Source organism: Bifidobacterium pullorum subsp. gallinarum, assembly GCF_000741215.1.
GTDB lineage: Bacteria > Actinomycetota > Actinomycetes > Actinomycetales > Bifidobacteriaceae > Bifidobacterium > Bifidobacterium pullorum_B.
Genome location: NZ_JGYX01000006.1, coordinates 1 through 57,671, shown reverse-complemented (window position 1 = coordinate 57,671; position 57,671 = coordinate 1). Strand labels below are relative to the sequence as shown.

The 57,671-nt window shown below is 63.2% G+C and carries 46 protein-coding genes, 2 tRNA genes, 1 rRNA gene and 1 pseudogene (1 of these 50 running past the window's edge); 28 read left to right on the top strand and 22 right to left on the bottom strand.

Translation table 11 applies throughout. The features are described 5' to 3' along the window. On the bottom strand, nt 1-767 hold the 5' portion of the coding sequence (locus BIGA_RS07645) for a CCA tRNA nucleotidyltransferase (protein WP_033507675.1). It extends 646 nt beyond the left edge of the window; only the first 767 of its 1,413 coding nucleotides appear in the window; the start codon lies at nt 765-767; the stop codon falls past the left edge of the window. A 125-nt stretch (nt 768-892) separates the two neighbouring features. Here BIGA_RS07645 and BIGA_RS07640 point away from each other — a divergent pair, with 125 nt between their 5' ends. The 5 genes from BIGA_RS07640 (at nt 893) to trxB (ending at nt 9,049) form a co-directional block, all read left to right on the top strand. After that, nucleotides 893-1,546 carry an NUDIX hydrolase gene (locus tag BIGA_RS07640; protein WP_033507662.1) on the top strand — a complete coding sequence of 218 codons (654 nt, stop codon included), beginning with the start codon at nt 893-895 and terminating at the stop codon, nt 1,544-1,546. Nucleotides 1,547-1,590: 44 nt separating this feature from the next. After that, complete coding sequence (locus BIGA_RS07635) at nt 1,591-3,690, top strand: DUF6049 family protein (RefSeq protein ID WP_237744090.1); 2,100 nt, start codon at nt 1,591-1,593, stop codon at nt 3,688-3,690. Next, nucleotides 3,687-7,487, top strand: coding sequence for a murein biosynthesis integral membrane protein MurJ (locus BIGA_RS07630; protein ID WP_033507663.1), 3,801 nt, complete (start codon nt 3,687-3,689; stop codon nt 7,485-7,487). The genes BIGA_RS07635 and BIGA_RS07630 overlap by 4 nt, the downstream gene beginning before the upstream one ends. 224 nt (nt 7,488-7,711) lie before the next feature. Then, nucleotides 7,712-8,041, top strand: a complete 330-nt coding sequence (locus BIGA_RS07625) for an MFS transporter (protein ID WP_033507664.1) — start codon at nt 7,712-7,714, stop codon at nt 8,039-8,041. A gap of 75 nt (nt 8,042-8,116) precedes the next feature. After that, nucleotides 8,117-9,049: a thioredoxin-disulfide reductase gene (gene trxB, locus BIGA_RS07620; protein WP_033507665.1), complete on the top strand. Its 933-nt coding sequence runs from the start codon at nt 8,117-8,119 to the stop codon at nt 9,047-9,049. Between the two features lie 100 nt (nt 9,050-9,149). Here the strand turns inward: trxB and BIGA_RS07615 are convergent, their stop codons facing one another. The 8 genes from BIGA_RS07615 to rpmH form a co-directional block, all read right to left on the bottom strand. Further along, entirely contained in the window at nt 9,150-10,349 is a 1,200-nt protein-coding gene (locus tag BIGA_RS07615) for a ParB/RepB/Spo0J family partition protein (RefSeq protein WP_033507666.1), read from the bottom strand. Continuing rightward, the gene (locus tag BIGA_RS07610; protein WP_033507667.1) at nt 10,349-11,308 is read right to left on the bottom strand and encodes a ParA family protein; all 960 of its coding nucleotides are present in this window, start codon (nt 11,306-11,308) and stop codon (nt 10,349-10,351) included. Before BIGA_RS07610 ends, BIGA_RS07615 begins: the two co-directional genes overlap by 1 nt. Nucleotides 11,309-11,517: 209 nt before the next feature. Beyond that, entirely contained in the window at nt 11,518-12,204 is a 687-nt protein-coding gene (gene rsmG / locus BIGA_RS07605; RefSeq protein WP_033507668.1) for a 16S rRNA (guanine(527)-N(7))-methyltransferase RsmG, read from the bottom strand. A gap of 98 nt (nt 12,205-12,302) precedes the next feature. Next, nucleotides 12,303-12,809 (bottom strand): Jag family protein, encoded by a 507-nt coding sequence (locus BIGA_RS07600; protein ID WP_033507669.1) that lies wholly within the window; start codon nt 12,807-12,809, stop codon nt 12,303-12,305. Nucleotides 12,810-12,928: 119 nt separating this feature from the next. Continuing rightward, the gene (yidC, locus tag BIGA_RS07595; protein ID WP_033507670.1) at nt 12,929-13,939 is read right to left on the bottom strand and encodes a membrane protein insertase YidC; all 1,011 of its coding nucleotides are present in this window, start codon (nt 13,937-13,939) and stop codon (nt 12,929-12,931) included. Nucleotides 13,940-13,962: 23 nt separating this feature from the next. Then, the gene (gene yidD / locus BIGA_RS09355) at nt 13,963-14,232 is read right to left on the bottom strand and encodes a membrane protein insertion efficiency factor YidD (protein WP_206538285.1); all 270 of its coding nucleotides are present in this window, start codon (nt 14,230-14,232) and stop codon (nt 13,963-13,965) included. A gap of 20 nt (nt 14,233-14,252) precedes the next feature. Beyond that, nucleotides 14,253-14,615: a ribonuclease P protein component gene (gene rnpA, locus BIGA_RS09350; protein WP_081883167.1), complete on the bottom strand. Its 363-nt coding sequence runs from the start codon at nt 14,613-14,615 to the stop codon at nt 14,253-14,255. Nucleotides 14,616-14,635: 20 nt separating this feature from the next. Next, nucleotides 14,636-14,770, bottom strand: a complete 135-nt coding sequence (rpmH, locus tag BIGA_RS07590) for a 50S ribosomal protein L34 (protein ID WP_007054596.1) — start codon at nt 14,768-14,770, stop codon at nt 14,636-14,638. Between the two features lie 297 nt (nt 14,771-15,067). Between rpmH and dnaA the strand changes: the two genes are divergently transcribed. From dnaA to BIGA_RS07550, 8 genes are all read left to right on the top strand, one after another. Beyond that, nucleotides 15,068-16,600 carry a chromosomal replication initiator protein DnaA gene (gene dnaA / locus BIGA_RS07585; protein WP_162175554.1) on the top strand — a complete coding sequence of 511 codons (1,533 nt, stop codon included), beginning with the start codon at nt 15,068-15,070 and terminating at the stop codon, nt 16,598-16,600. Nucleotides 16,601-16,756: 156 nt separating this feature from the next. Continuing rightward, the gene (locus tag BIGA_RS07580; protein ID WP_033507788.1) at nt 16,757-18,238 is read left to right on the top strand and encodes a DUF1846 domain-containing protein; all 1,482 of its coding nucleotides are present in this window, start codon (nt 16,757-16,759) and stop codon (nt 18,236-18,238) included. Between the two features lie 457 nt (nt 18,239-18,695). Further along, entirely contained in the window at nt 18,696-19,820 is a 1,125-nt protein-coding gene (dnaN, locus tag BIGA_RS07575; RefSeq protein ID WP_033507783.1) for a DNA polymerase III subunit beta, read from the top strand. Between the two features lie 16 nt (nt 19,821-19,836). Further along, nucleotides 19,837-21,045 (top strand): DNA replication/repair protein RecF, encoded by a 1,209-nt coding sequence (gene recF / locus BIGA_RS07570; protein ID WP_051917181.1) that lies wholly within the window; start codon nt 19,837-19,839, stop codon nt 21,043-21,045. Further along, nucleotides 21,042-21,521 (top strand): DUF721 domain-containing protein, encoded by a 480-nt coding sequence (locus tag BIGA_RS07565; RefSeq protein WP_033507782.1) that lies wholly within the window; start codon nt 21,042-21,044, stop codon nt 21,519-21,521. Before recF ends, BIGA_RS07565 begins: the two co-directional genes overlap by 4 nt. Nucleotides 21,522-21,711: 190 nt before the next feature. Further along, nucleotides 21,712-23,763: a DNA topoisomerase (ATP-hydrolyzing) subunit B gene (gyrB, locus tag BIGA_RS07560; protein ID WP_051916068.1), complete on the top strand. Its 2,052-nt coding sequence runs from the start codon at nt 21,712-21,714 to the stop codon at nt 23,761-23,763. A gap of 22 nt (nt 23,764-23,785) precedes the next feature. Beyond that, nucleotides 23,786-26,443 (top strand): DNA gyrase subunit A, encoded by a 2,658-nt coding sequence (gene gyrA, locus BIGA_RS07555; RefSeq protein ID WP_033507780.1) that lies wholly within the window; start codon nt 23,786-23,788, stop codon nt 26,441-26,443. Nucleotides 26,444-26,553: 110 nt separating this feature from the next. Beyond that, nucleotides 26,554-27,051, top strand: a complete 498-nt coding sequence (locus tag BIGA_RS07550; protein WP_237744092.1) for a DUF3566 domain-containing protein — start codon at nt 26,554-26,556, stop codon at nt 27,049-27,051. 161 nt (nt 27,052-27,212) lie between these two features. Here BIGA_RS07550 and gdhA read toward each other — a convergent pair whose 3' ends face one another. Continuing rightward, complete coding sequence (gene gdhA / locus BIGA_RS07545) at nt 27,213-28,559, bottom strand: NADP-specific glutamate dehydrogenase (protein WP_033507778.1); 1,347 nt, start codon at nt 28,557-28,559, stop codon at nt 27,213-27,215. 134 nt (nt 28,560-28,693) lie between these two features. Here gdhA and BIGA_RS09945 point away from each other — a divergent pair, with 134 nt between their 5' ends. The 6 genes and pseudogenes from BIGA_RS09945 to BIGA_RS10170 all read left to right on the top strand — a co-directional run. After that, the gene (locus BIGA_RS09945) at nt 28,694-28,864 is read left to right on the top strand and encodes a LacI family DNA-binding transcriptional regulator (protein ID WP_237744089.1); all 171 of its coding nucleotides are present in this window, start codon (nt 28,694-28,696) and stop codon (nt 28,862-28,864) included. Between the two features lie 117 nt (nt 28,865-28,981). Next, nucleotides 28,982-29,260, top strand: a complete 279-nt coding sequence (locus BIGA_RS07535; RefSeq protein ID WP_033507776.1) for a glutaredoxin domain-containing protein — start codon at nt 28,982-28,984, stop codon at nt 29,258-29,260. Beyond that, nucleotides 29,257-29,682: a class Ib ribonucleoside-diphosphate reductase assembly flavoprotein NrdI gene (gene nrdI / locus BIGA_RS07530; RefSeq protein WP_033507775.1), complete on the top strand. Its 426-nt coding sequence runs from the start codon at nt 29,257-29,259 to the stop codon at nt 29,680-29,682. Before BIGA_RS07535 ends, nrdI begins: the two co-directional genes overlap by 4 nt. Continuing rightward, nucleotides 29,679-31,853: a class 1b ribonucleoside-diphosphate reductase subunit alpha gene (gene nrdE, locus BIGA_RS07525; protein WP_051917180.1), complete on the top strand. Its 2,175-nt coding sequence runs from the start codon at nt 29,679-29,681 to the stop codon at nt 31,851-31,853. The genes nrdI and nrdE overlap by 4 nt, the downstream gene beginning before the upstream one ends. Nucleotides 31,854-31,919: 66 nt before the next feature. Then, on the top strand, nt 31,920-32,912 hold the full coding sequence (gene nrdF / locus BIGA_RS07520; protein WP_033507774.1) for a class 1b ribonucleoside-diphosphate reductase subunit beta: 993 nt from the start codon (nt 31,920-31,922) through the stop codon (nt 32,910-32,912). 203 nt (nt 32,913-33,115) lie between these two features. After that, nucleotides 33,116-33,181: pseudogene (locus BIGA_RS10170) on the top strand (hypothetical protein); the annotation flags it as partial. Here BIGA_RS10170 and BIGA_RS09940 read toward each other — a convergent pair. Beyond that, a complete protein-coding gene (locus tag BIGA_RS09940) occupies nt 33,151-33,321 on the bottom strand; it encodes a hypothetical protein (RefSeq protein WP_237744088.1) in 171 nt (56 codons plus the stop codon). The pseudogene BIGA_RS10170 and the gene BIGA_RS09940 overlap by 31 nt on opposite strands. A gap of 157 nt (nt 33,322-33,478) precedes the next feature. On the opposite strand from BIGA_RS09940, the gene BIGA_RS07515 reads away from it, so the two are divergent. Both BIGA_RS07515 and BIGA_RS07510 read left to right on the top strand, forming a co-directional pair. Continuing rightward, nucleotides 33,479-34,303 carry a hypothetical protein gene (locus tag BIGA_RS07515; RefSeq protein ID WP_237744087.1) on the top strand — a complete coding sequence of 275 codons (825 nt, stop codon included), beginning with the start codon at nt 33,479-33,481 and terminating at the stop codon, nt 34,301-34,303. Between the two features lie 46 nt (nt 34,304-34,349). Continuing rightward, on the top strand, nt 34,350-35,075 hold the full coding sequence (locus tag BIGA_RS07510) for a hypothetical protein (RefSeq protein WP_033507772.1): 726 nt from the start codon (nt 34,350-34,352) through the stop codon (nt 35,073-35,075). A 377-nt stretch (nt 35,076-35,452) separates the two neighbouring features. On the opposite strand, the gene BIGA_RS07505 is transcribed toward BIGA_RS07510, so the two are convergent. After that, nucleotides 35,453-35,528 (bottom strand) — tRNA-Ala (locus BIGA_RS07505). Between the two features lie 50 nt (nt 35,529-35,578). Further along, nucleotides 35,579-35,652, bottom strand: a tRNA-Ile gene (locus tag BIGA_RS07500). 174 nt (nt 35,653-35,826) lie between these two features. Between BIGA_RS07500 and BIGA_RS07495 the strand changes: the two genes are divergently transcribed. After that, on the top strand, nt 35,827-36,420 hold the full coding sequence (locus BIGA_RS07495) for a M48 family metallopeptidase (protein ID WP_161786273.1): 594 nt from the start codon (nt 35,827-35,829) through the stop codon (nt 36,418-36,420). Between the two features lie 93 nt (nt 36,421-36,513). Here BIGA_RS07495 and BIGA_RS07490 read toward each other — a convergent pair whose 3' ends face one another. Both BIGA_RS07490 and BIGA_RS07485 read right to left on the bottom strand, forming a co-directional pair. Continuing rightward, a complete protein-coding gene (locus BIGA_RS07490) occupies nt 36,514-36,993 on the bottom strand; it encodes a Dps family protein (protein ID WP_033507770.1) in 480 nt (159 codons plus the stop codon). A gap of 206 nt (nt 36,994-37,199) precedes the next feature. Beyond that, on the bottom strand, nt 37,200-38,507 hold the full coding sequence (locus BIGA_RS07485) for a hemolysin family protein (protein ID WP_033507769.1): 1,308 nt from the start codon (nt 38,505-38,507) through the stop codon (nt 37,200-37,202). A gap of 172 nt (nt 38,508-38,679) precedes the next feature. Here BIGA_RS07485 and ahpC point away from each other — a divergent pair, with 172 nt between their 5' ends. Continuing rightward, on the top strand, nt 38,680-39,243 hold the full coding sequence (gene ahpC, locus BIGA_RS07480) for an alkyl hydroperoxide reductase subunit C (RefSeq protein WP_033507768.1): 564 nt from the start codon (nt 38,680-38,682) through the stop codon (nt 39,241-39,243). A gap of 130 nt (nt 39,244-39,373) precedes the next feature. Next, a complete protein-coding gene (locus BIGA_RS07475) occupies nt 39,374-41,143 on the top strand; it encodes an FAD-dependent oxidoreductase (protein WP_033507767.1) in 1,770 nt (589 codons plus the stop codon). Here BIGA_RS07475 and BIGA_RS07470 read toward each other — a convergent pair. From BIGA_RS07470 to BIGA_RS09030, 4 genes are all read right to left on the bottom strand, one after another. Further along, complete coding sequence (locus BIGA_RS07470; RefSeq protein ID WP_033507766.1) at nt 41,140-41,814, bottom strand: carbonic anhydrase; 675 nt, start codon at nt 41,812-41,814, stop codon at nt 41,140-41,142. The genes BIGA_RS07475 and BIGA_RS07470 overlap by 4 nt on opposite strands. A gap of 229 nt (nt 41,815-42,043) precedes the next feature. Continuing rightward, nucleotides 42,044-43,948, bottom strand: a complete 1,905-nt coding sequence (locus tag BIGA_RS07465; RefSeq protein WP_081929583.1) for an ABC transporter ATP-binding protein — start codon at nt 43,946-43,948, stop codon at nt 42,044-42,046. After that, nucleotides 43,945-45,858 (bottom strand): ABC transporter ATP-binding protein, encoded by a 1,914-nt coding sequence (locus tag BIGA_RS07460; RefSeq protein WP_051917179.1) that lies wholly within the window; start codon nt 45,856-45,858, stop codon nt 43,945-43,947. Before BIGA_RS07460 ends, BIGA_RS07465 begins: the two co-directional genes overlap by 4 nt. A gap of 61 nt (nt 45,859-45,919) precedes the next feature. Further along, the gene (locus tag BIGA_RS09030) at nt 45,920-46,441 is read right to left on the bottom strand and encodes a MarR family winged helix-turn-helix transcriptional regulator (RefSeq protein ID WP_051917178.1); all 522 of its coding nucleotides are present in this window, start codon (nt 46,439-46,441) and stop codon (nt 45,920-45,922) included. 344 nt (nt 46,442-46,785) lie between these two features. On the opposite strand from BIGA_RS09030, the gene BIGA_RS07450 reads away from it, so the two are divergent. Continuing rightward, complete coding sequence (locus BIGA_RS07450; RefSeq protein ID WP_033507762.1) at nt 46,786-48,447, top strand: RNA-binding domain-containing protein; 1,662 nt, start codon at nt 46,786-46,788, stop codon at nt 48,445-48,447. A 110-nt stretch (nt 48,448-48,557) separates the two neighbouring features. Here BIGA_RS07450 and BIGA_RS07445 read toward each other — a convergent pair whose 3' ends face one another. After that, nucleotides 48,558-48,794 (bottom strand): cyclin family protein, encoded by a 237-nt coding sequence (locus BIGA_RS07445; protein WP_033507761.1) that lies wholly within the window; start codon nt 48,792-48,794, stop codon nt 48,558-48,560. Between the two features lie 131 nt (nt 48,795-48,925). Between BIGA_RS07445 and BIGA_RS07440 the strand changes: the two genes are divergently transcribed. Then, nucleotides 48,926-51,076 carry an alpha-galactosidase gene (locus BIGA_RS07440; protein WP_033507760.1) on the top strand — a complete coding sequence of 717 codons (2,151 nt, stop codon included), beginning with the start codon at nt 48,926-48,928 and terminating at the stop codon, nt 51,074-51,076. An 85-nt stretch (nt 51,077-51,161) separates the two neighbouring features. Here BIGA_RS07440 and BIGA_RS07435 read toward each other — a convergent pair whose 3' ends face one another. Next, the gene (locus BIGA_RS07435; protein ID WP_033507759.1) at nt 51,162-53,909 is read right to left on the bottom strand and encodes a phosphoenolpyruvate carboxylase; all 2,748 of its coding nucleotides are present in this window, start codon (nt 53,907-53,909) and stop codon (nt 51,162-51,164) included. 235 nt (nt 53,910-54,144) lie between these two features. Between BIGA_RS07435 and BIGA_RS07430 the strand changes: the two genes are divergently transcribed. Continuing rightward, on the top strand, nt 54,145-55,941 hold the full coding sequence (locus BIGA_RS07430) for a threonine/serine exporter family protein (protein WP_051917189.1): 1,797 nt from the start codon (nt 54,145-54,147) through the stop codon (nt 55,939-55,941). 82 nt (nt 55,942-56,023) lie between these two features. Here the strand turns inward: BIGA_RS07430 and BIGA_RS07425 are convergent, their stop codons facing one another. After that, nucleotides 56,024-56,770, bottom strand: coding sequence for an SIR2 family NAD-dependent protein deacylase (locus BIGA_RS07425; protein WP_033507757.1), 747 nt, complete (start codon nt 56,768-56,770; stop codon nt 56,024-56,026). A gap of 613 nt (nt 56,771-57,383) precedes the next feature. Here BIGA_RS07425 and BIGA_RS07420 point away from each other — a divergent pair. After that, nucleotides 57,384-57,671, top strand: a 16S ribosomal RNA gene (locus tag BIGA_RS07420); the annotation flags it as partial.

Sequence of the window (57,671 nt, the reverse complement as noted above, 5' to 3'; positions counted from 1 at the left end):
AACACGTCCTTATGCCGGTGATGCTCATCGATCTCCAGCTGCAGGGCGGGAACCTCCGGGAACACGATGTCGGCCAGACCGGACTCGACCAACGCCTCGATGCCCGCACGCGGCCGGTCGGACAGCAGCATCTTGACCAGCTCATCACGCACACGCTCGGCCGATACGATGCCGATGCGGTCGACCATATCGGTAATCGCCTCGGCGGTCTCCGGCTCGATGCGGAACCCCAGCTGCGCCACGAACCGCACCGCACGCATCATGCGCAGCGGGTCGTCGTCGAAGGACTGCCGCGGATCGACCGGGGTGCGCAGCACGCCCTTGGCCAGATCGTTCGCGCCCCCGAACGGGTCGACGAACTCCAGGTCGGGCACGCGCAGCGCCATCGCGTTGACGGTGAAATCACGCCGGGACAGATCCCCCTCCAACGTGTCGCCGTAGCTGACCTCCGGCTTACGGGAGTCGGGATCGTAGACATCCGAGCGGTACGTCGTCACCTCGACCTGGACCTCGGTGCCGTCGGCGCGGCGGCGCATGGCCCCCAACGTGCCGAATTTCCGCCCCATATCCCAGAAGCCGTCGCGCCCCCAACGGCGCAGGATCGGCTCGAACTGCTCCGGGCGCGCGGACGTGCAGAAATCGAGGTCATGGGAACGACGGTGCAGCAGCATATCCCGCACCGGACCACCGACCAACGCCAACTCATACCCCTCATCGGCGAACAGACGGCCCAACTCGATGGCTTCCGGCCACACTTCGAAACTCACGCGCACCCTTTCGGCAGACGAATCATTGCGCCTACCAGCATACCGTCACCCTTCCACGGCGGATAAACGCCGCGCACCCGACACCATTACCCCACCTGCACATAGAGTTGAGTAAGGTGGAAACCATGATTACGCCCGCAGACCTTGCACGCATGCTCGCGCATGCTGCGGGCAACCATGCCCGAAACCCGCTGGAACCGGACGAGCTGCTATACACCTCCCAATCCCCGGAGCCCCGCCAGCCGGAACCCGCACGCACGCCGACCCCCGCCATGATGCCGCCGCGGCGCAACACCGACGGGCCGACCACGTTCGCTTCGCTGGACGCGCAGGAACTGCCGGTTGTCAGGGAGTACTCGGCGGGTGGCCTGGTATTCGACGACCACGGCCGTGTGGCGATCATCGCCCGGCATTCGCGCAGCGGCCACCTGGAATGGTGTCTGCCCAAGGGGCATATCGAGAAGGGCGAGACGCCCCAGCAGACGGCCGTCCGAGAGGTGCACGAAGAGACCGGCATCCTGGGCGAGGTCGTGGAGTCGATCGCCACCATCGATTACTGGTTCACCGGCACGAACCAACGCGTCCATAAACTGGTGCACCATTTCGCGCTGCGGCGCATCAGCGGCGAGCTCACCGTTGAGGGTGACCCGGACCATGAGGCCGAGGACGCGATCTGGGTGGACTTCGACGACCTCGACGACGTACTAAGCTATCCGAACGAACGCAAGATCGCATGGCTGTACGCCAGGAAACGCAACAGGCAGGAACAACAATCGTGACTCGCATCCCCGCTGGTATCGGACACCGCATATGCAGCCATGCCGTGGCATGGGTCACCGCCCTCATGCTGGCGGTGGCCATGGTCTGCATCCCGCAGGCGGTCGCCATGGACGACGGCACCGCCACGGACGCGGTCACCGTCGACATCAACACCGCCACGGCGCCGGTCACGGCGCAATCCGGATACCACCTCACGCTGGACATCACCAACCCCACCGATCACGCCCTGCCCGCGGGCACGGTCACCCTATCCACCAACGTCCACTACACCTTTATCTCACGCACCGATATCCAGCAGTGGGCGCAGGACGAGGTCGGCATCCCCACACCGCAGGTCCTTGCCGAGGTCCAGACCCCGGAGATCGCCCCCGGCGGCACCGCGACCATCGCCATCGATGTCGACGCCGACAACGCCGTGCTGACGTCCATCGCCGAGTGGGGTCCCAAGCCGCTGCGCGTCGACTTCCATACCGACGGCACCAGCGTGGAGACGCACACATTCCTGACACGTTCCGCCGAAGGACTGAACGGTGCCGCCACCCCGGCGCTGAACGTCACCGTGGCCCTGCCGTTGTCCAGCACCCAGTGGCAGGTCGACACGGATGACCTGACCACGTTGCTCACCGATGATGCCGACGCCGACTCCGACGTGATCTCGTTGAGCAAGACCGGCGAGGCCCAGGTCAAGGAACAGACCCAACTGCTGAACAACCACCCGGGGGTGCAGGTCGTCGCCGACCCCACATACCTGGATGCCATGCGGATGCCGATCCGCAGTTCGGCCATCATGCAGCCCGCCGGATTCGACATCACCGCCTATGCGGCGGCCGATACCGGCCGGTACGACCGCACCGGCATCCGCGCGGAGGACTGGAACGCCGCAACCGCCCTGGCGCAGTACCGGCAGGCGCTCGGCGACGACGAAGCCGAATTGGACGCCGTGGCCTGGCAGGGATCGGCATCGTGGACCCAGCAGGCGCTGACGACCGCCAAGCGGCAGGGGTATGACACCGTGGTCGCCACCAGCGATTTCAGCGATATGTCCCTGGGCATCGTACGCACCGACACCACCGTCGTCCCCACCGATGCCGGCGATGTCACCGTACTCGCGGCGCAACCCGTTCTCAGCGGATTGGCGCAGGGCCAGGCCACCAGTCAGACCGCCACGGCGGAACGCACCGCGGGCGGCCGTCTGGCCCGGTTCGTGGCGCAAAGCGCGTTCTATCAGATGGAGCAACCCTATACGGAACGCAACCTGCTCATCTGCCTGGACTCCTCCACGGACACCGCCACATTGGACGCCCTGCTGTCCGCCATCGAACAGTCGCCCTGGCTGCAGATGACGGACCTGCACACGCTGATGTCGGCCACGCCCTCCGCCACCGGACAGGACGCACTGCTCGCCGTGCCCGACGGCAATGGCGCCGGACAGGCCGTATCCGAGCGGTTCACACCCGCGTTGGACGCCTTGGGCAACGCCAACGACGTCGTCATCCGCTTCCGCGATTCCGTCCTCACCGATGCGCAGGAGGAATCGATGAAGGCCAGCGGGGACACCCAGGCATTGGCCCGCCAAGATGCCGACAGCGTGACGCATCGTTCCGAGGACACCACCGCATGGGTCAACCAACTGCTGGCCGTGAACCGGCGATGCGCCCTGCATGCGCTGTCCTACAACGCCACCGCGGACAGCGCCACGCTCGCCGGGCCTCAGACCATCGCCGAAACCCTGTCCAACGCCGTCAGGATCACCCCCATCGAGAGCCTGAACGTGGTCAGCGAAACGGCGAATATGCCCGTCACCGTCAGCAACGCCCTGCCGTACCCGGTACGGGTCCAGATTTCGGCGACCACCGATTCCATGACCATCGTCACCTCCCGGCTGGTCGACGTGGTCGTGCCGCCGACCAGCGAGGAGCAGACCACCCTGGCCATCCGCGTATCGACCTCGGGCACGGCCAACGCGCAGCTGACGCTGCTGGACCGTGAGGGGAACGCGTTCGGCGCCGCGCAATCGACCACCATCACCAGTGCGTTGCAGATCAGTGACATGAGCGGGTTCATCATCATCGTCTGCGCCGTACTGCTCGGCATCGCAGGCCTTTGGCGACAGTTCCACCGTGTAAAGGACCCCGACGAATGAGCTCCTCGATCGGACGCAATTCACTGATCATGGCCTCCGGCACCGCGGCCTCTCGCGTGACCGGGCAGATCCGCACCATCCTGCTCGCCGCGGCGATGGGCACCACCGGCATGGCGGCCAACGCCTATCAGGCCGGCGCCATGATTCCGCAGGTCATGTTCACGCTGGTCTCCGGCGGCATCTTCAACGCCGTGCTGGTGCCCCAGATCGTGCGCACGCTGAACAGCAAGGACGCCGAGGAACGGCTCGACAAACTCATCACCGTGGCCATCGTCCTGTTGCTGGCGGTCACGGCCCTCATGGCCGCGGCCACGCCGCTGCTGACGACGTTGTACGTGAACGGCAGTCCGGAACTGACCGCCCTGACCAACGCCTTCACGTTGTGGTGCATGCCGCAGATCTTCTTCTACGGACTGTATACCGTCATCGGCCAGATTCTGGCGGCCAAGGACCATTTCGGCACCTACGCGTGGAGTTCCGTGGGCGCCAACGTGATCAGCTGCATCGGGTTCACGGTGTTCATCCTGCTGTTCGGCGGGGCCGACCAGCAGTCGGTTGAGTTCTGGACCGCCGATAAGCTGGCGCTGACCGCGGGTGCCTGGACCGCGGGTGTGGCGTTCCAGGCGTTGATCCTGTTCGTGCCGATGGCTCGCATCGGCATCCGCTACCGTCCGCGCTGGGGGCTGCGGGGCATAGGCCTGCGTTCGATGGGGCCGGTCGCCGCGTGGAGCGTCGGCGTGGTGGTCATCAACCAGCTGGCCAATATCATCAACACCCGCATCACCACCAACGCCCCGGAAACCGCCGAGATGCGGCTGGGGATCAGCCAGTTCGACGTGGCGGGCAACGCCACCTACCAGAACGCCTATACCCTGTTCATGCTGCCGTACTCGCTGATCGCCGTGTCGGTGGCGACCGCGATGTTCCCGCAGATCTCCCGCGCACTGGCCGATCATGATCTCGATGACGCACGCCGGCAGCTCAGTTCGGCGTTGCGCAATGTCGGCGTGCTGATGTTCTTCTTCGCGGCCGCGTTTGTGGTGATTCCCGCGCCGATCACCCTGGCGCTGCTGCCGTCGGTGAGCGTGGACGAGGCGCTGCTGATTGCGGGGCCGTTGGTGGGCCTGGGCATCGGTTTGCCGATGACCTCGGCGTATCTGATTATTCAGCGCACCTTCTTCGCGTTCGAGGATGGCAAGCATCCCTTCGTGTTCGCATTCGCCGCCTCCGGCGTGCAGGTGGTCACCGTGGTTGTGGCCACGTTCCTGTTGCCGCCGCAATACTGGGTCACCGCGCTGGGCGCTTCCGTGTCCGTGGGCAACATCCTGTGCTTCCCGCTGCTGTTGTGGATGCTGCGCCGCCGGTTCGGCAATCGAATCGACGGCATGCGATTGGCACGTTCGTACGGCAAGGCCATCGCGGCCGCCGTTGCCGCCGCGGCCGTGGGCATTGTCCTGCTGGATCCGGTGTATGCATTGGTCGGTGCCGATTTCGGCGCCGATGCGGTGAACTGGCTGCAGGCCGTCGGCATATGCGTGGTATCGACCATCGTGATCACCGTGGTGTACGTGGGCGCCCTGTGGCTGATGCGTTCCGATGAGCTTTTGGCGGCGATCGGCATGGTGCGTTCCCGGTTTGGCGGCCGTACCGCGCGCAGCGGCGCCGCGGATACCGCAAAGGGGCAGAAGCCGCGGGATACCCCGGATTCTTCGGCCATCCCCGCCGATACAATAGCTACTAGTTCGCAACAAGCGTCCATTTCAATGTGCTCGGGAGTTGAGGGAAGCATGAGACCGCAGTTGGGAGATACCATCATCAGCCGTTACGTTTTGGTGTCGCCGCTATGCGAGGAACAGGGGCTGCAGGTCTGGAAGGCCACCGATCAGATCCTTGACCAGGAATGCCAGCTGTTCATCATCCTGGACGCAACGGCCGTTGGGGAGGCCGATACCGCCGCATCGGTGCTTGCGGCGTCGAACGAACACCATTGCACGCCCATCCTGCATATCCATCATGAGGATGACGCGCTGATCGTCGTAACCGAACCCGATGCCGGCATGAGTCTGTCCGAGTACCTGGGCAGTGAGCAGTTCGGTGCATTGGGGTACGACGCCATCCGCTCCATCATCGGAGACACCGCCTATACGGTGCGGCACCTCATGGACAACGGTGTCGTGCACCATGCGATTGACACGGATACCGTGCGCGTGTCCACATCCGGTGTCCAACTGGCGGACACTCCGGTGAGCATGATGATTGCGGATCCCGTCGAAACCATCGACTCGCCTTCCGCTGAGGAGCTTGCGGTCCGTCAGCTTTCGGCGTTGTTGTACCAGTTGCTGACCCATCGCCGGTTCGATACGGCGTCAGATGTGGAAGCGCTGCCGGAGAATACGCCGTATGAATTCCGATTGATCTGCTCCCGCGGACTGCGCATCGGGGATGAGGATACGCCGTTGGCCTCGATTCCCGAGTTCATGGCGTTGCTGAACACGTGGGTCACCGTTCCGGAGTTGGGCGATCAGCATCTCGCTCTCCCCTCCGCCGCCGGTCAGGCCTCCATCGAACGTATCGCGATTCGTCCGACCGCCGTTGAGGATCTCCTCCCGCTGCCCAAGCTGGTGACCTCCCGACCGATTGCCGACGAACCGGATGCCGACGAGGACAGCACATCAGCGGAGCAACCGTCAGCGGCAACCGCCGTCGCGGCCGCAACCGCCAATCCCGTCAAGTCACTCTGGCATAAGGGACGCGCGCTGCTGTCCGAAGGCATCGATTCGGGGCATCATACCGGCGACTCCGACAACCTGTTCGGCGGCCAGTACCCGACACAGGAACCGTTGGGCAACGAACGGTTGACGGTTCCGCTGGATGTGTCCGGCGTACGTGTCGAACCGGCCAATCCTTTTGAGGAGACCAGCCGCATCCCTGTCATCGACGACAACGGCGTTCCCGTCGAATCCGCATCCACCCGTGCCCTGCAGACCGAGCAGACGGTACCGGACGGAACGGTTCCGCCCAGCTTCACGCCGACGCAGGTGGTACGCGCCGAGGATCTGGACGACGAGGACGTATCCGACCAGACGATCTTCGGCCGGCTCACCACCAAAACCGTGGCAATCATCGCCGCCGTGGTCGTTCTGATTGCGGCGCTGTTCGGCACGATGCACATCCTGTCCAACAACTCGAGCGACCCGAACATCACCCAGACCGATGGCGAGGCCTGGCCGGAGTTCAACCCCGACGAGGTGCCGTTCGGCAGCGATGACGCAACCGCCGCATCCGACGACAAGGCCGACGACACCGACAAGGACGAGGATAAAGCCGACCAATCCGAGGACCAGTCGGATACGATCGAACCGGCCGGGCAGGACGGCAAGTCCGAGGATGCCGAAGACAAGTCCGACGCGCAACGTGAGCTCATCACTGCGGATAAAGAAGCTTCCGCCGTACCGACTCCTCGCCACGTCAACACCACGCCGTTCGAGATCCAGTCGGAATCGTTCATCAACGCGCCGTCGGCGAACGGCTATGGCTACGCGGTACATCTGGCCCAGCCGCAGGATGTCTACCGTATGGTCATCACCATACGTTCCTCCGGCGGACGTGGGTATGTCAAGGTCAACACCACCGACCCCAATGCCGGTGAGCAGGTGGCGGAGTTCACGTTCGCCGAGGGCGGCACCACCGAGGTCATGTTCGACACGATGGTGAACACCCAGGATATCCTGCTGTGGGTGCCGACCGAGGATATGCCACAGAACCAGCTGTACATCGACGAGATCCAGTTCTTCTGATTCGTCTTCCCTTGTGGTTTCCACGGGAACGTTCCGAACCCTGCACCGTACGGGGTTCGGAACGTTTTGCATATAAGGAGGACCAGCCTTGTCCGGCCATCATCGTTCCCTACCGTTGTATTGCGTGATTGGCGCCGACGCACTCTCCCGCGCAGGCAACGCCATGACCACCATCGCCATCCCGTTGATCGTGCTCAACCAAGGCTACTCAGCAGCGCTGCTGTATGGCCGCGCAGATTCCGTTCCCCCTGGTCCTGGCGGTCATCGCCATAGCGGGGTTGTCTGCCGGTTCCATCAACCCGATGATCGACACCATTCTCTACGCGTTGATTCCCGGAGATATCCGCGCGCGCACGTTGGGGGCAATGACCGCAGCGGTCACCGCCGGCATGCCGTTCGGCAGTGTGATGGCCGGTTATCTGGGCCAGTCCATGCCGCTACCGTTGGCATTCGCCATCATCGGCGGCTGCTATGCCGGCGTTTTCGTTCTGACCGGCTTTGGCCGGCACTGGCGGAGGTTCGACGAGTCCTTCCGTCACGCCACGGAAGTCTGAACCAAAGCGAGCGGCAATTTCCCTGTGAACGGAAACGACGATGCGTCATCCCATGTGTTCGGATATTGTTGAGGCATGAGCGATATTCAGGATGTTGTCATTATCGGTTCCGGCCCCGCCGGATACACCGCGGCCATCTACCTGGGCCGCGCCGGGTACCGTCCGCTGGTTATAGCGGGTGCCCTCACACCTGGTGGGCAGTTGGTCAATACCACCACCGTGGAGAATTTCCCCGGATTCCCCGACGGGATTCTGGGCCCCGATCTGATGGATGCCATGCAGCGGCAGGCCGAACAGTTTGGCGCCCGTCTGGTCTGGGACGACGTGGTATCCGTCGATTTCGGCGATGACGTTCACACCGTCACCTGCGATCAAGGTGATGTGTTCCAGGCCCGCACCGTTGTGGTGACCACTGGATCCACAGTGCGCAAGCTCCAGGTTCCCGGGGAGGAGACCTTCGCCGGGCGCGGTGTCTCCTACTGCGCCACATGCGACGGATTCTTCTTCCGCAACAAGCCGATTGTGGTCGTCGGTGGCGGCGATAGCGCCTGCGAGGAGGCGCTGTTCCTCACCCGATTCGGCTCCTCGGTTACATTGATCCACCGTCGCGACGAATTCCGCGCCTCAAAGATCATGCAGGAACGAGTCCGTTCCAACCCGGATATCACATTGATGATGAACACCGTGGTTGAGCGGGTCAACGGCTCTGACGCCGGTGCCGAATCGATTACCGTACGTAACCGCGCCACGGATGAGGTGACCGATGTTCCGGCCAACGGCATCTTTGTGGCCATCGGGCATACCCCTGCCACAGATTTTCTGCACGGCGCTCTGGCGCTCGATGACGACGGCTATATCCTTGTGGATGGTGCTTCGACCCGCACATCCGTTCCGGGCGTCTTCGCCGCCGGCGATGCCGTGGATCGTGTCTACCGTCAGGCCATCTCCGCGGCCGGCATGGGATGCAGGGCCGCACTCGATGCGCAACGGTATCTGTCGGGCGACTGATCTCCCCCACTGATTCAACGCGGAAGCCCCGCACATCACGACGTTCAACCGTGGTGTGCGGGGCTTCTGTTTCACGTGAAACTTTGTTCGCGGCGATTCTTTACACCCATCCCGCTTGGTCGTCATCCTGCCGTGCCGGAGACTCGGGAACCAGCAGCTTCATGATGCGGTCCATATCCTCTGGAGAAGAGAACACGATCTCAATGCGACCATGCTTCGCTGTGCCTTTGATGGACACCTTGGTATCGAAACGATTCTCCAACGATTGCTGAATGGCTGATCCAACCCAAGGATTAGCGGCATGAGTCCTACGTTTCTTGGGCTGTTCCGACGCCGCCACCTGCATTGATACGATCTCTTCGGTGCTGCGCACCGAAAGCCCCTCGCCGATGATGCGATCGGCCAGCTTCTCCATCGCCTCTTCGGTGGGCAACGCCAGCAACGCCCTGGCATGCCCAGCAGAAAGCACACCCGATGCGACCTTCTTCTGCACCGTGACCGGGAGATTCAACAGTCGCAGGGTGTTGGCAATCTGCGGACGCGACTTGGAGATCGATTTCGAGAGTTGCTGTTGTGTCAATCCGAATTCATCGATCATCTGCTGATAGGCGGCAGCCTCTTCCAGAGGATTCAGCGCAACTCGGTGCAGGTTTTCCAGCAACGCGTCACGCAGCATATCGTTATCCGACGTTGTCTTGACAATGGCCGGAATCGTTTCCAACCCAGCCAACTTCGAGGCACGCCAACGCCGTTCGCCCATCACCAGTTCATACTGGCTTGGAGACAGCCGGCGAACTACGATGGGCTGCAGTACTCCGACCTCACGAATCGAATCGGACAGCTCACGCAGATCATCCTCATCGAAGATCGTTCTCGGCTGGTGGGCGTTGGGGACGATCGCATCCAAGCGCAACTCATCCAGATATCCGCCCTGCACCGGCTGCAGCTCCACCTCCGGCTCAGCCTCAGATGTTTCACGTGAAACCTTTGGCTCAGGTTCTTTGGCCTTCGGAGCAGGTGCCGCCGGCTGGGTCAGCGTGGTGTCAAAGAACATGTCGCTCGGGTGCACGATGGTGTCCAGCGACGGCATCGACGCACGTTTGCCTGACGTCTTTCGTCCGCTTCTGGTGGCGCCGGATGGTTTCGACCCGGCCTGCGCGGCTGGCTGCTTCGCTTCACCATGCGGAGCCGTTTCAGGTAGCGGTGTTTCAGACGTCGGAGTCTCGGACGGCAGAGCCTCCCCCGGAAGCGCGGGGAACAACGCGCCCAATCCCTTACCCAAACGTGAACGTGTGGACATCACCGCTCCCCTTTCCTCTTGTCGATGGCATCCAACACCATCGGCGAACGTTGTGCAATTTCCAATGCCGCTTCGCCATATGAGATGGCCCCCACGCCGTGTGCGTCATAACGGATGACGGTCTGATTGAAGCTGGGCGCTTCGGAGATCTTCACGGTGCGTGGAATGGTGGTGTCCAGCACGATGGTGGGGTAATGCTTCTTCACCTCGTCGAAGACTTCACGACTCAGCAACGTACGGCGGTCGAACATCGTGACCAGCATTGTGGAAACAATCAGCGCAGGATTGTAATGCTCCTGTACCAGCCCGATGGTGTTGATGAGCTGTCCCAATCCCTCCAACGCGTAATATTCGGCCTGGATCGGGATCAGCATCTCCGTGACCGCGCACATCGCGTTGATGACCAATAGTCCCAAGCTCGGAGGGCAATCGATGATGACATAGTCCAGATCATGATCGGCGAGATGCGCGTCGAGCGCCCGCTTCAACAGGAAGGTGCGATCGGGCATATCCGCGACTTCCAGCTCGGCACCGCTGAGATCGATGGAGGCTGGCACCACCTGCAATGATGAAAAATCCGGACACGGTTGCATCACTTCCGCAATGGACAGCCGTCCTTCCAGCACGTCATAGACGGAAGGCTGCCCCGATGAGTGCATAATCCCCAATGCAGTGGAGGCGTTGCCCTGAGGGTCCATATCGATGACCAATACATGAGCACCATGATCGGACAGTGCCGCGGCAACATTCACCGTAGTGGATGTTTTGCCCACGCCACCCTTCTGGTTGGCGACGGCAATGCAACGGGTACGCTGTGGTTTGGGAAACACGGATTGCTGAAGTCGGCGATATCGGCTGGCTGCATCCACTATATCGGCGCCTAACGGCGAGCCACCGCCTTGAAAAATCCGTTGAATCGTCTCAGCGGCAGACTCGATTCCGTGTTGTTGCTCCGCCATGAACAGCCCTCCTCAGTTTTACCAGTACCTTCAAGTCTCACTGTGCGCATGGACATTGCACAGCCTTCGTCAACCATGTGGATAACGTCATCAACAATGTGGATAACTCATTCCACAAGTCAACATGAATTGCCTATAATCGTTGATATTTCAACGAAAAAGTTATCCACAGAATTATCCACACATACGTGGATAACTGTGGATAACACTTATCGTTTACGCACAATAACCACGTGAGTCGGCTCCAGATCGCCGCCGACCGGGGCCACAACCACGCGTGCGCGCATACCCCCGGCGGTACGAATAACACGCTCGGCCTTGTCCAGTTCCGCCTGAGCAGAACGCCCCTTCAAGGCGATCAGGCTGCCCTGGGGCTTGAGCATCGGCAACGTCCAGCCGGTCAATTTCGTCATGGGAGCCACAGCCCTGCAGGTCACCGCATCGAACGGTCGCACCTGCGCATCTCGCCGCTTCAGCGCAGCGATGATCTCTTCGGCGCGCGCCCTGATCACCGTCACATTGGACAGCCCCATAAGCTCCACACACTCATGCAGCCACTCCACACGACGCTCCATCGGTTCTATCAACGTGAAGCGATGTTCCGGCATGCAAGCCGCAGCCACAATACCCGGGAATCCCCCACCACTGCCGACATCGGCGATCGATGCGCTCGTCTTGCCGATCTCACGTCGGATGAACGGCACAATGGCCGCCGAATTCAGGATGTGCCGCTCCCACAGGATTCCGACATCCCTTGGTCCGATCAGTCCTCTGGGCTCCCCTTCCGTGGAAAGTTTCACGTGAAACTTCCGCAAGCGCGGCAACGCCTCCCCAAGCACCTCTTCGAGAATCGGAGAATCATCCAACGGATCATGAATCTCGGCATCTTCGGGCATGAACGCATCCTCTCATTCGATACATACAATGATGGAGGACCGACAACGGTCCTCCATCATATCTTATACTTCGAAACCCAATGTCCACAATATGGACATCACTCGTCGTTACCGGCTTTCATATACACCGTCACGTAGCGATGGGGTTCCTCGCCATGCGAGCGGGACTTGAGCCCCTCCTCGCGCACCACATCGTGGATCACCTTGCGCTCGAAGGAATTCATCGGCTTGAGGTTGACCGGTTCGCCGGTCTCGCGCACCTCATCCACGGCATCCAACGCAACGTCACGCAGATGCTGCCGCTTACGCTTCAGGAATCCATCGACATCCACAATGAGATGGGAACGCTCACCGGTCTTCTGCTGCACCGCAAGACGCGTCAGCTGCTGCAACGCGTCCACCACCTCGCCATGACGGCCGATCAGATGCTTGATGTCCGAATCGTCATCGGCAACGATCTGCACCATGGGGCGGTTGTTGCGGACGCCCAACTCGATATCGCCTTCGTAATCGACGATATCCAGCAGGCCCTCAAGATAATCGGCGGCGATGTCGGCTTCATCATTGAGCTGATCCATCGTTTTCTCGTCGTCATCCTGCGCCATTGTTCTGTACTCCTTACTCGAGGGGTTGTTGTTCAAGTCGTTCACCGATACCGAGCTTACGCGGTATCGGAAAAGGATGCGTCCCCGCCATCCGACATACGGCGGGGACGCAACGATCGTTATTTCTTCTTCCGCTTCTTACGCTGCGGCTGCTGGCGCTGATACCCCTGGGTCTCGCGCCGTTCGGCCTCCTCCTTGGCCTTGACCAGCTCCTCCTCCTCGAGGGAGATCTGGCCCGCCTTGGCACGGCGGGCGTTCTCACGGTCATGGTCGCGGATCTTCTTGCGCTCGGACGCCGGGGATCCCGGGGTCGGGAAGTTGTAGATCTGCCACATCGAACGCAGCAGGTTGCAGATGTTGTTGGTCAGCCAGTACACCAGCACGGCGAACGGCATCGCGATGCCGGAGAAGATGTACATGATCGGGAACACCCAGAGCATCATCTTCTGCATCATGGCGGCCTGTCCGACCATGGCCTCCTGGTTCATGTTGCGCTTCATGCTGTTGTACTGCATGAACCACATGCAGGTGCACATCAGCGCCACGAAGATGCCGATGACGATCTTGCCCGACGTGTCCGCCGTGGTGAAGTTATCGGTCACGCTCACCCCGAACACGGTGGTCTGGGAGAATTCCTCGGCGGTCGCCTGGTCGAACGCGCCCAGGGCGGCACGCTTGCCGTCGGCGATGTAGGGGATGGCGGACAGCACATAGAACATGCACATGAACACCGGGCCCTGGATGAGCATGGGCAGGCACGAGCCGGCGGGGTTCGCGTCGTTGTCCTGGTACAGCTTCATCATCTCGCGGCTCAGCGCCTCTTTGCTGGCCTGATCGGTTTTGCCCTTGTACTTGTTCTGGATGTGCTGCATCTTGGGCTGAAGCGCCTGCATCTTGCGCATCGACTTCATCTGCCGGTAGTACAGCGGGAAGATGCACGCGTGCACCACCAGCACCAGGAAGACGATGGACAGCACCCAGGAGAAACCGATCGGCGACATGCCCAGCAGCTTCAGGAATTCATGGAACAGGTTCATCACCTGCGTCATCAGCCATTCGATCGGCGTCAGAATCTTGTACAGCCAACCGAAGAAGCTGGTATCCAGCAAAAACTCGTTCGAAGTATTCATGATCAGGCCTTCTCCTTATCGTCCTAGGCCAGTGGTGTCAACCGAGGCTCCTCGTGAGCCTTGGACCAGGAAAATCTGTAGAACAGCGAATACCGTTGGGGTACGTCATCGATCCCGCCACGACTCCACGGCCGGCATCTGAGCAGACGCAACACCGCCAACAGTCCTCCACGGCACGCGCCGAACCGTTCAATGGCTTCTATGGCGTACCGAGAGCACGTGGGATAGTACTTGCAGCAAGCAGGGGTGTTCGCGGAGATATAACGCTGATACCACCGGATACACCGAATCATGCCCCTGCCCACGCTGCCGTTCATCGTTGTCCCGATTTGCGCGCGATGGATTCGAACAGGGAATGAATCTGGCCATCCAACGAAGCGAAGGATGCGGATGAAGCGCTGGGCTTGGCCCGGAGCACCACATCGCAGTTCGGGGGCAACGCATCCTGATGATGTGCCGCCGATACCCGGAACCGACGTTTGACGGTATTCCTGGTTACCGCATTGCCAACGGCTTTGGACACAGCGAGGCCGAGACGACGATGACCATCCGCCGGGGTTGCAGCCTCCGAAACATCGTCGCGCACCAGATAGTGCGCGACGATGTCCGAATCAGAGACCCTGCGGCGGCGTTTCAGCACCGCGACGAATTCACGGTGGCTCCTCAGCCGCTCCACGCTGTCCCGCGCTGTTGGAATCAGGCGGAGAGGGACTTGCGGCCCTTGGCGCGACGACGGTTGATGACGGCGCGGCCGGAACGGGTGCGCATACGCAGACGGAAGCCGTGCTTCATGTGACGACGGCGGTTGTTCGGTTGGAATGTCCTCTTCATAATCTAATGCTCCCGGTGTTTTTGCCACGCCTGAGCGCGGCTCCTCATGAGTCAAGCTCTACTAACGTACTCTGACCCCTACCCCAAGTCAAAACACCGGACGCGTTTGTTCAAGCCAACTTCACAAACACCGGCCGTAAAACGTTGGAATGGTGCCGCACATATGCGGAAAGTTATCCACAAATTACACGAATGTTATTCACAATCCAGTCATTTCAACACGCAAGGGTGTGGATAACTTCCGAGATTCGGAGTAAACATGGACTACTGTATTTCAGTTGGCAACAACACGCTGCAATGAGGAAAGGGACCCTGGTGGCTGATACGACGATCAACCCTGCGGCAACGCAGGCGGCCGACATCTGGTCGGACGCGCTGGCCATTCTCCATAGCAGCACACTGTCGGCTCGCGAAAAGGGATGGTTCGAGGACGTCGTGCCCGAAGCGGTGTTCGGCACCACCATCGTGCTGTGCGTCAGCAACGCCGAGGTCCAGCAGACCTTGCAGACCACGCTCAACGAATCGTTGATGAATGCGCTGCGGATCGCCTCGGGACAGGAGATGTTCCCCGCGTTCAAGATCGCGCCCGCCGTCGAGGAACGCCCCGCCGCGCAGACTGAGCGGCCGCATGCCAAGCCCGTCCGGCACGAGGAGCGCACGCCGGAGGTCCCGTCCGCATTCGACCCGTACGCGGGCAGGACCTCGGTCCAGGGCCAGCTGCCCATTCCCGCCATGATCCCATCGCAATCGTTCGAGAGCGGCGAGCGTGGACCGGCGCTGGATCCGGAGACGCATCTGAATAAGAATGCGACGTTCGACACGTTCGTGCCCGGCGACTCCAACCGCTTCGCACGCACCGTCGCCCTCGCCGTCGCCGAAGGATCAGGACAGGACTTCAACCCCCTATGCATCTACGGCGGATCAGGCCTGGGCAAAACCCACCTGCTCAACGCCATCGGCAACTACGCCCTCGTCAAGGACCCCACCCTCAAGGTACGCTACGTCACATCCGAGGAATTCACCAACGAATTCATCGACGCCCTCCAGAACCCCAGCCAAAGCCAGGGCCGCATCGCCGAATTCAACCGACGCTACCGACAGGTCGACGTCCTCCTGATCGACGACATCCAATTCCTCGGCGGCAAGGAAGCCACCCTCGAACAGTTCTTCCACACCTTCAACAGCCTCTACCAGGCCAGCAAACGCATCGTCATCGCCAGCGACGTCGCACCCAAAAACCTCAAAGGATTCGAGGCACGTCTGATCAGCCGGTTCGACGCCGGTCTGACCGTGGACGTTAAGCCGCCGGACCTGGAGACCCGCATCGCCATCCTGCGCATGATGAGCGGCATGAATGGCGTCACCATACCCAACGACGTCCTGGACCTGATCGCGGAACGGTTCACCGAGAACATCCGAGAGCTCGAAGGCGCCCTCACGCGCGTCACCGCGGTCGCCTCACTCAGCAACCAGCCCGTCACCAAGGCGTTGGCGGAGCAGACGCTGCAGGATTTCTTCACTACGGACGTGGAGGTCAAGCCCTCCGACATCATCGGCCAGGTCGCCAAGTACTTCCACCTGACCTTCGATCAGATCGTCGGACGCACACGAACCAAGAACGTGGCGTTGGCACGACAGATCGCCATGTACCTGTCCCGTGAGATGACCAGCATCAGCCTGAAGGACATCGGCGACGTGTTCGGCGGACGCGACCACACGACCGTCATGCACGCATGCACGCGCATCAGCGACGAGATGCGGGAGAAGCAGGAGATCTACAATTACGTGATGGAGCTCACGGTGCGTCTCAAGCAGCGTTCCGCGGAGTGACGTCCCGCAACCGCGGGGGTCATTGCGGGGCACCGCTATACTCGTAGCATGATTGCCCGTCGGCAGCAGGCCATGACCGGGTGATGCGTTAGAATAACGAGTCCCGGCCGGCGTCCCTGCGCTCGGGCGAGACTCATGATGATGAGGGAGATGCCCATGCGCCAAGGTTTTGACAATGACAAGTACATCGAACTGCAGGCCGCGCATATCCGGGAACGCATCGCCCAGTTCGGCGGCAAACTGTATCTGGAGTTCGGCGGCAAACTCTTCGACGACTACCATGCCAGCCGCGTGCTGCCGGGGTTCCAGCCCGATACCAAGTTCCGCATGTTGAAGAGCCTGGCGGAGGACGTCGAGATCATCATCGCCATCAACGCCAACGACATCGAGAAGAACAAGGAACGCGGCGATCTGGGCATCACCTACGACGAGGATGTGCTGCGCCTGGCGGACATCTACCGCACCAACGGCCTGGCCGTGGCCGCCGTCGTGCTGACGCAATATGCCGGGCAGCAGGCGGCGGACGTCTTCCGCCACCGCCTGCAGATGCTCGGCATACCCTGCAAGCTCCATTACCCGATCGAGGGATACCCGCACGACATCGATCTGATCGTCTCCGAGAACGGATACGGACGCAACGAATACGTGGAGACCACGCGTCCGTTGGTGGTGGTGACCGCGCCGGGGCCCGGTTCGGGCAAACTGGCCACATGCCTGTCCCAGGTATATCACGAGCACGAACGCGGCATCGCCGTCGGCTACGCCAAGTTCGAGACCTTCCCCGTATGGAACCTGCCCCTGAAGCACCCGGTCAACATCGCCTACGAGGCCGCCACCGTCGACCTGGACGATTCCAACATCATCGACCCGTTCCATCTGGAGGCCTACGGCAAGACCACGGTGAACTACAACCGTGACGTCGAAGCGTTCCCCGTGGTCAAGGCGCTGATGGAGAAGATCCTGGGCACCTCCCCCTACCAGAGCCCCACCGACATGGGGGTCAACATGGTGGGCTTCGCCATCACCGATGACAAGGCCTGCGCCGAGGCCGCCAGGATGGAGATCGTGCGGCGCTACTTCACCGCCGCCGTGCAGGTCAGACGCACCGGCACCGGACAGGAGTACGTGGACAAGCTCGAACTCATCATGAAGAAGGCCGGGGTCTCCAAGGATTACTCACCCGCGCGCTCGGCGGCCCTGCTCAAGGAGGAGGCCACGGGGACGCCGGCCGGCGCCATGATCCTTCCGGACAACTCGGTGGTCACCGGCAAGACCTCCGACCGTCTGGGGGCCGCCAGCTCCCTGCTGATGAACGCTCTCAAGCAGGTCACCGGCGTGGATATGGAGCTGGAGGTCATCTCCAACGAGGCCATCGAACCCATCAGCCGGCTCAAAACCCAGCAGCTCGGCAGCCATAATCCGCGTCTGCACCCTGATGAGACGCTGATCGCGCTCTCCATCACCTCCGCCACCAGCGAGGTCGCGGCCCGCGTGCTGGCCGGTCTGCCGAAGCTGCGCGGCTGCGACGCGTTCTTCTCGGTCATCATCTCGGCTTCCGACGAGGCCCTGCTCAAGCGCTTGGGCATCAACGTGTGCTGCGAGCCGAAATTCGAACGCTCGACGTACTACCACAAGTAGTCAGCAGGCGCTGCTGCGCCACCGCATACGACGCCCTCCCTGCGGTCACCGTGGGAGGGCGTCGTCATATTCGTATGCACAAAGTTATCCACATACTTATTCACAAATGTGGGTAAACCCTCTGGATAACTGGTGGACGACACGCAAAATCGCGGTGGACAATGCGTGCGCAACCACGCCTAACATGTGGATACGCGCGGAGCCGCCCGTTGCCGGTGGATAACTTCAAGACTTATCCACACGCTGTCCTTCACTTATCCACATTCACACACCTGTGGATAACCGTTCTCCCGCATACGATCCAGATTGTTATCCACATATCCACCGTGCTTATGGTGTTGACTATTCCCCGTGTACAGGTAATCGCCGCAACCATAACGTCCGCCCCCAGACTCCCGTTCCGTTCATCACGGCAACAGCTAGAATGAACTCAGCACCTGAACGAAACGAGGACAGCATGAAAGTCGAAATCGATTCCGCAGCTCTAGCCGATGCCGTGGCCTGGACCACACGCGTCATTGACGCCCGTCCCGCCAACCCGATTCTGGCAGGTATCCGTCTCGAAGCCATCGACGGCACCCTGCAACTTTCCGCATTCAACTACGAAATTTCCGCCCGCCATCACATCGAGGCAGGCATCGACGAACCCGGCACGGCCCTGGTGCTCGGCAAACTGCTGGCCGACATCACCAAGTCACTGCCTGCGGAAAAGACCTACCTGTCCACCGACGCCTCGACGCTGACCATCAGTTCCGGCAAATCCACCTTCACTCTGCAGCTCATGCCGGATACCGAATACCCCGATCTGCCGATCGTGCCGGCCAAGATCGGCCAGGTCGACGCGCCGACCTTCGTACAGGCCGTGTCCCAGGCCAGTGTTGCCGTCTCCCGCGAGGAGAACCGTCCGGTGCTGACCGGCGTCCGCATCCAGTTCGAGGGCGACAAGGTCGTCATGACCTCCACCGACCGCTTCCGCCTGTCCCGCTCCAGCTTCTCCTGGACCCCGCAGGACCGCGACCTCAGCACCACCACGCTGGTACGCGGCTCCCTGCTGCGCGACGTGGCCCGCTCGCTGGACGAGCACCAGAACGTGGTTCTGGACCTCGATACCGACACCCCGTCGCTGCTGGGCTTCGAGAACGCCGGACGCACCTCCACCTCGCAGGTCATCGACGGCGAATTCCCCGCCGTGGACCGTCTGTTCGCCGACGAATACCCGATCCAGGCCGTGATCGACAAGCAGGTGCTGCTGGGGGCCATCAAGCGCGTGGCACTGGTGGCCGAACGCAACGCCCCGATCCGCATGGTGTTCGAAGGCCAGGAACTCACCCTGTCCGCAGGCGCCGTGGACGAGGCGCAGGCTATCGAGACGCTGGACATCGACATGGACGGCGACGACATCACCGTGGCCTTCAACCCCTCATACCTGATCGAGGGCCTGAGTGCCATCACGGAACCGTTCGTGCGCATGAAGATGACCACCGCCGTCAAGCCGGTGGAGTTCAACGGTCAGCAGGAAGCCGATTCGGACGAATCGATGGACTACCGCTACCTGCTGGTGCCGATGCGCTTCAACAACTGAGAGCCGAGGCCGCGGAGTGCATATTACACGGCTGGCGCTGGACCATTTCCGTTCATGGACCCGGTGCGTGGTGGATTTCGAACCGGGCATCACGGTGCTGTACGGGGCCAATGGCCTGGGCAAGACCAATCTGGTCGAATCCATCGAAGTCCTCGGTACCGGCGCCAGCCACCGGGCCTCCACCCTGGCCCCGCTCATCCAGCAGCACGCCGCCTCGGCCACCATCCGCGTCAATACGTCAGAGGCGGCATCGGACGGGCGTGATCCGGCGGACACCACGTATGAGATCACCCTCAACGCCCGTGGCGCGAACCGTGCCCGCATCAACGGCGGCGCCTCCCACTATATGAGGGATATCGTCGGCAGGGTGCCGTGCATCGCCTTCGCCCCCGAGGACCAGCGATTGGTGGCCGGCGACCCCTCCGCGCGCCGAACCTTGCTCAACCAGTCCGGGGTGCTGCTGGCCCCCGAGTATGCGGATCTGCTCCAGCAGTGCACCCATATCGCCAAGCAACGGGCGGCCTTGCTCAAACAGTTGGGGCAGCGGGCGGATGACGCACCGGCGGCGTTGAGCGGTCTGGAGATCTGGACGGGGCAGTTCATCGAGGTCGGCGTGGAACTGACCAGGCTGAGGGCGTCCCTGGTGGACCGGCTGAAGGAGCCGTTCTCCCGCATCTACGCCGCCGTGGCTGGCGAGGGACAACAGGCGGAACTGGCCTATCAGCCCTCGTTCGATGAGGTCCTGCTCTTCGACCAGCCGGAACAGGAGCTCAGCCGCCGCTTCCAGCGGTTGTATGCGGGCGAGGTGGCGCGCGGGCAGAACCTGATCGGTCCGCAGCGAGACGACATGACCGTGCTGCTCCATGGCATGCCGGCCCGTGAGTTCGCGTCCAACGGCGAGATGTGGACGTTGGCGTGGGCGCTGAAGATGGCGCTGCACGAGCTGGTGGCGCAGGAGCGCGGCATCGACCCGATCATCATCCTGGACGACGTGTTCGCGCAGTTGGACGATGCACGACGCCGTCAGATCATGGAGTTCGCGCAGGGCCGGGAGCAGGTGTTCATCACGGCGGCGGCCCGGAACGACATCCCGGCATCACCGGGGATGCACGTCATCGACGTGGCGCAGCTGGCGGAGAGCCAGCGTCTGGCCCACGACCCGGACGCGATGGCGCGGGAATTCCTGGAGAATATGCGGCGATCCGCGGATACGGGTGAGGCATGAGCGTTCCCGCCGTCGTACTGCTGCACCTGGATCAGCGCCGGCTGCCCGCCGAGGTGTTCGACCGGCTGATGGCCCGGTCGGATTCGCACCGCGACCGTGAGCGCAAGGCGGAGGAGGCCTGGGAGAACTTCGGCAAGCCCGGTCGTGACCCGGATACGTTGGGCGGGGTGCTGGGGACGATTGCCGGCGAGGGCCATTGGGTGCCCCATCTGAAGGTGGCGCAGCTGCGCACCCAATGGAATCTGGTGGTGGGCGATGCGATCGCCGCGCATTCGCAGGTCGCGGATTTCCGCGACGGCGTGCTGACCATCCGCGCGGAATCCCCGGTGTGGGCCACGCAACTGAACTATCTGGTTCCGCAGTTGACGGCGACGATCCGGGAACGGCTGGCGGGGCTCGATATCGAACGCATCCAGGTCACCGGACCACGGCAGTCGCAGGGCCGATACGTCCATATGCGGCGCTGGGGCCGATAATGGCGCTCTAGGCGCAAAGTCCCTGTAGACGAGTAGGGTATTAGATAGAGTATTTAGACCCTAGAAGGCCCTGTTATTTGCGTTTTAGGGCATATCGTATGAAAGTAGAACCTTCGTACGTAAGGAAATCAAGTAGGAAGGAAGTTCTGTGGCAGACCCTGAGACGGACGCGCTGAACGACCCCGATACGATGAACGCCGCCAGTACCGACAATGACCTGCAGGACGCCCAGTTGGACGATTCCCTGGCCCCGGAGCATTACGAAGCCAGCGACCTCAAGGTGCTTGAGGGGCTTGAAGCCGTGCGCATCCGCCCGGGCATGTACATCGGCTCCACCGGCCCCCGTGGCCTGCACCATCTGGTGTATGAGATCGTGGACAATTCCGTGGACGAGGCCCTGGCCGGATTCGCCTCGCACATCGAGGTCACCATTCTGCCGGGCAACGGCGTGCGTGTGGACGACGACGGCCGAGGCATCCCCGTGGACATCGTGGAGGCGACCGGCATCTCCGGCGTGGAGACCGTGATGACCAAACTGCACGCCGGCGGCAAGTTCGGCGGCGGCGGCTACGCGGTGTCCGGCGGTCTGCACGGCGTCGGCATCTCGGTGGTCAACGCGCTGTCCACGCGGGTGGACATCGAGGTGCGCCGTCAGGGCTACCACTGGACGCAGACCTACATCGACCAGAAGCCGACCGCGCCGCTCAAGCAGGGCGAGCCGATGGGCGCGGAGGAATCGACCGGAACCTCGGTGACGTTCTGGGCTGATCCGGCGATCTTCGAAACCACCGAATACGATTTCGAAACCCTGCGTTCCCGTTTCCAGCAGATGGCCTTCCTGAACAAGGGCCTGAAGATCTCGCTCACCGACCTGCGCGAGATCGACCAGGCGGGTGACGAGGTGGCCGGCGACGGCGACAACCCCGTCGAGGAGCTGCACCGCAGCGTGACCTACCGGTACGAGAACGGCATCAAGGATTATGTGGACTACATGGTCAAGTCCCGCAAGGCCACGCCGATCGAGCCGGATGTCATCGACTTCGAATCCGAAGACCTGAAGATCGGCATCTCCGCCGAGGTCGCCATGCAGTGGACCACGGCGTATTCCGAGGCGGTCCGGACCTTTGCGAACACGATCTCCACCACCGAGGGCGGCACGCACGAAGAGGGCTTCCGCGCCGCGCTGACCTCGCTGGTCAACCGGTACGCCCGTGAGAAGAACATCCTCAAGGACAAGGACGAGAACCTGTCCGGCGACGACGTCCGCGAGGGCCTGATCGCGGTGGTGTCCGTCAAGCTCACCACGCCGCAGTTCGAGGGCCAGACCAAGACCAAGCTCGGCAACTCCGAGGCCAAGGCCTTCGTGCAGCGCGTGATGACCGACAAGCTCGGCGACTGGTTCGACGCCCACCCCACCGAGGCCAAGAACGTCATCCAGAAGGCCATCGAGGCCTCCCGCGCCCGCATCGCGGCCAAGAAGGCCCGTGAGAACACGCGCCGCAAGTCCATCTTCGAGACGGCCGGCATGCCGGACAAGCTCAAGGACTGCCAGTCCAACGATCCGAGCGAGTGCGAGCTGTTCATCGTGGAGGGCGACTCGGCAGGCGGCTCCGCCATCCAGGGGCGCAACCCGATCACCCAGGCCATCCTGCCGCTGCGCGGCAAGATCCTGAACACCGAGCGCGCCTCGCTGGACCGCATGATGAAGTCCGACACCATCGAATCGCTGATCACCGCCATCGGCGGCGGCTACGGCGAGGACTTCGACATCTCCAAGGTGCGCTACCACAAGGTCATCATCATGGCCGACGCCGACGTGGACGGCGCGCACATCGCCACGCTGAACCTGACCCTGTTCTTCCGGTATATGCGCCCAATGATCACGGCCGGCTACGTGTACGTGGCCATGCCGCCGCTGTACCGCCTCAAATGGACCAAGGGGCCGCACGACTTCGTGTACACCGACAAGGAACGCGACCGTGTGCTGGCCGAGGGCAAGGCCGCGGGTCGCCAGCTGCCCAAGGGCGAAGGCATCCAGCGGTACAAGGGTCTGGGCGAGATGACCTACCAGGAGCTGTGGGAGACCACCATGGATCCGGAACACCGCATCCTGAAGCAGATCCACATCGAGGACGCGGCCCAGGCCGATGAGACCTTCTCCATGCTGATGGGCGACGAGGTGGAGCCCCGCCGCCTGTTCATCCAGCGCAACGCCCATGACGCACGTTTCATCGATGCCTGAGTATGAAGGGATGTAGAACATCGTGGCAGACGAAATGAACACGAACGAGGGTGCCGACGAACAGCACCTGCCCAACGGCTCGATGGAGCCGTTAAGCCCTCAGGAGGCCGATGACACCGACTATGGTCTGATGTCCGGGGAACGCATCCAGCCGACCGACCTGCAGAAGGAGATGCGTGAATCGTATCTGGCCTATGCCCTGTCGGTGATCGTGGAGCGCGCGTTGCCGGACGTGCGCGACGGCATGAAGCCCGTGCACCGCCGTGTGGTGTACGCGATGTACGACGGCGGCTACCGCCCGGATCGCGGATACAACAAGTGCTCCCGCGTGGTCGGCGACGTGATGGGTAAGTACCATCCGCACGGCGACTCGGCCATCTACGACACGTTGGTGCGTATGGCCCAGCCGTGGGCGATGCGCTACCTGCTGGTGGACGGCCAGGGCAACTTCGGCTCCCCCGGCGACGACCCGGCGGCCGCCATGCGTTACACCGAGTGCCGTATGGCACAGCTGGCGATGGAGATGGTGCGCGACATCGACAAGGACACCGTCGACTTCGTGCCCAACTACGACGGCAAGACCCAGGAGCCGACCGTGCTGCCGGCTCGCTTCCCGAACCTGCTGGTCAACGGCTCCTCCGGCATCGCCGTCGGCATGGCCACCAACATCCCCCCGCACAACATGCGCGAGGTTGCGGACGGCGTGCACTGGGCGCTCGACCACCCCGACGCCAGCCGTGAGGAACTGCTGGACGCGCTGATCGCCCGCATCAAGGGCCCCGACTTCCCCACTGGCGCGACCATCCTCGGCCACAAGGGCATCGAACAGGCATACCGTACCGGTCGCGGCCTGATCACGATGCGCGCCGTAGTCAACACCGAGGAGATCAAGGGCCGTATGTGCCTGGTGGTCACCGAACTGCCGTACCAGGTCAACCCCGACCGTCTGGCCGCGTCGATCCGCGAGGCCGTGCGCGACGGCAAGATCCAGGGCATCGCGGACATGCGCGATGAGACCTCGGGCCGCACCGGCCAGCGCCTGGTGCTGGTGCTCAAGCGCGACGCGGTGCCGAAGGTGGTGCTCAACAACCTGTACAAGCATTCGCAGCTGCAGCAGACCTTCGGCGCGAACATGCTGGCGCTGGTCGATGGCGTGCCGCGCACGCTGTCGCTGGACGCGTTCGTCCGCCATTGGGTGAAGCACCAGCTGGACGTCATCGAACGCCGCACCCGCTATCTCAAGCGGGAGTCTGAGGAACGCGACCATATCCTGCAGGGTCTGCTCAAGGCGCTGGACGCCATCGAGGAGGTCATCCGGCTCATCCGCTCCAGCCAGGGCCGCGAGGACGCCCGACCGAAGCTGATGGAGTTCCTGGACATCGACCAGGTCCAGGCCGACGCCATCCTGTCGATGCAGCTGGTGCGTCTGGCCAACATGGAGGCGCAGAAGATCCTGGACGAGCATAACGAGCTCATGCGCAGGATCGCCGATTACGAGGACATCCTGGCCAAGCCGGAACGCCAGCGCAAGATCGTGGGCGACGAGCTCGACGAGATCGTGGCCAAGTACGGCGACGAACGTCGCACGCGCATCCTGCCGTACTCCGGCGAGATGAACGTGGAGGACCTGATCGCCGAGGAGAACGTGGTCGTCACCGTCACGCACTCCGGCTTCATCAAGCGCACCAAGGCCGACGAATACCGCGCCCAGCACCGCGGCGGCAAGGGCATCAAGGGCGCCAAGCTGCGCGAGGACGACGTGGTCGACCACTTCTTCCTGACCTCGACGCACAACTGGCTGCTGTTCTTCACCAACAAGGGGCGCGTCTACCGTCTGAAGGCGTACGAGCTGCCCGAGGGGTCGCGCGACTCCAAGGGTCAGCATGTGGCCAACCTGCTGCAGTTCGCGCCCGGCGAGTCGATCCAGACCGTACTGTCGATCCCGAACTACGAGGTCGCCAAGTACCTGGTGCTGGCCACTCGTTCCGGCAAGGTCAAGAAGACCGCGCTGGCCGAGTACGATTCGCCGCGTCAGGGCGGCCTGATCGCCGTGCGCCTGATGGCCGACGAGAACGGCGAGAACGCGGACGAGCTGATCGGCGCCGCGCTGTGCAACGCCGAGGACGACATCATCTTGGTTTCGCGCCACGGCATGAGTCTGAAGTTCAAGGCGGACGACGAGCAGCTTCGTCCGATGGGCCGTCAGACCGCCGGCGTGCAGGGCATGAAGTTCCGCGACAGCGACGAGCTGCTGGCCATGGATGTGGTCTGGGGAGACACTGACAAGGATCTGCTGGTGGTCACCGACGAGGGCTTCGCCAAGCGCACCGCGATCAGCGAATACCGTCTGCAGGGCCGTAACGGCTTCGGCGTCAAGGCCGTGCAACTGACCGACGAACGTGGATCCCTGGTCGGCGCGCTGGTGGTGGACGAAGGCGATCAGGTCATGGCCATCATGCGTTCCGGCAAGGTGATCCGCTCCGATGTGTCCGAGGTCAAGCGCACCGGTCGTACCACGCAGGGCGTGACCCTGGCCAAGCCGGACAAGGGCGACGTGATCATCTCGATCGCCCGCAATGCCGAGCAGGACGACGACGAGACCGACGAAGCGCCGGAACAGTCCGAAAAGGGGCAGTCCCAGCCTGTTGAGATTGTGCAGACCGGCCCGGACGGCGAGTAATCGTCCTGAAACACTGGTAGCGTCACGTACAAGAGCTTGATTTCCAAGGAGCAACGATGAGTGAGAATCCTGAGGATCAGAATCCCGAGGTGGATGGGGTCGTCGACTATATGGACGACCAGCAGGAGTCGGCCGCTCCGCGAGTGGCACGTTCCGTCTCCAATCAGCCGTTGATCAGCGAGGAGCAGGAGCGTGAGCATTCCGGTGGCACGATTCCCTCCCGTCCGGTGCGCCGTCCCGCGCCGAGGGCACGTCGCATGAGCCTGTCGCTGACGCGCGTGGATGCCTGGTCCGTGGCCAAGGTCACGTTCATGCTGTCGATCGCCGCAGGTCTCATTCAGATCGTGGCCGCCGGCCTGCTGTGGGCGCTGCTGAATGTGGTGGGCGTGTTCGATCAGATCACCCAGCTGGTCTCAACCACCGGTCTGGATGCCAGCGGATTGGATCTGGCGAACGTGTTCTCGCTGAGCACCGTGCTGTCGGCCGTGACGATCTTCTCGATCATCGAGGTCGTGATTGTCACGGTGCTGATCACCATCGTGGCGCTGCTGTATAACGTGGTCAGTTCGCTGGTCGGCGGCATCCACGTCACCCTTGGCGACGACTGATCGGCATATCTCGATATCGGACATCCCGCACCGCATGGTGCGGGATATTTTTATGCGTGGACGCAGCCGGGTATCAGGTTCGGTTATACACAAAGGGGACTCCCGCAAGTTGCGGGAGTCCCCTAGTCGAGTAGTCGGGCTCTATCGGGCCATGCCGGAGGTCAGCACCAGCCCTGGGCGACCATCGCGTCGGCCACCTTGACGAAGCCCGCGATGTTCGCGCCGGCCATCAGATCGCCTTCCTCGCCGTACTCCTTGGCGGCGGCCAGGGTGTTGGCCACGATGGACTCCATGATGCCCTTGAGCTTGGCGTCGGTCTCCTCGAAGCTCCACGCCAGACGGTAGCTGTTCTGGCTCATCTCCAGACCGGAGACGGCCACGCCGCCGGCGTTCGCGGCCTTGGCCGGGCCGTACAGCACGTTGTTGGCCTTGTACACCTCAATGGCCTCCGGGGTGGAGGGCATGTTCGCGCCCTCGCAGACCACGGTGCAGCCGTTGGCCACCAGCGCCTTGGCGGATTCCTCGTCGATCTCGTTCTGGGTGGCGCAGGGCAGCGCGATGTCGCACTTGACGGTCCACACGCCCTTGCAGCCCTCATGGTATTCGGAACCCGGCACGCGCTCGGCGTACTCCTTGATGCGGCCGCGGTGGCCGAGCTTGATGTCCTTGACCACGTCGAGCTGGATGCCGTTCGGATCGTAGATGTAGCCGTTGGAATCGGAGACGGTCACCACCTTGGCGCCGAGGGCCTGAGCCTTCTCGGTGGCGAAGATCGCCACGTTGCCGGAGCCGGAGATCGCCACGGTCTTGCCCTCGAACGAATCGCCACGCAGCACGCGCAGGGCCTCCTGCGTGTAGTAGCACAGGCCGTAGCCGGTGGCCTCGGTACGGGCCAGTGAGCCGCCGAATTCCAGACCCTTGCCGGTCAGCACGCCCGAGTATTCGTCGCGGATGCGCTTGTACTGGCCGAACAGATAGCCGATTTCACGGGCACCGACGTTGATGTCGCCCGCCGGAACGTCGGTGAACTGGCCGATGTGGCGCTGCAGCTCGGTCATGAAGGCCTGGCAGAAGCGCATGACCTCGGCATCCGAACGGCCCTTCGGGTTGAAGTCGGAGCCGCCCTTGCCGCCGCCCATCGGCAGCGTGGTCAGCGAGTTCTTGAGGATCTGCTCGAAGCCGAGGAACTTGATCACCGATTCGGTCACGGTCGGGTGGAAGCGCAGACCGCCCTTGTACGGGCCGATCGCGGAGTTGAACTGCACGCGGTAACCGCGGTTGACCTGCGGCTTGCCCTCGTCGTCCATCCAGACCACGCGGAACTTGACCACGCGCTCCGGCTCGACGAACCGCTCGAGCACGGCGTTGGCCTCATACTCGGGGTGCCTGGCCACCACAGGTTCGAGGGTTTCGAGTACTTCCCTGACCGCCTGCAGAAACTCGGGCTGGTCGCCGTCGCGCTGCTCCACTTGGGCATACACGCGCTTGACATATTCGTTGGTGAACATAGACTCTCCCTACTTTGGGTCATTGCCAAACGGAAATATTCTATGCGGTGGTACGGCAAGTCCCACGGAACTGTCCAACATCCGATTACCTGGGATGCTCCGCGATGATGTGGGAATGATGGACAATGGGAGTCATGAGCAGGACGAAAACGAATCGACAGCCCAGCATGGGGGACGTCGCCGCGGCGGTGGGGGTGTCGAAGACCACGATCTCCCGGTATCTGCACGGGAACTTCGGGTATAGGGGCGTGTCGGGGGTGTCGAGGTGGTTGGCGGATTGGGGTAATGACGCCCATAACCACTAGATATGGTGGTTCAGTGTGATATGTATCACTAGAAATAGTGGTGACGTCGCGTGGCTTTCGGGGTACCGTAGGGGACACATCAACCGACAGGATCCAGAAGGAACCGAGGAGTACGTCATGACCGTCATCGTCTACAGCACCCCGCGCTGCCCGCAGTGCAACGCCACAAAACGTCAGCTTGATCGCATGGGTGTGCCCTATCGGCAGATCGACGTGACGGTCGATACCGAGGCGTCGGCGATGCTGCGTGCGGCCGGGTATCGGCAGGCGCCGGTCGTCATGGCCGGGGACCGCGTGTGGACCGGATACCGGCCGGACCTGCTGCGTACCCTGGCTGAGCGGCATGACGAGGAGTCGCATGCCGCCTCCCATATGGCGGCCGCGGTGGCGGCATGAGCGCACTCGTCTACTTCTCGTCCGCCTCCGAGAACACCGCACGATTCGTCGCCCGCTGCCGGTTCGAGGACACCGACATCGCCGTATACCGCATCCCGCTGAGGGCGGGCGACCCCGCGCTCAGCGTACGCGAACCTTACGTGCTGATGGTGCCGACCTACGGCGGCGGCGATTCCCGCAAGGCCGTGCCCGTTCAGGTCAAACGGTTCCTGAACGACCCCGGCAACCGGATGTGGATCCGGGGCGTCATCGCCTCCGGCAACACCAACTTCGGCGAGGCGTACTGCGCCGCCGGAACCATCATCGCCGCCAAATGCGGCGTCCCGTTCCTCTACCGCTTCGAACTGATGGGCATGCCCGGAGACGCGGACAAGGTCCGACAGGGCGTCATCGATTTCCTCACGAAAGGCAACCACTCATGACCACCACGAACGGCACGGTACCGCCGGCGGACACTGCCTACGACCCGTCGCACGACTATCACGCGCTCAACGCCATGCTCAACCTGTACGATGCGCAGGGGCGCATCCAGTTCGACAAGGACAAGGCCGCCGAGCGCGAATACGTGACCGGTCATGTGGCGGCGAACACCATCGCGTTCCCCACCACCCGGCAGCGGCTGGACTACCTGATCCGCAACAACTACTACGACGGTGCGGTGTTCGACCGCTACTCCCCCGAGTTCCTGGACCGCTTCTATGCGCACGTGGAATCGTCGGGCTTCGAATTCGGTACGTTCCTCGGCGCATTCAAATTCTATGCGTCGTACGCGCTGAAGACCTTCGACGGCACCCGATACCTGGAGGATTTTCCGCAGCGTGCGGCCGCCGTGGCGTTGGCGCTGGCCGCCGGTGACGAGCAGATGGCCACGCGTGTGGCCGACGAGATCATCGCGGGCCGCTTCCAGCCCGCCACCCCGACGTTCCTGAACCTGGGCAAGGCGCAGCGGGGCGAACCGGTCAGCTGCTTCCTGATCCGCATCGAGGACAACATGGAATCGATTTCGCGCGGCATCAACGCCGCGCTCCAGCTGAGCAAGCGGGGCGGCGGCGTGGCGCTGCTGCTGAGTAACCTGCGCGAGCTGGGCGCCCCGATCAAGCAGATCGAACACCAGTCCAGCGGCGTGGTGCCGGTGATGAAACTGTTGGAGGACTCGTTCTCGTACGCCAACCAGTTGGGCGCGCGGCAGGGGGCGGGCGCGGTGTACCTCAACGCGCACCACCCGGACATCCTGCGTTTCCTGGACACCAAGCGCGAGAACGCCGACGAGAAGATTCGCATCAAGTCGCTGGCGTTGGGCGTGGTGGTGCCGGACATCACGTTCGAACTGGCCAAGCGCAAGGAACGGATGGCGCTGTTCAGCCCCTACGATGTGGAACGGGTGTACGGCAAACCGTTCGCCGACATCAGCGTGACCGAGGAATACGATCACATGGTGGCCGACGAGCGCATCCGCAAGACCTTGATTGACGCCCGGCAGTTCTTCATGACGCTGGCCGAGCTGCAGTTCGAATCCGGCTACCCCTACCTGGTATTCGAGGACACGGTCAACCGGGCGAACCCGATCGAGGGGCGCGTGGTGATGTCCAACCTGTGTTCGGAGATCCTGCAGGTGCAGGAGCCGAGCACGTTCCGCGAGGATCTGAGCTACGAGTACGTCGGGCGCGATGTGTCCTGCAACCTCGGCTCGCTGAACATCGCCAAGGCGATGGACGCCGACCTGGGCGCCACCGTGCGCACCGCGATTCGCGCGCTGACCGCCGTGTCCGAACAGACCTCGATGGCCTGCGTGCCGTCGGTGCTGCGCGCCAACGAGGAAGGGCATGCGATCGGTCTGGGGCAGATGAACCTGCACGGGTTCCTGGCCCGCGAACGCATCCAGTATGGCAGCGAGGAGGCGTTGGACTTCACCGACATGTATTTCATGACCGTGGCTTACCACGCCTACCAGGCATCGCACGCCCTGGCTGTGGAGCGCGGGCGCGCGTTCGCCTCGTTCCCCACGTCGGACTATGCCAAGCCGGCCGGCGAGGGCAACTACTTCGACAAGTACACCGACGGCCGTCGGTCGCTGGAGCCGCGCACCGAACGCGTCCGGCAACTGTTCGCCGATCGCGGCATCCATATCCCCACGGCGCGGGACTGGGCGGAGCTGCGTGACGCGATCCTGCGCGACGGCATCTACAACCAGTACCTGCAGGCCGTGCCCCCGACCGGATCGATCAGCTACATCAACCACGCCACCAGCTCGATCCATCCGATCGCCTCGAAAATCGAGATCCGCAAGGAGGGCAAGATCGGGCGCGTCTACTACCCGGCCGCATACATGACCAACGAGAACCTCGAATACTTCCGCGACGCCTACGAGATCGGTTGGCGCGCCATCGTGGACACCTACGCCGAGGCCACGCAGCATGTGGACCAAGGACTCAGCCTGACGCTGTTCTTCCCGGACACGGCCACCACGCGCGACCTCAACCAGGCGCAGATCTACGCCTGGCGCAAGGGCATCAAAACCCTGTACTACATCCGCATCCGCCAGCAGGCGCTCGAAGGCACCGAGGTCGCCGGTTGCGTCAGCTGCATGCTGTAACGCCGCGCCCCATCACACACCGCACACACCCCACCACCCACTACACAGCAGAAACAGGAACCTACCATGGCACCCATCTCCATCCCCCGCCAGCCGCTCAAGCTCATCGACCGCGTCACCGCCATCAACTGGAACCGTCTGGAGGACGAGAAGGACCTTGAGGTCTGGGACCGGCTCACCGGCAACTTCTGGCTGCCGGAGAAGGTCCCGGTATCCAACGACATCCCGGTCTGGCAGCAGATGCGCGAGGCCGAACACACGCTGACGATGCGCGTGTTCACCGGTCTGACGCTGCTGGACACCATCCAGGGCACGGTCGGCGCCGTGTCGCTGATTCCGGACGCGCTGACGCCGCACGAGGAGGCCGTGTACACGAATATCGCGTTCATGGAATCGGTGCACGCCAAGTCGTATTCGTCGATCTTCTCGACGCTGTGCTCGACCGCCGAGATCGACGAGGCGTTCGCGTGGAGCGAGAGCAACGAACACCTGCAGCGCAAGGCGCAGATCGTGCTGGACTACTACGAGGGCGACAACCCGCTCAAGCGCAAGGTGGCCTCCACGCTGCTCGAATCGTTCCTGTTCTACTCGGGGTTCTACCTGCCGATGTACTTCTCGGCGCATGCCAAGCTGACCAACACGGCCGACGTGATCCGCCTGATCATCCGCGACGAGGCCGTGCACGGGTACTACATCGGCTACAAGTACCAGAAGGGTCTGGCGGCGGTCTCCGATGCGGAGCGCGCGGCGATGGAGGAGTACACGTACGACCTGCTCAACGAGCTGTACGACAACGAGGTGGAGTACACGCGGTCGCTGTACGACGGCGTGGGTCTGACCGAGGATGTGGAGAAGTTCCTGCGGTACAACGGCAACAAGGCGCTGATGAACCTGGGCTACCCGGCGCTGTTCCCCGCCGAGATCTGCGATGTGAACCCGGCGATTCTGGCCGCCCTGTCCCCGAACGCCGACGAGAACCACGACTTCTTCTCCGGTTCCGGCAGTTCGTACGTCATGGGCAAGGCCGTCGAAACCGATGACGACGACTGGGACTTCTGACGCGCCCGCTTGCATGCCGTGTCGTCATACAGTTGCGACAACACGTGCGCGTAGCGTCCGCTAGGATGCCGTGTTGTCGCGTGGACATGACGACACGGCATTTCGGCGTGATATGAAGAACCCGCGCGTCCGGCATCCCGCAATGCATTATGATAATGATATTGAATGGCGATGCCGGTCGCGTCACGTTCGGGGGCTGACGCATGAGAAGGAGAGACAAGGTGGCACGGTTCTGCGTTCAGTGCGGCAATGCGTTGGAGAACGGCTCCAGATTCTGTCCGGTCTGTGGACGACCGGTTGCTGCGATGCCGGTATCGGCGGACGGGCCGTCCGCTTCCCCGCGGGCGTCGATGGCGCCGTCGCCCGTCGGGACACGGAACCGTCGTACGCCGATCATCGTCATAGCCATCGTCTGTGCGATCGCATTCGTACTGGGTGGTCTCGGCGGAGGACTGTGGTGGAGCCATCATAACCACGACGTCCAGCTCGCCGCCTGCCGGGATGCCGTCGGCAGGATACGGGAGGCCGAGAAGAATGCCTCGGACCAAATGGCGCGTGCCCGGCGGTTGACCCAGATAACCGACGAGCAGGTCGATGACGCCGGCACTATCGACGCGTTCAACGATGCGTTGAACGACATCCCCGCGACGATTTCGTCCGGCAGCTATTCGTGCCCGGCCGATGGAAGCGCGGCCGATCTCAAGGCGACGGCGCAACGGGCCTCCGACGACCTGTCCGTGCAGAACAAACGACTCGACGCCCTCGAAAAGGCATCCGACGCCGTGGAATCCAGCAGGGACTCCAAGTCGTTCGACACGAACAAGACCGCGTTGCGGGACAAGATCGATGCCGCGCAGTCGTTGCTTGACTCATCGGACGGCAACGTGGACGATGACGCCAACCGTCAGACGCTGTCGAGCTCCATCGATTCGGCGAACGCCCTGCTTGGTGCCGCCAAGGCCGAGGACTCCGAAAAGCTCGCGCAGGCCTCCTCCGATCTCGACGACGCCATGGCCGCAGTCAACGGTGACGTCCAGGCCTATCGAGAAGCCGATCAGGCCCGATGCTCCGCCTGGGCGGGGACGTACAGCGTATTCCAGGCCGGAGGCACGCTGACGCTGAACGCCGACTGCAGCTATTCCGAGGCCGGCAGCGGACCGATGCCCGACGCGTTTATCGGCTCGTTCCAGTATCAGGCGCATTCGTTCGTCGCCAATGATGACGGGTCGTACTCGTGGAGGAACACCGACGGGGATACTGTCTCGTACTATCCGTCAGGTGTCCATGATCCGGCGAGCGACGAGTACTTCGCCCATGATGGTTCCGTGAACACCGTGGTGCAGTATCCGCGTGTCAACGCGGACATGCTGTTCTTCCGCTCAACATGGTGATGGCGGCGAAGAAGGATTCAGGCGGTTCATGGACAGAGGACAGGATATGACGGGGAACATGGGAGGCAGCGGCATGCGGCGGGGCGTGATGGTCGTCATTGGCGTGGTGGCCGTCGTCGTTTCGCTGGTGGCCGGATGCGCGGTCGGCGTTGGCATCGCTTATGTCATGGGGAATCGTGACGGCCACGCGCTTGTCGCGGATTCGGCGGCGGACGGTGCCGGTACGTCGTCCGACACCGGTGCCGATGCCGACGGACGCGACGACGCGGCGGCCGGCGATTCCGCATCCGGCGACGTGGACTTCGAATCAGGACGGGATGATGACGGCGACGCCGTAGACGGTGACGATTCACGGCAGAGCGCATCCCAAGCCGATGATTCCGACCATTGCGCCGCATGGGTCGGTATGTACTACACCTTGGGCGACGCCCGCGATTATGTCGATCTGAAATCCGGCTGCGGCGGAAGCGGGCTGATGTCGCGGGGAATGTGGCCGAAGCTGACCTACGACCCCGGATCGTTCGTGGACGAGGGCAATGGGCGGTACTCATGGACCGTGACCAGCAAGATGACCTATGACCCGCAGCAGACCGATCCGGAAGACCAGGCCTACTGCGATGGCCAGCCGACCACGAGCCGCAGCTTCGAGGTGATTCCCACCGACCAGTCGCCCACCGGCGTGATTCTTCACGACACGACGCCGGGCATCGATCAGACGTCGGCGCAGTCCTATTACGCGCCCGACGGCTATACCGGCGGTATGCCGCAATGACGCCGCTATATATGGTGTCATGGGAGGTCCTTCGTTCTCGCGCATGCCTTGGAGGCGATAGAGCCGATGAACCTGCATCGGCACGGCTGTCCCCATTGGTGAATGAGTTCTCCCACGTGCTGCTTGGCGGAGGCGAACCGCAAACGATAAATCCGTTTCCGCCGCAGTCGTACCCGTTGAACACCTATACAGCGTTATGGCCGGATCGACTTGATGATGTGACCCATGCCATCGAGGCCAATTATGCGGCATGGCGGACGGAACAACAACAGGAAAGACAGTAGACCTTGCTGAAGCCATGTCTACTAATGTCTACTGAAACTATATTTCGAGAAAATGATGAACCCCTCGAAATCCCAATGATTTCAAGGGGTTTGTGGTGGAGCTAGCCGGGTTCGAACCGGCGACCCTCTGCTTGCAAAGCAGATGCGCTACCAGCTGCGCTATAGCCCCGCATCCAGTACAAAAAAGGCGGCCGTAAAAGCCGCTTTCCTGTTCTGAAGTGGGCCCGGGAGGACTTGAACCTCCGACCTCATCCTTATCAGGGATGCGCTCTAACCACCTGAGCTACGGGCCCAAAGTTATCGCACGCTTTCGCGCACAAAAAGACAGCTTACCAGTTCGCCGTAATTTGTCAACCGGCGTGTCGCAGTGGGTGACGTGGGCATGCGGAACAATGGAGGGCATGTCATACCGTGCCACGGCCCGAAGCCGATCGTCTAGACCCGAGATGCTGGTTGTTGACGGTTTGGTGCTTCAGGTAACGCGCAAAGCCATCAAGAACATGTATCTGCGCATCAAACCGCCGCAGGGCGACATCGTTGTTTCCGCACCGCTGCGGATGACCGACGGGCAGATAGAACGGTTCGCGCGTGAACGTCGGTCGTGGATACTGGCGCAGCAGCAGCGCATACGGGAGGCCCGGCAACGTCTGGCGGACACGGCTGCGGACGGCGCGTCGCACGGCGGGGAGCCGGCCGGTTTCATCCACGATGCCGCATCGTGGTGGACGCCGGAGCGCCGGAATCGCGCCGCGTCGGCGATCGACGCGCGGCTGCCGGCCTTGGTAGAACACTGGTCCGCAGTCATCGACAAACGTCCGACGCATATCACATTGCGTGCGATGACGACCCGTTGGGGATCCTGCACGCCGCGGACCGGTCGCATCCGGTTGAATCTGCAGCTGGGCCTGCTGCCGCCCCAGTATCTCGAATACGTGCTCGTCCATGAGATGACGCATCTGTGGACCAACGGGCACGGGGCGGAGTTCCAACGCCGTATGACGCAGTATCTGCCGGATTGGCGTCGTCTGCGCCGCGAGCTCAATCGCTATACGACGGGGTAGGCCGATACGGAACCGCCGGAGGGCGTCTCCGCATGGATTGCGGGACACCCTCCGGCGGTGCGCGATTCGCGTTCTGTGTATATGGGAACCGCGTCAGGCCAGATGGCTGCGCATGAACCACTGGAACTTCTCCAGCTCCTGCACATGGTCCTGCACGATGTTCGAGCTGACCAGATCCAGTTCGTCAAGCTCGGCGATCGCCTTGCGGTCGTCGACGATCATGGCGTCGTAGTATTCGATCAGCGCCTGCAGGTACTCCTCCGTGGAATGGCGGCCTTCCAGGTCGAACGGCTTCCATGTGCGGTTGCGGGTGATCGCGTCGGCGCTGCCGTCCGGTGCGCCGCCCATCGTGGCAATACGCTCGGCCGTCTCGTCGGCCATGCCGAGCACGGCCTCGACCTGCGGGTCGAGCATCTCGTGCACGGCGATGAAGTTCGGTCCGGTCACGTTCCAGTGCGCATGCTTGAGCACCAGCGCGGCCTCCTGCTCCTGGCTGAGCCGGTTCTGCAGGATCGCGATGGCCTTCTCCGAAGCGGCCTCATCCAAGCCGGGAACCACAAAAGTCAATGCCATAACGTTTCCTTTCCCTCGATGGTATGGGTGGTTCCAGTCTACGTGGAACCACCCGGTTGGCGATTACGCTGACGACGTACTGGACGGCCGGCGCGTCATGGTCGGCCCGCGATGGCGCGTGGATTCCGCGGTCGTCCCGTCCCCGCGACGTGCCCCCGACAACGGGGGCGTCGCGCCTGCGTGCGGGCGATGGGTGACGGACGGGATCAGTCGTCGGATTCCGCGGTCTGCTTGCGGACCTCGATGGTCTCGATGCGGCGGCCGTCGACCTTGGTGATCACCATGTCATAGCCGTCGTCGGAGTGCAGCACGTCGCCTTCGGCGCCCATCTTGCCGGTCTGGGCCAGGAAGTAGCCGGCCACCGTCTCATACGGGCCGTCGGCGAGCTCGATGCCGGTCAGGTCCTCAAAGTCCTCCAGCGTGGTGCCGCCCTCGATCGTGGCCACGCCGTCAACGAACACGGTCGTTTCGCGGTGCTCCCCGCCCTTCTCCTCGGGCAGGTCGTATTCGTCGCGGATATCGCCCACCAGTTCCTCGGTCATATCCTCCAGCGTCACGATGCCGTCCGTGCCGCCGTACTCGTCGATGACTACGGCCAGGTGGATGCCGCGCTTGCGCAACAGCGACAGACTCGGCAGCAGCTTGGACGTGCCGGGCAGGGAGATGCCCTCGCGCACCACGTCGGCCACGATCTTGGCGTTCGGGTCACGCACGTCGAGCAGGTCGCGCACGTGCACGAAACCGAGCACGTCGTCGAAGTCCTTGCCGGTCACCGGGTATCGGGAGTAGGGCATCTCGCGTACGTAGGCGGCGGCCTCCTCCAGCGTCTGGTCGCCGTCCAGAAAGACCACGTCGGCACGCGGGCGCATGACTTCGGCCACAATCGTCTCGGACGCGTCGAAGACGTCATCCAGGATGGTGCGCTCGTCCTTGCTCAGGTTGGTGTTGGTGTTGACGAGCACGCGCAGCTCCTCGTCGGAGACCTCGCTCTCCGTCTCGTTCGGGTCGAAGCCGAGCAGGCGGACGATGCCGTTCGTGTTCTTGCCGATCAGCCAGATGATCGGCTTGCAGACCTTCGCGAACGCGTCGATGGCGGGCACGACGGCACGGGAGATCTGCTCGGCCTTCTGCATGGCGATGCGCTTGGGCACCATCTCTGAGATCACGATCGAACAGTAGGAGATGACCAGCGTCAGCACCACGGTGACCAGCGGATTGGCCACCACGCTCGGCACGCCCCAGCCTTGGACGACGGGGATGATGTACGGGGCGAGCGACGAGGCGCCGAACGATGCCGACAGGAAGCCGGAGAGCGTGACGCCGATCTGCACGGTGGACAGGAAGGTATTGGGGTCGCGGGCGATTTTGGCGACGCGGGCTCCTCTCGCGTCGGTCTGTTCCATCTGCTCGATCTGGGAGCCGCGCAGCGAGACCAGCGCCAGCTCGGTGCCGGCGAACACGGCGCCGACCAACAGGAACACGAAGATGAGCAGAATGTTCAAACCAAGTGACATGTCATTAACACTAGGGCATCGGCACGTCAATGGGGGTGCCGGCCGTTCGGGGGTCGTCCGTGTGGTCAATCTCACAGTTCCAAGACTGGAATTCCAAGGTTTCTTGGCTACGATGAAGGCAGACGCGACGGCGCGATCACGCCGTCCCCGCGTCATAACGAAAGGAACGACAATGACCCTTCTGCAGCATGAACTTACGGATTTCACCGTCAACGCCTACCAGAACGACGCCTTCCATGAAGTGAGCAAGGCCGACGTGCTCGGCCACTGGTCGGTGTTCTTCTTCTACCCCGCCGACTTCACGTTCGTGTGTCCGACCGAGCTTGAGGACCTGGCCGCCAAGTACGACGAGTTCAAGGCTATCGGCTGCGAGATCTACTCGGTGTCCTGCGACACCCACTTCGTGCACAAGGCCTGGCACGACGCCAACGAGAAGATCGCCAAGATCCAGTACCCGATGCTGGCCGATCCGACCGCCGCGCTGGCCCGCGACCTCGACACCTACAACGAGGAGCTTGGCCAGGCGGAGCGCGGCGACTTCATCGTCAACCCCGAGGGCAAGGTCGTGGCCTATGAGGTCATCTCCTCGAATGTGGGTCGCAACGCCGACGAGCTGCTGCGCCGCGTGCAGGCCTCGCAGTTCGTGTACGAGCACGGCGACCAGGTCTGCCCGGCCAAGTGGCAGCCCGGCGACGAGACCATCGAGCCGACGCTGGATCTGGTCGGCCAGCTCTGATTCGGGTACACCCCTGACAGCGGTCGATACGGCTGACAACCGATGACGAGGGGAGACCGGTGCGTGATGCACGGTCTCCCCTCACCGTCGCGGTCGGACTACCGGTACGGGGTGATGGAAGGAGGACGCAATGGTCCAGGACGAGAATCTCTATGACGTGATTGTGATCGGCGGCGGCCCCGCCGGCCTGACCGCGGGCCTGTATCTGGCCCGGGCGCGTTACCGCGTGCTGATCCTGGAGAAGGCCGACTTCGGAGGCCAGATCACCATCACCGATGAAGTGGTCAATTATCCGGGCGTCGGCACGACCAGCGGTAGGGCGCTGACGGCCACGATGCGCCGGCAGGCGCAGGATTTCGGCGCCGAGTTCCTTAGCGCCGAGGCGACCGGTTTGGATGTGGAGGGCGATGTCAAGGTCGTGCACACCTCGCGCGGCGATTTGAGGACCTTCGGCATCCTGGTGGCCACCGGTGCCAGCCCGCGCAAGCTCGGGTTCGAAGGGGAATCCGAATACGCCGGCCGCGGCGTGGCCTACTGCGCGACCTGCGACGGCGAGTTCTTCACCGGCCGTGAGGTGCTGGTGATCGGCGGCGGGTTCGCCGCGGCCGAGGAAGCGGTGTTCCTCACCAAATACGCCAGCAAGGTCACGATCCTGGTGCGCGAGGACAACTTCACCTGCGATGCGTCGGTGGCCGCCGAGGCGAAGGACAACCCGAAGATCGAGGTGCGTTACCACACCGTGCTCGACGGCGTCACCGCCGGGCAGGGCGGCCTGACCGAGGCGACGATCCGCGACGTGGCGTCCGGGGCCGTCGAGACGTGGCGGCCGTCCGCGGGCGGCACATTCGGCGTCTTCGTATTCGCCGGTTACGTGCCCGCCACCGATTTGGTGCGCGGCGTCGTCGAACTTGACGAGCAGGGGTATGTGGTCACGCACGGCTATCTGGAGACCTCGGTGCCGGGCGTGTATGCGGCGGGCGATCTGCGCGTCAAGAACCTGCGGCAGGTCGTCACCGCGACGGCCGACGGCGCAATCGCGGCCGTGGAACTGGAGCGGTACGCCTCGCAGATGAGTGAGCGGACCGGTCTGGTGCCGCCGCGTCCCGTCGATTCGGCGTACGAGCGTCGGGAACGCGATGCGGCGGCTTCGGCGGCCCGTTCCGGCACGTCCCCGGCCCCTGCGCCCACGCGCGACGGGGGTTCCGCCGATGCCGCATCCGGTGCCGTCGGCAAGTCGTCCGGCTTCTTCAATGAGGCGATTCGCAAGCAGCTCGACGTGGTGTTCGGCCGCATGGCGCGTCCGGTGACGCTGCGGCTGGATCTCGACGGTTCCCCGCTGTCGGCGCAGTTGGAGGGGTTCATCGGCGAGTTGGCCTCGCTCGGCGTCGGCAAGATCGCCGTCGAACGGCATACGGCCGCATCCGATGCGGCGTATGATCCGGCCGGCGTGCTGCCCGAGGCGCTGCCCTGCGTGCGGATGTGCGTGGCGGATGGGGATGGCGTGCCGCAACCGACCGGACTCGCGTTCCATGGCGTGCCCAGCGGCCACGAGTTCAACTCGTTCGTGTTGGGCCTGTATAACGCGGCCGGCCCCGGCCAGGCGCTGGATGCCGACGCGACGTCCCGTATCGACGCGATCAAGGAGCCGGTGAACATCATGCTGCTGGTCTCGCTGACCTGCACGATGTGCCCGGAGACCGTGCTCGCCGCGCAGCGCATCGCCGCCGCCAACCCGCTGGTACGGGCCGAGGCTTATGACGTGGCGCACTTCCCGGACATCAAGGACCACTACAACGTGATGAGCGTGCCGTGCATCGTCATCACGAAAGCCGACGGCTCGCAGACGATCGAGTTCGGCAAGCGGAACGTGGCCCAGATGCTGGACCTGCTCGGCGCCTAGAAGCTCAGGACCTCCACCTTGCCGGATTCCAGCTGGTAGCGGGCGCCGACGATCATCAGACGCTCCTCGGCCAACGCGGACTGGATGACCTCCGACCGGGTCACCAGTTCCTCGATTGTGCGGGCGATGTGCACACGCTCGTAGTCGGCGGCGTCCTCCAGCTCCGCTTCGCGCGCCTGCCAGACCGAGAACCCGATCTGACGCATGATGATCGACGCGTCTTCGGCGATGCGCTCGTCCAGCGTATCCATCGCCTCGGCCGCCGCCAGGGAGTCTTCGATCTCGGCGGTGGCCCGGGCGAGCAGGGCGTCGAGGCCGTCCGACGCCATCGCGACCGCGCCGCAGCGCTCATGGCCGAGGACGACCAGCAGGCTGACATGGAGCTTGGCGACCGCATACTCCAGCGATGCGATCGCCGCGTCGTCCACCATGTGGCCGGCGTTGCGGACCGTGAACAGGTCGCCGAGCCCGGCATCGAAGATGATCTCCGGCGGTACGCGCGAGTCGGAGCAGGCCAGCACGGCTGCATCCGGTGTCTGCCGGTCGATCAGCGATTCGCGTGTCTCCGCATCCTGCCACGGATGCTCGGCCTTGCCTTCGGCGAACCGGCGGTTGCCCGCCAGCATGCGGCTCCAGGTCGCGTTCGCCGTCGATTCCCTGACGTCCTGCATCTCTATATCGCGCTCTCCTTTGGTTGCAGTCGGTCCCGCGGCACCCCGCGGATGCGTCAACGTTGTATCGAGATGATACCACCCGCCGCCGCCGACGTTCATCAGGTGGACGACGTTGTTTCGGCATCCATCGGCGGTACGGCCGGATTGTCGGCGGATGCTATGCGAACGGCCCCCGTCCATGTGGGAATCGGGGACCGTTGGGTTATTTGCCGTGGTCGGTCGGAGCCTACGCGAACTGGCTGTTGTACAGCCTGGCGTAGGCGCCGTCCGCGGCCAGCAGTTCGGCGTGCGTGCCCTGCTCGATGATCGTGCCGTGGTCCATCACCAGGATCAGGTCCGCGTCAACAATCGTTGACAGGCGGTGCGCGATCACGAAGCTCGTGCGCCCGTGCATCAGCGTGTCCATCGCCTTGCCGATCTCCTGTTCGGTGTGCGTGTCCACGGAGGATGTGGCCTCATCCAGAATCAGGATCTTCGGATCGCACAGGATGACGCGGGCGATGGTCAGCAGCTGGCGCTGCCCTTGGCTGATGTTCTCCGCGTCGTTGGACAGGCGGGTGTCATATCCGTCGGGCAGCGTGCGCACGAAGTAGTCGACGCGTGCCATCTTGGCGGCCTCGATGATCTGCTCGCGGGTGGCGTCCGGGCGGCCGTACGCGATGTTCTCGGCGATGGTGCCGTCGAACAGCCAGGCGTCCTGCAACACCATGCCGAAGTGGCGGCGCAGGTCCATGCGGTCCATATCATGCGTGTCCACGCCGTCGAGACGGATATGGCCGCCGTCGATCTCGTAGAACCGCATGAGCAGGTTGATCAGCGTGGTCTTGCCGGCGCCGGTCGTGCCGACGATGGCGGTGCGGTGGCCCGGCTCGGCCGTGAACGAGACGTCCTTCATCAGCGGACGATCCGGATCGTATCCGAACTTCACATGCTCGAAGTCGACGCGGCCGCTGATTGGCTCGGCCACCCGCTCCGGCTCGGCGGGATCGGGTTCGATCTCGTCCTCGTCCAGGATGTCGAACACGCGCTCCACCGAAGCCAAGGCCGACTGCAGGCTGTTGATCATGAACGACATCTCGGTCAGCGGTTCCGAGGCCTGGTTGATGTACTGGAAGAAGGCCTGGAACGTGCCGATCGTCAGGTTGCCCGCGACGAGGAAGAATCCGCCCAGCACCGCGATGAACACCTGCGAGAAGCGGGTGATCAGGCGGATGGCCGGGTTGATTGCGTTCGTGATGAAATCGGCGCGTCGTGTCGTGTCGGCCAGATCCTGCGTGGCCTCGTGGATGCGGCGTGAGCTGGAATCCTCCTGGTTGAACGCGCGGATGATCGCGCGTCCGGAATAGGCCTCCTCCACGTGGCCGGTCAGGATGCCGACGCTGCGTTGGCGTTCGGCGGCCAGGATCAGCGTCTTGCGTGCCACGACCTTCGTTACGACCCCCGAGCCGATCGCGAACACCAGGAAGATCAGCGTGAGCCACACGTTGATCGTGAACATCATGATCACGGCGCCGGTCACGTTGCCGACGGCCACGAGCAGACGCAGCAGACCGGTCTGCAGCACTTCGCTGGTCTTGTCCAGATCGTTGGTCACGCGGCTGATGATGCGTCCGGGCTGATGCGCGTCGAAGTACTTGAGCGGCAGCCTGGTGAGCTTGGCGCCCACCTGATTGCGCAGCTTGAGGTTCAGTCGTTCGGCGAAGCTGGCCATGATGAAGGTCTGCGCCGAGTAGAACACCCATTGCACGGTGTACAGCAGCAGCAGTCCCATCGTCTGGATGCCGCCGTCCATCCACGTGATCGTGAACGTCTCGCCGGTTGCAAAGGCGGCCTGGATCTTGTCCCACAGCAGGTCGAGCAGATACGCGGTGTAGATCGGTCCGGCCAGCGTGATGATGACGTAGAACACGAGTGAGACGCCCACGACGTACAGGCGCCACTGCTGCTCGCGCGAGGCGTCCCAGAGGCGTCGGATTGTGCGCTTCAGGTCGCGGGGGACCTCCAGCTCCTCCTCGTCGGGCGCGAGGTCGGCCTGTACGATCGGATCGCGCGGGGTGTCGGTGGCCGAGCAGTCGCCTCGGGCGGCGGCCTCGTCGCGGCGGGTCTCGTCGGTTTCGGTGGTCTGGGTCATCGGGTCTCCTCCTTTCCGGCTTCGGCGGCGGATGCGTCGGCCGCCGCTCTGGCCTCGAACTCGGCGAGGTCCTCGGCGCGCATCTGCGAGCGGGCAATGTCCTGATAGGTGGCGCAGGTGCGCATCAGTTCTTCGTGCGTGCCGCGGCCCTTGAGATGGCCGTCCTCCAGCACGATGATCTGGTCGGCGTGCACGATGGTGCTCACGCGCTGGGCGATGATCAGCATGGCCGAATCCTTGACCTCAACGGCCAGCGCCTTGCGCAGCGCTGCATCAGTGGCGAAGTCGAGCGCGGAGAAGCTGTCGTCGAAGATATACAGGTCGGCCTTGCGGGTCAGCGCGCGGGCTATGGCCAGACGCTGACGCTGGCCGCCGGAGAAGTTCGTGCCGCCCTGCGCCACACGGGTGTTCAATCCGAGCGGCAGTTCCTTGACGAAGCCGGACTGGGCCACCTCAAGCGCGTGCCACATCTCCTCCTCCGTGGCGTCGGGATTGCCATAGCGCAGGTTGTCGGCGATCGTGCCGGAGAACAGCCACGCCTTCTGCGGCACGTAGGCGATATGCTCGCGCAGCTCGTGCTGGGTCATGTCCTTGACGTTGCGGCCGTGCAGGAGCACGCGGCCGTCGGTAGCGTCGAGCAGGCGCAGCATCAGCCGGGCGACCGTCGACTTGCCGGAACCGGTCGGACCGATGATCGCGGTGGTCTGTCCGCGGCGGCAGGAGAACGTCAGGTCGTGCAGCGTGTCCTCCTCCGCATCCGGGAAACGGAACGAGAGGTGGTTGAAACAGGCGACCTTCGGGTTCGGGTTGTTGGCGGCACGGGCCTTGGCCATCTCCTCCAGTGTCATCATCGCACCGGTTGCGGCGTCCGGTTGCGGCACGATCTGCCGGCCGTCGTCGGTCTGTCCGATCCAGGCCTGCGTGGCCTCGCGGGTGGAGGCCTCAGTCGGCTGTCCGTCGCGGATGCTCGGCTGCTTCTCGATGACCGCGCGCACGCGGCTGATGCAGATGATCGCACGCGGCACCATCAGGGCCACGAACTGCGCCATCATGATGTAGAAGAGGATCAGGATCGAATACTCGATCAACGCGGTGATGTCGCCGATCTGCATCGCGTGCACGCCGACGCGGTCGCCGCCCGCCCAGATGATCAGCACGATCGCGATGTTCATCAGGAAGAACGTGAAGCTGTCGAGTCCGGCGAACAGGTAGTTGACGCGGATCGCGTTGTTCGCGTAGTCGGAGAACGACTTGTCGAGGCGCTTGATTTCATGGCGGTCGCGGCCGAACGCGCGGATGACGCGCACGCCGGTGATGTTCTCGCGCAGCACCACGTTCATGCGGTCGATGTAGCTCTGCAGCTTCTCGAAGATGCCCGCCGCCTTCCAAACGATCAGCGCCGCCAGGATCACGACGATCACGACGATGGCGAGCATGATCCAGCCCATCTGCACGTCGAGCATGAACGACAGCGTGACGCCCATCACGCACATGATCGGCACCGGCAGCAGGATCTGCAGACCCATCATCAGCGCCTGCTGGATGATGTTGACGTCGTTGAGGGTGCGGGTGATCATCGAGCCGGTGCCGAACTCCTTGAAGTCGCCGTCCGAGAAGGCCAGCGAGGAGTCGTAGATCGCGTTGCGGATGTCGCGCCCGACGTTGGAGCACAATTTGGCGCACAGGTAGCTGCCGGTCAGCGATGCCGCGCCGGACAGGAGTGTCACGGCCATCATGATCGCGCCCGTCGAGATGATGTGGTCGACGCCGCCGTCGGTGGCGCCGATGTTGATCATCTCGGCCAGGATGGTCGGGATGAACAGCGCGCCGGCCACGTCGAGCAGCAGCGCGAACACCGTTGCGGCGGTCAGGCCTTTGTACGGCTTGATGAATGTCAGCAGTAGTCGCATGTTCTCCGGTCTCTCCTTTCTTATCGTTCTTTGTCTTCCCGGGTCTTCGGCGATGCTTGTGTCAGTCGATGTCGCCGTCCGGCCCGTCGGCGGTCAGTCGGTCCGCCTCGGGTCCGCCGAACGTGGCCGGGTCGGGAAGCCTGACGGTCTCCATCGCCTCGTTCAGCAGGGTCGCATAGTGGTCAATGAGCGTGAACATCATGTCGCGGTCCCGTTCGTCGAGGGCCGTGAGCGCCCGTTTCTCCGCGTTCATGGCCGGTTCGATGTAGATCTGCGCGAACCGCGCGCCGGCCTCGGTCAGGCCGATCTGTTTATCGCGACGGCTGCCGGTCGCGTATTCAACCGTGATCAGATCGCGTTCCTCCAGCTGTCGCAGTGTGGATGACACGGTCTGCCGGCTGTACAGCCAGACCTGCGACAGGTCGCTCTGCGGCATCGTGGTGCCAGCGTCGCGCAGCGCGTACAGGATCCAGAACGCGCAATCGGACAGGCCGCTGCGCCGCGCGATCTCGTGGTAGACACGGTCGATCCCCTTCCAGGAACGATTGAACCGTTCCAACAGCGTTGCCGCGTTGTCGGACATGGCCACCCTTCTTTCCTCGTCATACGTCGTGTCGGTCCGAGTGGGATGTGGGTGTCGGTCGCATAGGTCGCGGTAGGTTGAGACCGCGGTCCCGTACAACGATGTTCTCGACGCCAATCCGGTTCTGACGTCAGGAAAGCCGCGGCAATCGGCGATTGCTGCGGCTTACTTTGTCAGAGTTCGGACAATCAGCATCTATGATAATCCGATTTCGTACATTTGCAACTTGATGTTACCGTGCGGCGCCCCGCCTCCGCTATCACTCCGTTAACACGAATCCTAACATGTTAGAATTCTCCGTTAACATGTTAGAATTATTGATAGCGAACATGTAAGGGGTCGTGATGATACCTGATCGGGAATCGCTGGGCGTGGAATTCAAAAGCGAAGTCACACGGCCGCAGTCCGATACGGAGATTGTGGATAATGTGGTCGCGCTGGCCAATACCGAAGGCGGCACGTTGTACCTCGGCGTTGAGGACGATGGTACGGTAACTGGCGTCAGTGACGGCCATCGCAATGTCAATGGTCTGGCGGCATTCATCTTCAACAGCACGGTCCCGCAGGTTGCGGCGAGGATCGAGCTGGTGCATGAGCATGGCTTGCCGGTGGTGTGCATTGAGGTGGGCAATAGTAGCCAGATCGTATCGACCAGCAAAGGCAGAACACTGCAGCGACGTCTTAAGGCCGACGGTACGCCGGAAGTGGTGCCCCTGTTTGTCTCCCAGTTCATCAGTCGCCTCTCGCAACAGCGCAGTTATGACTATAGCGACCAGCCGGCTCCTGAATCGGTGCTGTCTGATCTGGATCCGCAGGCCAGGAATCGATTGAGGGCGCACATCCGGCAAACCAATGCCGGTAATTCGCTGCTGGCGTTCGATGACGAGGACTTCGACAAAGCTCTGGACCTGGTGGTTGACGGTCCGGAGGGCCCCTGCCCGTCCGTGGCGGGATTGCTGACCATCGGGACCGTCGACGCCATCCGGCGTTCCCTGCCGACGGCCACGGCGATGTTCCAGGTGATGTCGGGCACGGTGCCGCGCGTGAACGTTGATCCGTTCGCGCTGCCATTGGTTGATATGTTCGATCGGATCGACACGCTGCTGGAGCCGTGGAACCCAAGCCATGAGGTGATGAGCGGCTTGGTGAGGACCGAGATTCCGGATTTTGACCGCCAGGCGTTCCGTGAGGCGATGGTGAACGCGTTCTGTCACCGGGATTACGCTGCGATGGGGCCGGTGCGGTTCCTGGTGGACGATGATGGTTTGACGGTGGCTAATCCGGGCGGCTTCATCGAAGGGGTGAGCGAGGAGACGTTGCTGACGGCTCAACCGCATTCCCGCAATCCGCAGCTCGCGTTGATTCTGAAGACCGCGGGATATGCGGAGCGTACGGGCAGGGGTGTCGATGTGATCTACGCCGGTGCGTTGGCTTCCGGTGGCCCGTTGCCGGATTATTCGCAGTCGGACGGCTCGCAGGTGGTGCTGTTCCTGCGTCGGGCGGTGCCGGACGAGGCGTTCGTCAGCATGGTGGCGGAGGAGGAGCGTCGGCGGGGTGCCCCGCTCAGCGTGTGGGCATTGATTGTGCTGTCATTGCTGAAGGAACATCGGAGACTGACGTTGGCGCAGATGTGTGGATTCTCGCATCTGCAGGAGCGCCGTGTGGTGCGTACCGTCGAGGAGCTGGTGGAATCCGGTCTGGTGGAGGCGACGGGCAATGGCTCGGTGCGCAGCTATGTGCTGGGCGAGCGGGTGTATCGTCGTGCCGATGCGATGATGTCATATGCCAGGCAGCGTGACGTCGATACGGTGCGGCGCAATGACATGGTGCTGGATTTTGCACGGCGCAACGGTGGTGCCGTCAGCACGTCGGAGGTGATGGAACTGCTGAATCTGACCTACATCAGCGCGTATCGGCTGCTGAAGGGGTTGGAGGAATCCGGAAAGGTCCGGCATGAAGGCAGCGGCCCTTCGTCTCGGTATGTGCTGGACAGTGATGCAGGGTGATGCTACGTGTCTTCGCTATCATTCCGTTAACGGGAGTTCTAACATGTTAGGATTCGCCGTTAACATGTTAGAACTCGAATGATTTGGGGATTCGTGAGCCGGATGGCCCGTCACCGACATCCGCAGGATCGGCGGACGATCAGTTTGGCGGGGACGAGCTGCACGTCCGGGGTGGTGTCCGGGCGCAGCGCCGCGTCGATGGCGCAGCGGGCGATCTGCGCCTCCTCGAAGCCGTCGGACGACCTGTCCAGCTCGCTGTTCCTGCGCTTCGACTTCGAATGGAGCAACTTCGCCACGGCTATCACCGACGGCGGCATCCTCAAGGCCATCGTCAACAGCGTGATCATCACCCTGTGCTCCACCGTCATCACCTGCCTGGTCGGCGCGGCGGCCGCCTACCCGCTCGCCCGTCGCCAGACGCGCGGCAACAAGCTGGTCTCCGCCGGCATCCCGCCGGCCATCACAACAAGGACTCGACATGTTGTTCCCCTCCATCATCACCGACTCCCCCATCACCCGCATCATCCTGGACGACGCCACCGCCGGCGACGATTTGCCGGACGTCCTGGCCGTCGTCAGCTGCACCGATCCGGCCGCCTACCACGGGCTGCCCCGGCAGACGCCCCGCCGTACGCCGCTGTTGGCGGAGCATGCGCTGGGACTGTACGGTCGCCCCTCGTTGCGGGGGCACCGCGTCATATCCGACGATGGCGATGTGGCCACCGGATTGGACTGGTCGCCCCGATTCATCCTGGATCACGCCCCTGCGGTCGACGGCGGCAGGTTGTCCATGACCGCGCACGACGTGAACGCCGGTCTGTCCCTGACCACCGAGATCGAACCCATGGTCGGCGGGTCCCTGCGCATCCGCCATGCGCTGACCAACGTCTGCCCCGGCAGCTATGTGGTCGACGGGCTGGAGGTCTGCGTTCCCCTGCGCGACGACCAGAACGAATTCATCGACTTCACCGGCCGGCATGAGAACGAGCGCCAGCCCCAGCGCCACCGGGTCGCCGACGGCACCTGGGTGCGCGAGTTCCGCCGCGGCAAGCCCAGCTTCGAAGGTACCGCGCTGATTGCGGGCACCGAAGGCTTCTGCTTCGGCTCCGGTTCCATGCTCGGCGTGCAGCCGGCGTGGAGCGGCAACACGGTGCTGGCCGTCGACCGCATCACCGAGGACGGAACCGCGGTGTTCGCCGGTGAGCTGCTGCAACCGGGCGAGGTGGTCCTGACCACCGGTGACACGTACACGACGCCGTGGATCGTGATCACCGCCTGCAACGACGGCCTGGACGGCGTGGCGCACAGTCTGCACGCCTGGGAGCGTTCGCTGCCCGCGCACCCGGCCAGCCAGCCGGTGACGCTGAACGTGTGGGAGGCGCTGTACTTCGATCAGGACCCCGACGTGGTGCTGGACCTGGTCGGCAGGGCCGCGCGTCTGGGTGTCGAGCGGTTCGTGCTCGACGACGGCTGGTTCCATGCCCGCCGCACGGACACCGCCGGACTGGGCGACTGGTGGGTCGACCCCAGCGTCTGGCCGGATGGCTTGAAGCCGCTCGCCGACGCCATTCACGACCACGGCATGCAGTTCGGTCTGTGGTTCGAGCCGGAGATGGTCAACCCCGACTCCGACCTGTACCGTGAGCACCCTGACTGGGTGCTGCAAACCACCGGTCGTCTGCCATTGCCGCATCGCAATCAGCAGGTGCTCGACCTGACGAATCCCGACGCCTTCGCTCACGTGTTCGAACAGATCAGCGCGGTGTTGGAGGAATGCGGCGTGGACTACGTCAAGTGGGACCACAACCGCGACCTGCTCGAAGCCGGCACGAACGCGCGCGGCGGCGCCCCCGCCGTGCACGAGCAGACGGTCGCCTACTACCGCCTCCTGGACACGCTGCGCGGGCGCTTCCCGAACATCCAGTGGGAATCCTGCGCGTCGGGCGGCGGCCGCATCGATCTGGGCGTCATCGAGCACGTCGAGCGCGTCTGGACCTCGGACATGACCGATGCCCTGTCCCGTCAACGCATCCAGCGGTGGACCGTGCAGACCGTGGCCCCCGAATACATGGGCATGCATATCTCCGCCACCACGTCGCACCAGACCGGACGCACCTACACCTTGGACTTCCGCGCCGCAACGGCCGTGTTCGGTTCCTTCGGCATCGAGTGGGACATCCGGCAGGCCAGCGAATCCGATCTGGCACGGATCGCGCAGTGGATCGCCTGGTACAAGCAGGAACGCGACTTCCTGCACTCCGAGCGCGTCGTGCGGCTGGACGTAACCGATCCGGGCGTGATGGCGCACGGCGTCGTCGCCGATGACGCCTCCCGGGCGATCATCGCCCACGTGCAATACGAGGAGTCGCCGTCCAACCGTGGCGTGTGGCTGCGTGTCCCCGGCCTGGACCCGAAGGCGCGTTACCGGCTGCGGTGGGCGGGGCCGGTGGCCGAGGACCCCGAGGACGTATTGCGGGAGGCGTCCCGCCGCGACTGGGATCCTCTGCCGGAGTCGGGCCCGTTGGGTCCGGACGCCACCATCACCGGCGCGGCCTTGGGCACGATCGGCGTGCGCATCCCCCGTTGCCATCCCGAGACGATCCGTCTGATCGAGATCGTGCGGGTCTGATCCGGAACAACGAAGGCCCCGTGGGCGGCAGGTCGTCGAACATGACGATCCCGGGCCCACGGGGCCTTCGCTTACGCTATCCGGATCAGCCGGTGTTCTGGAGGCCGGCTGCGACGCCTGACACGGTGCACAGGATGAGGTAGATGAACCCGGCCTGCTGGCTCTGGCTCAGCTCCTCCTTGTCCACGCGGCGGCGCAGCGACTTGAGCGCCAGCACCTGGGTGAGCGAGAGTGCGTCCACGTACGGCGAACGGATGCGGATGGCCTGGCCGAGCACATGGCGGTGCTCCAGCGGCCACTCGTCGCCGACGATGCGGAGCACCCACTTGCGGGTGAGCTCCATCTCGCCCAACACCTTCTCGTTGAGATCCTCGCGGTCGTCCAGCGCCAGATACATCTTGGCGATGCGCTCGTCGGTTTTGGCGATCGACATCTCGATGTTGTCGATGAACGTGGAGAACAGCGGCCACTCCTTGTACGCCTGACGCAGCGTATCCAGATCGCCGAACTGCTCACAGGCCGTGCCCAGACCGTACCAGGCGGCCAGGTTGATGCGGGCCTGCGCCCATGCGAACACCCACGGGATCGTACGCAGATCGTCCAGCGACTTGGCGCCCAGACCACGCTTGGCCGGGCGGGAGCCGATCGGTAGGAGGCCGACCTCGGTCAGCGGCGTGACGATCGAGAACCACGGCGCGAAGTCCGGGGTGCCAAGCAGATCGAGGAAGCGCTCATGCGAGGCGTCGTTGAGCTGCTGGGTCATGTCCGCGTACTTCTCGGTCATCTCGGTGTTGAGCTTCTCGATGCTCGGCGCGGACTGCAGCAGCGTGGCGGCCGCGACCGACTCGATATGGCGGACGGCCAGCGTCGGGTTGCCGTAGCGCGCGAAGATGACCTCGCCCTGCTCGGTGAGTTTGAACCGGCAGTTGACCGAGCCCTTCGGCTGGGCCAGCACCGCGCGGTTCGCCGGGCCGCCGCCGCGGCCGACGGCGCCGCCGCGGCCGTGGAACAGCGTCAGGTCGATGTTGTTCCGCTCCGCCCATTCAACGATCTTGCCCTCGGTCTCATGCAGCGCGAAGATCGAGGTGGTCGGGCCGGCGTCCTTCGAGGAATCCGAATAGCCGAGCATGACCTCCATCTTGCCGCCGGTGGCCTTGAGCCGGGCCTGCATCTCCGGGATCTTGATGATCTCGTCAAGCACGTTCACCGAGTTCTGCAGATCCTCCAGCTGCTCGAACAGCGGGATGACGTCGATGGCCGGCACATCCTTCGGATTCGAGAACGCCAGGCGGTTGAGCTCATACACGTCGCGCACGTTCTGCGCCGACTTGGTGAACGAGATGATGTACCGTCCGGCGGCCTTCAAGCCGTTGCGCTTCTGGATGGCGCCCAGGGCGCGGAAGGTGTCGAGCACCTCCTGCGTCATCGGCTGCAGCGGGCCGCGCTCGCCGTGCAGACCGTGCTCCCGGATGTCCTCCAGGGCACGCGAATGCACCACGGAATGCTGGCGGAACTCCATCTCCACCATGTGGAAGCCGAAGGTTTCGGCCTGCCAGATCAGATCCTGCAGCGGGCCGTAGGCCGAACGTGGGTCACTGGCGGCCAGGGAGCGCTGCACGATCTTCAGATCGGCCAGGAAATCCTCGCAGCTGTGGTACATCAGATCCGTGTCGCGCGCGATGGTGTAATGCAGGCGATCGGCCATGACCAGCATGACCGCGCGGTGCGGCTCCTTGGTGGAGAGCTGGTCGGCGTTCTGGGTGAGCCGCTCGCTCATCTCCTTCTGACGGCCCCACAGCAGACGAAGCTCCTCACTGGCGGGCGTGGCCTCGGAATCCATCGTCAGATTCTTGCCGACGGTGCGGGTGGCGTCCTCCAACGCGGCGATCACATGGTCGCTGAAGTTGCGGGCCACCTGACGGCTCACCTTGGCGGTGACGTTCGGGTTGCCGTCGCGGTCCGAACCGATCCAGCTGCCCGGATGGAAGAACGCGGGGCACGCCGGCGGCACCAGACCCGCCTGATCGCCCAGCAGCCAGTCGTCGAAACGGCGGTACACCTGGGGAATCGTGTCGAATAGGGTCGAATCGAAGATGTCGATGATCGTGTTGGCCTCTTCGACCGGGGTCGGCTTGCGGTGCTCGATCGGCGAGGTGCGGAACAGCGCGTCAATCTCATTGAACAGGCGACGATAGTTCTCGCGCTTCTCGGAGCCGCCCAGCAGCGGGCGCACCTCCAGCAGTTCGGCGATGCGACGGATCTTGCCTTCCACCGCCTTGCGCCGGGCCTCGGTCGGGTGGGCGGTGAACACCGGGTGGAACTCAAGCTTCTCCAGCAGGGCCTTGGCCTTGGCCGGTCCCATCTCGGTGATCAGCTGGTGATAGACCACGGTCAGCTCGTTGACCGGATCGACGGCCTGGTTCTCATCCACCTCGGATTCGCGCTGGCGCAGCACGGACACACGGTGATTCTCCTCGCAGAGATTTGCCAGATGGAAGTACGTGGTGAAGGCGCGGGCCATCAACTGGGCATCGTGCAGGTTCATCGCGTCGATGATCTCGACCGCCTTGCGCAAGCCTTCGTTCCCGTGATCCGAATCATCCAGGAATCCGGCGAAATGCTCGGCGCTGGCCTCGACCGCGTCGGTACGGACCTCGTCGAACATGTTCAGCAACTTGGGATCGAACTCGTTGAGCACCTCGCGCAGGATCTGCAGGCACAGTTCCATATTGTTGCGCAGCGAGGACGGCAGTTCGTGCTCCTCGGTCCCCTTCGTGCCTATCGGTGCCACAACGGCCAATTCCTCGGTGATGGCGTGATTGTTATCTGTCATATATGTTGGACCTCCTTAGCCCCGTCCCACGGTTGCTCGGTCAGTCGGCCATCCGCGGCTCCTCCGCGGTTGTGTTGGCCGACCGTTGCGAACCCAAAGCCGCAGGCCCGGCGGTTGTCTCGTTCATTGTACGACTTGACCTTGAGCGTATGGCGACACGCGTTCGCATACCGTACAGTCCGTGCGACCGGTATTCGCCGTCGGTCCGCGTCACGGGCGGCTCCGGCGTTCGGCCATGCCGTGCGGTACTACTGGAAGGGTGAGATTCCGCCGCGCACAGAATGATGGCACCGCCACAGCCGTCAGCAACTACCACACCCACTCCATCCCGTTGGATATGGAGGACATCGAACGCGATTGGGATCGGCCGGTTGCACAGGCCGGCATCGCCGCCAAAGCCAGTGTGATCGTGCGCGTCGGCATGCTGGACCTGGGCGCGGGAACCGGCAGCTTCCGGGTCCGTGAGATGATGCACCGCGTGGCCTATCCGTTGGGCGTGCACGTGCGCGCCGACGTGAACCTGACCGATATCGCGGCCACCTGCACGGACGGAAAGAACCGCATCACCGAGGTCATCGACCTGCCGACCACCGGTGTGAACACCGAACGCATCTGGTTGTTGGAGCACTTCGCCGACTGGTTCAACATCCATCTGGGCAAAGGGTCGGTGTATCACGCACAATCGGTGGTATCTGAGGAACTCGTCGAGCATCTGGACGATCCCGAGGCCCGCACCTCGTTGATGAGGGCGGTGGAGAAGGACCAGGCCGCACAGGAGACCGCGCAGGAGGTCATCGAGGCGATCGCTGATGGCGTGAATCATCGGGGCACGTCGGCGGAGGAGACGGCATCGGACGCCGGCGGCGAACGGGAAGGCGAGCCGGCGGAGAAGACGGCATCGGCGGAGGGGCCTGCGCCGGATGCCGACGGCGACTCCCCCTCATCCGATGATCGCCACGGCAGGCGTGCCAAACGTACGCCCAAACGATACGCCGAACATTTCGACCACATCGCCGCCGCTTCCGACCCGAAGCGGCAGGTTCCGGCGCTAACCGTGCGCCAGGTCCATGATCGGCTGGACCTGATCGAACGTCGCAGACCGCTGTACGCGCCGTGGCAGTCGGGACTGGCTGCCGGTCTGGCCTGCGCGGCGTTCGTCTTCCTGTTGGGCGGCGGCATCTATGACATGGTCGGCGCGTTCGTCGGCGCCGGTCTGGGGCAATGGCTGCGCCGACGGCTGTTCGCCAAGCATCTCAACCAGTTCTTCGTCACCTTCGTCTGCGTGGCCGTGGCCGCGCTGGCATGCACGGGCGTGCTGCGCGTGATCGGGTTGATCGATCCGGTGGCGTTGCAGCATGACACCGCCTATATCGGTGCGATGCTGTTCGTGATTCCGGGCTTCCCGCTCATCACCGGTGGCCTGGATATAGCCAAGATCGACTTCCCATCCGGCATTCAGCGGCTGTGCTATACGTTGGCGATCATCCTGATGGCCACGTTGGCCGGTTGGATGACCGCGTTTGTGGTGCATCTGAACCCGGGAGGCTTCGAGCCGCTGGGGCTGGACCCGCTGCTGAACAACTGCCTGCGCTTTGTGGCCGCCTTTGTGGGGGTGTGGGGATTCTCCATACTGTTCAACTCCCCGCAGCGCATGTGCCTGGTGGCGGCCACCATCGGCGCCATCACCGATACGTTCCGCCTGATCATTGTGGACTATGGGTTGCCGGCCGAGGCCGGCGCCTTCGTCGGCGCGCTGCTGGCCGGCCTGCTGGCGGCGGGATGGCGGTCCTCGGTCCGGCGTGGATGGCTGCCGCGCTACCTGGATTATCCGCGTATCTGCCTGACGGTGCCGTCCATCGTGATCATGGTGCCGGGCATGTATCTGTACCGCGCGATGTTCCACCTGGGGCAGTTCGACACCCAGCTGGCGTTGGACTGGGCGTTCCGCGCATTCATGGTCATCGTGTGCCTGCCGATCGGGCTGGCCATGGCCCGGGTGATCACCGATAAATCCTGGCGGTATGACGTATGACGGTTCGCACTACTTCAGGGATCGAATCGCGCATCGGCCATATTCCGGCATCCGATGATCGAATCTTGAGGTAGTGCGAACCTCACTCGGCGAGAGTCTCGTCGACCAGACGAGGCAGCGCCACGGCGATGTCCTCGTGGATAAGACGTGTGGCCAGCCGATCGTACTGTGTGCGTCCCATGTTCATGATGGTGATGGGCACCCCGGCCTGGGCCGCCACCGGTACGAGCGAGGCCGCCGGGAACACCTCCAGCGTGGAGCCGATCACCCAGAACTCGTCGGCTTCGCAGGCGCGCTTCATCGACGTTTCCATGGCGCCTTCCGGCAGCATCTCACCGAAGTAGACCACGTCGGTTTTGATCAGACCGTTGCAGGGCATGTTGCCGCGGTACGGCAGCTTGCGACGGCAGTGCGGGTCGGGCTGTTCATCCAGCCGATCCATGATGTCGGCGGTGTCGTACTTGGCGTGGCATGTCATGCAGTGCGAGGTGCCGATGGTGCCGTGCAGGTTCACAATCACCTTGTCGGTGTTGCCCGCCTTCTCATGCAGCGCGTCGAAGTTCTGCGTGGCGAGCAGTGTGAGCATGCCGGCCTGTTCAAGGAGGGCCAGCGCTTTGTGTGCCTCGCCGGGCTGTGCGTTCCATACCGGCGACTCCTTCTGCCAGCGCCAGGAATATTCGCGTGCCTGCTGGTCATGGAGGAACGCGTCGATGTCATAGACGCTCTGCTGCTCGGGGTGTTTGGTCCACACGCCTTCCGGCCCGCGGAAGTCCGGGATGCCGGCCGATGTGGAGATTCCCGCTCCTGTCAATACTGCGATCTTCTTCATGACTACAGGCTTAGCACGATTCGCGATGACGCGTTGTCGTCTCCATATATCGGCACGTACGTCTGGCGGCGGCTACGGGTGCGTGTTGTCGTCTCTGCCTGGCAACACACACGTTACGGTGTCTCCGGAGCCGTGTCGTCATTCCTGTATGACGACACGTACGTGAGGTGTTGGGAGGGTGACACGCCGATGGGCGGCAGTTTCCGAGGTGCACAGAGTGGCGATGAGGGTGGTTTCGGTGGTTTTGATGGTGGTTTTTGGGTGTTTGCGACACGCCGGTGGATGGTTGTGTTTCCGGGGTTTTTGGGGTGTTTGGTTTGGTCGGGTTTGCGTTGGTGGCTGGGTTGGTGTAAGTTATTCCCTTGCTGCCGGTCGGCGCGGGTCGCCCCGCTGGGGTGGTTCGGGTTGGCCGAGCGGTGGTGGTTTGAGAACTCAAGAGCGTGTTTGTACTACTTTGTAGAGTCATTTTGATTGCCAGTCCGATTCCCGCTCCTTTGTTGGGAGTGGCCGAGGGGCCTGTGATGGGGGTCGGGGTTTTGTGTGGATCGTTTTCCTTATAAACGGTCTCGTCAATTATGTTTGGAGTCATCGTTCGGATGTCTTCGCAAGGTTTTTTGTGGAGGGTTCGATTCTGGCTCAGGATGAACGCTGGCGGCGTGCTTAACACATGCAAGTCGAACGGGATCCCTGGCGCTTGCGCCGGGGTGAGAGTGGCGAACGGGTGAGTAATGCGTGACCAACCTGCCCCATGCACCGGAATAGCTCCTGGAAACGGGTGGTAATGCCGGATGCTCCAGATGACCGCATGGGATTCTGGGAAAGCTTTTGCGGCATGGGATGGGGTCGCGTCCTATCAGCTTGTTGGTGGGGTGATGGCCCACCAAGGCTTCGACGGGTAGCC

What these genes read in the sequence shown, in the direction of transcription:
- BIGA_RS07640 (WP_033507662.1), top strand. Translation starts at nt 893, where the DNA reads ATGATTACGCCCGCAGACCTTGCACGCATGCTCGCGCATGCTGCGGGC.
- BIGA_RS07630 (WP_033507663.1), top strand. Translation starts at nt 3,687, where the DNA reads ATGAGCTCCTCGATCGGACGCAATTCACTGATCATGGCCTCCGGCACC.
- BIGA_RS07625 (WP_033507664.1), top strand. Translation starts at nt 7,712, where the DNA reads ATGGCCGCGCAGATTCCGTTCCCCCTGGTCCTGGCGGTCATCGCCATA.
- trxB (WP_033507665.1), top strand. Translation starts at nt 8,117, where the DNA reads ATGAGCGATATTCAGGATGTTGTCATTATCGGTTCCGGCCCCGCCGGA.
- BIGA_RS07615 (WP_033507666.1), bottom strand. Translation starts at nt 10,349, where the DNA reads ATGTCCACACGTTCACGTTTGGGTAAGGGATTGGGCGCGTTGTTCCCC.
- BIGA_RS07610 (WP_033507667.1), bottom strand. Translation starts at nt 11,308, where the DNA reads ATGGCGGAGCAACAACACGGAATCGAGTCTGCCGCTGAGACGATTCAA.
- rsmG (WP_033507668.1), bottom strand. Translation starts at nt 12,204, where the DNA reads ATGCCCGAAGATGCCGAGATTCATGATCCGTTGGATGATTCTCCGATT.
- BIGA_RS07600 (WP_033507669.1), bottom strand. Translation starts at nt 12,809, where the DNA reads ATGGCGCAGGATGACGACGAGAAAACGATGGATCAGCTCAATGATGAA.
- yidC (WP_033507670.1), bottom strand. Translation starts at nt 13,939, where the DNA reads ATGAATACTTCGAACGAGTTTTTGCTGGATACCAGCTTCTTCGGTTGG.
- yidD (WP_206538285.1), bottom strand. Translation starts at nt 14,232, where the DNA reads ATGATTCGGTGTATCCGGTGGTATCAGCGTTATATCTCCGCGAACACC.
- rpmH (WP_007054596.1), bottom strand. Translation starts at nt 14,770, where the DNA reads ATGAAGAGGACATTCCAACCGAACAACCGCCGTCGTCACATGAAGCAC.
- dnaA (WP_162175554.1), top strand. Translation starts at nt 15,068, where the DNA reads ATGAGGAAAGGGACCCTGGTGGCTGATACGACGATCAACCCTGCGGCA.
- BIGA_RS07580 (WP_033507788.1), top strand. Translation starts at nt 16,757, where the DNA reads ATGCGCCAAGGTTTTGACAATGACAAGTACATCGAACTGCAGGCCGCG.
- dnaN (WP_033507783.1), top strand. Translation starts at nt 18,696, where the DNA reads ATGAAAGTCGAAATCGATTCCGCAGCTCTAGCCGATGCCGTGGCCTGG.
- BIGA_RS07565 (WP_033507782.1), top strand. Translation starts at nt 21,042, where the DNA reads ATGAGCGTTCCCGCCGTCGTACTGCTGCACCTGGATCAGCGCCGGCTG.
- gyrB (WP_051916068.1), top strand. Translation starts at nt 21,712, where the DNA reads ATGAACGCCGCCAGTACCGACAATGACCTGCAGGACGCCCAGTTGGAC.
- BIGA_RS07550 (WP_237744092.1), top strand. Translation starts at nt 26,554, where the DNA reads ATGGACGACCAGCAGGAGTCGGCCGCTCCGCGAGTGGCACGTTCCGTC.
- gdhA (WP_033507778.1), bottom strand. Translation starts at nt 28,559, where the DNA reads ATGTTCACCAACGAATATGTCAAGCGCGTGTATGCCCAAGTGGAGCAG.
- BIGA_RS09945 (WP_237744089.1), top strand. Translation starts at nt 28,694, where the DNA reads ATGAGCAGGACGAAAACGAATCGACAGCCCAGCATGGGGGACGTCGCC.
- BIGA_RS07535 (WP_033507776.1), top strand. Translation starts at nt 28,982, where the DNA reads ATGACCGTCATCGTCTACAGCACCCCGCGCTGCCCGCAGTGCAACGCC.
- nrdI (WP_033507775.1), top strand. Translation starts at nt 29,257, where the DNA reads ATGAGCGCACTCGTCTACTTCTCGTCCGCCTCCGAGAACACCGCACGA.
- nrdE (WP_051917180.1), top strand. Translation starts at nt 29,679, where the DNA reads ATGACCACCACGAACGGCACGGTACCGCCGGCGGACACTGCCTACGAC.
- nrdF (WP_033507774.1), top strand. Translation starts at nt 31,920, where the DNA reads ATGGCACCCATCTCCATCCCCCGCCAGCCGCTCAAGCTCATCGACCGC.
- BIGA_RS09940 (WP_237744088.1), bottom strand. Translation starts at nt 33,321, where the DNA reads ATGGCTATGACGATGATCGGCGTACGACGGTTCCGTGTCCCGACGGGC.
- BIGA_RS07510 (WP_033507772.1), top strand. Translation starts at nt 34,350, where the DNA reads ATGACGGGGAACATGGGAGGCAGCGGCATGCGGCGGGGCGTGATGGTC.
- BIGA_RS07490 (WP_033507770.1), bottom strand. Translation starts at nt 36,993, where the DNA reads ATGGCATTGACTTTTGTGGTTCCCGGCTTGGATGAGGCCGCTTCGGAG.
- BIGA_RS07485 (WP_033507769.1), bottom strand. Translation starts at nt 38,507, where the DNA reads ATGTCACTTGGTTTGAACATTCTGCTCATCTTCGTGTTCCTGTTGGTC.
- ahpC (WP_033507768.1), top strand. Translation starts at nt 38,680, where the DNA reads ATGACCCTTCTGCAGCATGAACTTACGGATTTCACCGTCAACGCCTAC.
- BIGA_RS07475 (WP_033507767.1), top strand. Translation starts at nt 39,374, where the DNA reads ATGGTCCAGGACGAGAATCTCTATGACGTGATTGTGATCGGCGGCGGC.
- BIGA_RS07470 (WP_033507766.1), bottom strand. Translation starts at nt 41,814, where the DNA reads ATGCAGGACGTCAGGGAATCGACGGCGAACGCGACCTGGAGCCGCATG.
- BIGA_RS07465 (WP_081929583.1), bottom strand. Translation starts at nt 43,948, where the DNA reads ATGACCCAGACCACCGAAACCGACGAGACCCGCCGCGACGAGGCCGCC.
- BIGA_RS07460 (WP_051917179.1), bottom strand. Translation starts at nt 45,858, where the DNA reads ATGCGACTACTGCTGACATTCATCAAGCCGTACAAAGGCCTGACCGCC.
- BIGA_RS09030 (WP_051917178.1), bottom strand. Translation starts at nt 46,441, where the DNA reads ATGTCCGACAACGCGGCAACGCTGTTGGAACGGTTCAATCGTTCCTGG.
- BIGA_RS07450 (WP_033507762.1), top strand. Translation starts at nt 46,786, where the DNA reads ATGATACCTGATCGGGAATCGCTGGGCGTGGAATTCAAAAGCGAAGTC.
- BIGA_RS07445 (WP_033507761.1), bottom strand. Translation starts at nt 48,794, where the DNA reads ATGATCACGCTGTTGACGATGGCCTTGAGGATGCCGCCGTCGGTGATA.
- BIGA_RS07440 (WP_033507760.1), top strand. Translation starts at nt 48,926, where the DNA reads ATGTTGTTCCCCTCCATCATCACCGACTCCCCCATCACCCGCATCATC.
- BIGA_RS07435 (WP_033507759.1), bottom strand. Translation starts at nt 53,909, where the DNA reads ATGACAGATAACAATCACGCCATCACCGAGGAATTGGCCGTTGTGGCA.
- BIGA_RS07430 (WP_051917189.1), top strand. Translation starts at nt 54,145, where the DNA reads ATGCCGTGCGGTACTACTGGAAGGGTGAGATTCCGCCGCGCACAGAAT.
- BIGA_RS07425 (WP_033507757.1), bottom strand. Translation starts at nt 56,770, where the DNA reads ATGAAGAAGATCGCAGTATTGACAGGAGCGGGAATCTCCACATCGGCC.